The following is a 55087-nucleotide window of genomic DNA, read 5'->3' as shown; positions in this document are numbered from 1 at the left end:
GCGTGCTCAGCGGGCAGATCCCCGGCCGCCCGGAACGCGCCGACCGGTTGCCGCTGGACGAGTTGCTGCCGCAAGTCGACGCCCTGACCCTGCACTGCCCGCTGAACGAGCACACCCGACACATGCTCGGGGCCCGCGAACTGGCCTTGCTCAAGCCAAACGCACTGGTGGTCAACACCGCCCGCGGCGGCCTGATCGACGAGCAAGCGCTGGCCGACGCCCTGCGCAGTGGCCACCTGGGTGGCGCCGCCACCGACGTGCTGAGTGTGGAGCCGCCGGTCAACGGCAACCCGCTGCTCGAAGCCGGCATCCCGCGCCTGATCATCACCCCGCACAGCGCCTGGGGCGCGGTAGAGTCGCGCCAGCGTATCGTCGGCCAGCTCAGCGAGAACGCCCAGGCCTTCTTCGCCGGGCAGCCACGCCGCGTGGTTAGCTGAGCCCGACGCCCGCCTCTGCTAAACTGCGCCACTTTTTTCCAGGAGGCGTCGTCCATGGACCCGCGCAGTGAAGTGTTGCTCCGCCAGGCAGAGCTGTTCCAGGGCCCGCTGCTGCTCGCCGGCGCCCCCGCCGACGGCCTGCTTGGCCAGTTGCCCCAGGCCCAAGCCTGGAGCTGGCATGCGGGCGACCAGGCCATGCTCGAAACCCGCTTCGCCGGCCGCAGCCACTATGCAGTGGAGCCCCCTGAAGTGACTTTCGACAGCGCCGTGCTGTTCCTGCCCAAGTCCCGCGAACTGGCCGCCTACCTGCTCAACGCCCTGGCCTCGCGCCTGGCGGGCCGCGAGCTGTACCTGGTCGGCGAGAAACGTGGTGGCATCGAGGGTGCGGCCAAGCAGCTGCAGGCCTTTGGCAAGCCGCGCAAGCTCGACAGCGCCCGCCATTGCCAGCTGTGGCAGGTGACCATCGAGCACGCGCCAGAGGCCAAGCCCCTGGAAAGCCTGGCCGAACGCTTTGAGCTCAGCCTGGAAGACGGCCCTCTGCAAGTGGTCAGCCTGCCCGGTGTGTTCAGCCATGGCCGCCTCGATCGCGGTACCGCCCTGCTGCTCAAGCACCTCGATGGCCTGCCGAGCGGGCATGTGCTGGACTTCGGCTGCGGTGCCGGGGTGCTGGGCGCCACGGTCAAACGCCGTTATCCACAGAACCGGGTGACCCTGCTGGACGTGGATGCCTTCGCCGTGGCCGCCAGCCGCCTGACCTTGGCTGCCAATGGTCTGGAGGGCGAAGTGATCAGCGGCGACGGCATCGACGCGGCGCCGACCGAGCTGAGCCTGATCCTGAGCAACCCGCCGTTCCACACCGGGGTGCACACCAACTACCAGGCATCGGAAAACTTGTTGAAAAAATCAGCCGTTCATCTGCGAAAAGGTGGCGAAATGCGCCTGGTTGCCAACAGCTTCCTGCGCTACCAGCCACTGATCGAAGGGGCGCTGGGCAACTGCCAGGTACGCGACGAGGCGGACGGTTTCCGCATCTACCAGGCAACACACGGATAAAAACAGCGCTTGCCGAAAGCGTTTTGCCTAGGCAGAATCCGCACCGTCCTAGGGGAGTAGTCTCCCGCGAGCGCCCTGCTCGCCCGGTACGCGTCAACATACTTGGTCCACAGACCATGGCGCGTGCGACCCACCATGCCAGCCTGCATGGCGAGATCCGCATAGACGGATCCAGGGTTTGACAAGACCTATGACACGCACACCTTACCCGGGGCGGGGAGGCTGTACGTGTCATAGCCGTGTCGACCCGCCCCCGTAGGAATCCTTGATGCTGGAATCTTTGCTGGTCCCCACCGCCATCGTTGCCCTCGCCGAAATCGGCGACAAGACGCAATTGCTCGCGCTCATACTCGCTGCCCGCTTCCGCAAGCCCTGGCCGATCATCGCCGGCATCATCGCCGCCACCTTGGCCAACCATGCCGCGGCTGGTGCCGTGGGCGCGTGGGTCGGCAGCTTCTTCAGCGACTCGGCACTGCACTGGATCCTGGCCGCGAGCTTCACTGCCACTGCCCTATGGACCCTGGTTCCGGACAAGATGGAGGACGACGAGAACCCGGCGCGCCGCTTCGGGCCGTTCCTGACCACGCTGATCGCGTTCTTCCTGGCTGAAATCGGTGACAAGACCCAGGTCGCCACGGTAATGCTGGCAGCACAGTATCCGTACCTGATCATGGTCATTATCGGTACTACCCTGGGCATGCTGATTGCCAACGTGCCAGTGGTACTGGCGGGTAACTTCGCGGCGGACAAACTGCCGCTGACGCTGATCCGTCGCCTGGCGGCCACGGCGTTCTTCGTGCTGGCGATCGTGGCCGTGTACTCGGCGATGAAAGCCAGTGGCTGGGTGGGTTGACTGCTGATGGGGGCCGCTCTGCGGCCCCTTACGGTCTTACTTCTTGGCCGCCTGATACAGCGGCATCACCTTCGGAATGGCCGCCTGCAACGAAGCAATGCGGCTCTGGGACGCCGGGTGAGTGCTCATGAACTCAGGCGGCGCGCCCTCGGAAACCTGGCTCATCTTGTTCCACAGAGTGATTGCGGCATTCGGGTCGTAACCGGCACGCGCCGAGAGCTCCAGGCCGATCAGGTCGGCTTCGTTCTCGTTGGCCCGGCTGTTGGGCAGGGTCATGGCATAGTTCACCACGGTATCGGCCATGGCCATGCTGCCCTGGCCGAGGCCAAAGAGGGCACCGGCGCCCTGGCGCGCCATTTCCACGCCATACGCCTTGGACATCGCCTCGCGGCTGTGCTCACGCAAAGCGTGGGCGATCTCGTGGCCCACCACCGCAGCAATTTCCGCATCGGTGAGCTTGAGCTGATCGATCAGGCCGGTGTAGACGATGATCTTGCCGCCCGGGCCGCAGTTGGCGTTGAGCTCGTCGCTCTTGATCACGTTCACTTCCCAGTTCCATTGCGCGGCATCCGGTCGGAACTTGGGGGTCTGGGCGATCAGGCGGTTGGCAATTACCTGCACACGCTTGGCATCTGCGCTGGACTTGTCGAGCACGCCTTTGTTCGATGCCTCACCCAGGGTCTGCTGGTACGACTGGGCGTACATCTGGTTGACTTCATCGGTCGAAAGCATGCTGAACATGTACTGCTGGCGCTCGACGCCGACAGCACCGCCGCTGGTGGTATTAACCGCCTGGCAGCCGGCCAGCAGGATGCCAGCACTCAACAGGCTGACGACAAAAGACTTACGCATGAAAACACTCCCTTTCTACATGCGCCGTATCCTAGGACGACTCGCCGGTGGGCCGCCATAGCCGCACGGAAGAATTTATTTTCCTGCGCCGGCCTCTTCGCGGGTGAACCCGCTCCTACAGGGATAATGCGATCGTTGTAGGAGCGGCTTCAGCCGCGAAGAGGCCGGCACAGCCATACATCAGGCCGGGGTCAAGCACTCCGGCGCATCCAGCTTCGGATCATTGACGAAATGCGCCAGGGCCCGCTCGCGCAACGTCGCCGGCGGGCTGGCCAGCAATTCATGCAGGCGGGCCAGCGGCGTGTCCGGGTCAAGCCAGGCCGCCTGCCCCGCCTCGTTCAGTATCAACGGCCGACGCTGGTTCATCGCCGCCTGGGTCACCACCGCACAACTCAGCCAAACCTGGTCCTGCACCGGGTAGGCCTCCCACACGGCGGCGAAGTACAGCGATGCGCCCTCCCCCGGGGTCAGCCAGTACGGGCGCTTGCGCACGCTACCGCGCCATTCGTAAAAGCCGTTGGCCGGCATCAGGCAGCGGCGCAGGCGAAACGCGTCGCGAAACATCGGCTGCTCGGCCAGGGTTTCGGCGCGGGCATGGGCGGGGGTGCGGGACAGGTCGGTGAGCCAGGCCGGGGTCAGCCCCCAGCGCGCCTTGGCCAGTTGCAACTGGCCGTCAAGCTGGCGCTGGATCAGCACCGAAGCCCCGGGCGAGATGTTCCATTGGGCTGGCTGGCCAACGGGAAAGCCCGGCAGACTGGCAAGAGCCTGGGGCCAGCGAAACAGGGCGTAACGTCCACACATGGGCGAATTCAGAACCTAGCAGATCAAGGTACCGGGGAAACTCTCCGGTTCGTCGCCAACCAGTGGCTGGGCATCATTGTACGCATCGATCAGCTGCCGTGCGTACTCGGCCTGTTCATCAGCCACGGCAAGCCCAAGCAAGCCCTGCATCGGCAGTTCACCGGCAGCACCGATCAGGTCACGACCAACCAGGTGCGCATCGATCCCCTCGCTGGCGAGCATGCCCGCCAGCATTTCAGCCTCGAGCAGGTTTTCCGGTTCGTAGATGCGCTGCATCAGTCATTCTCACCGAATACATCCAGCATCCACTCCTCGCCATGAACTTGCAGCACGAAGCGGATAGGCTTGCAACATACCTGACAGTCCTCGATGTACTCCTGATCGCCACCGGACAGGTCCACCGTGGTTTCGACTTCTTCGCCACAATAAGGGCAATCGTAGATCGCAGTTTGCAGCATCGCGGCCTCCGGGGTGACTTATGCGTATAATTGCCGGTCTGTTTACAGGGCCTGTGTGTGTCCGAGCCGTTTTTCGGAGCCCGCCCTTACCTTATTACCCTAGCCGTTTCCAACAAGAGAGCATGATGGGCGAATTCGATGCCATCCGACCGTACGACGACGCTGAGGTCCCTGCCGTTCTGGCACGCCTGCTCAGCGACCCGGCATTCCTCGATATCCTCACCCACTTCCGCTTCCCGCGTGCGGCCGGTGCTCTCGGCTGGTTGCTCAAACCGCTGATCGCCCGCCGCCTGCGCAAGGAATTCGCCGGTGTCACCTGTGTCTCGACCTTGCAGGACAAAGTCGAGTACTACGTCGACCAGACCATCGACCGCGCCACCGACGGCGTCACCTATTCGGGCGTGGAGCAGCTCAAGGCCGGCACCGCCTACCTGTTTCTGGCCAACCACCGTGACATCGTCATGGACCCGGCCTTCGTCAACTACGCGGTTTACCACGCCGGCCTGCCCACGCCGCGCATCGCCATTGGCGACAACCTGCTGCAAAAGCCGTTTGTCAGCGACATGATGCGCCTGAACAAGAGCTTCATCGTGCACCGCTCGATCAGTGGGCGCCGCGAGAAGCTGGCGGCCTACCAGTTGCTCTCAGCCTACATCAACCACTCGATCCGCAACGACGCCACATCGATCTGGATCGCCCAGGCCGAAGGCCGGGCCAAGGACGGTGACGACCGCACCGATTCGGCGATCCTCAAGATGTTCCACATGAGCCGCAAGGACGAGCCGTTCGGCGCGGTGATCCAGAGCCTGAACCTGACACCGGTTTCGATCAGCTACGAATATGACCCGTGCGACCAGGCCAAGGCACGCGAGCTGTACATCCGCGCCACCACCGGCACCTACAAGAAGGCGCCGGGCGAGGACGACAACAGCATCGCCAAGGGCATTACCGGCTACAAAGGCCGGGTGCACATCAACTTCGCCCCGCCGGTGACCGAGTATCACGAGGATACCAAGCAGCTGGCAGCGGAAATCGACCGGCAGATCCTCGGTGGCTACCGACTGTTCCCGGTGCACTACCTGGCCTATGCGATGTGGGATGGCAGGGATGAGGCGCTACAGGTGCCGAGCGCCGAGAAGGTGTTCCCGGCCGATGAGCTGGCCCGGGCCAAGGAGGAATGGCAACGCCGCCTGGATGCCTGCCCTGAGGAGCAGCGGCCGTACCTTGTGCTGCAGTATGCGACGCCGGTGCGCAACCAGTACCAGGTCAGGCAGCAGGCACCGGTTGCCTGATCGATCCTAGGGCTGCTTTGCAGCCCATCGCGACACAAGGCCGCTCAGGGGATCGCACATACCTGTAGGAGCGGCCTTGTGTCGCGATGGGCCGCAAAGCGGCCCTGAAATCTCAAATCCAGGTACTGAACCAGGACAGCAGCAACGCCATCGCCAGGCACGAAAAACCGAGAATGTAGAAATACCGCGGCACCCGCAGGTCGAACGCGTCCACCACCCCCTCGTCCACCGCCATGTATTCGCGGGTTTCGGCCTCGCGCCGCCGCGCACTGTGCAGCAGCAACCCGCCCGGGCAGGTCAGCAGCAGCGCCAGCAAATTGATCAGCTTGGTCGGGTGGGCGGCCAGGAACCCCCAGAGCACTTGCAAGGACATCACGCAACCTCGGTATGAGCGACGGCAAAGGCCGGCATTCTACCCAAGTCATGCCCGGACGCCCGGCTCAGGCGACAAAGTGTCATCAAATTTCATCTGGAATGGCATGAAATTTTGCCGGCCTCTTCGCGGGCACAGACAACAAAAAACCCGCTGCCTGGAACACAGGCAGCGGGTTTTGTTTTATAGCTGAAGGCTTACTGCCCCAGCACCTGACCGATGGTCGGGTCCTTGAACATGCGGGTCAGGGCATCGCTCAGCACATCGCCCACCAGCTGGGTGTTGGTTTCCTGGTTCGGCGCCATGCCGAAACGCTGGTCCAGCGAAGCGCCGTAACGGCCACTGTAGCGGCGGCCGCCATTGGACACGTCGGCACGGAAGGTGGCGCCGATGGTAGCCTCGGTCACGTACAGGTTGTCTTTCGGCGACTGGTACTTCAGCTCGGCCAGGGTCACGGTCAACTGCGGCGCGTTGTAGGCGTTCGGCGTCGGGGTGAAGCCGAGCAGGCGTACGGCGGCTTCGGCCTGGGCCTGCAGCTTGGGCACGATGTCGTTGCCACTCACGCTGATGGTGCTGGTCTCGGGGTACATGCCACCGCGAGTCCCCAGAGACTGCGAGGCCCGGCCGTCAACCACACGGACCACTACCGGCTGGCCATGGCCGACCGGGGCGAGCTGGGCCTTGAGCGTGGGTTGCGGATTGAGTTGTTGCGGGCTGTGGGCACAACCGACCAGGCTGAGGCTGGCCACGGCGATCAAACCGAACAACAGACGTTGCAACATGCGCGTTACTCCAGAAAAAGCGGCGAAGGCCCACAGTATACCTAGCCACGCATCGACCAGTCATCGGTCCGGCCCGCTTGTCACAATCGTTTCATCGCCGCGCCCTTATCCTTGCGCCAAGCCCTAACGCATAGGACTCGCTGCCATGGCCTCGCTCTGGACCCTGCTGTTCCAACGCCCGCGCCACAACACCTATGCCCGCCTCGATGCCGACGGCAAATGCCTGGCCTTCAAGCAATGCAGCCAGGCGCCCAGCGGCAGCGGCTGGGTGCAGATCGGCGAAATCCGGCTCGCCTGGCTGGGCCGCGAGCTGCCGGCCAGTGCCCGGGTTTGCGCCCGCGCAAGCCGCCGCTGGCACCAGCGCATCCTCGCGGCCTGACAAACGCTGCAATAAAAACCACGAATGGCGACATTTCTGCCCGCGACATCGCTATAATCTCCCCCCGATTATAAGGACGTCTCCTGATCGGGCCCCGCACTCGCCGATTGACCCCGGCAACTTCAATGCTTCGCCCACAGAGAGCCTTCCACTCAGGTCTTGCATCGGCTGTCGTGCCTGCTTTTCCGGCCCTTCACACTGCATGAACCTGCGGGTTGCCATCGCGCAGTCCCCTTTTGAGGTTCACGTCTCCAAAAGAGCGTGAAAAAACGGTTTTCACAACTTCACAAGAGTGTGGCGAGCAAATGAACAGTCTGGCATGTGCAAAAGCGGCAGATGTGTCCCGAACAGCCCTGAACAGGCGGCAAATGCGCTCATCCCGTATGAGTGTCTGAGCCGTTCCATAACGCACGCACGACACCTTGACCATAAGTCGAATTGCCGCACCCGTGGCAAACCGCGTTCAATACGCGAACCCGAAGACTGATTGGCGGTGTCCGCGGAAGTTGCAAGAACTGCGAAAAGTCGGACATGGCGACCCTGGCGAACCCAGGTCCTATGCTGTCAATTAGGTAGCTGTAGATTGTGGAGACGCGTTAAATGGCGCAGAACGAATCGGTTGATGTGGTACTGGTAGGCGCAGGCATCATGAGTGCCACCCTGGCCGTACTGCTCAAGGAGCTCGACCCGACCCTGAAGCTTGAGGTCGTGGAGGCGATGGACTCCGGAGCCGCGGAAAGCTCCAACCCCTGGAACAACGCAGGCACCGGCCACGCCGGCCTGTGCGAGCTTAACTACACGCCCCAGGCCGCCGATGGCAGCATCGACATCAAGAAGGCCGTGCACATCAACACCCAGTTCGAGGTTTCGCGCCAGTTCTGGGCCTACCTGAGCAAGAAGGGCAACTTCGGCTCGGCACGTGCCTTCATCAACCCTGTCCCGCACCTGAGCTACGTCGAGGGTGACAAGGGTGTTTCCTTCCTCAAGAAGCGCTATGAGCTGCTCAAGCAGCACCATGCCTTTGCGGACATGGAATACACCGAAGACAAGGCCGTGATGAAGGACTGGATGCCGCTGATGATGCCAGGCCGCCCAGCCGACCAGCACATCGCCGCCACCCGCGTGCTCAAGGGCACCGACGTCAACTTCGGCGCCCTGACCAACAAGCTGCTGAAGCTGCTGGGCGACTCGCAGGACGCCCAGGTCAAGTACAGCAAGAAAGTTGTTGGCCTGCGCCGTAACGGCAAGGGCTGGACCGTGAGCATCAAGGACGTCAACAGCGGCGGTAGCCGTGAAGTGGACGCCCGCTTCGTCTTCCTCGGCGCCGGTGGCGCGGCCCTGCCGCTGCTGCAGCTGTCGGGCATTCCGGAAAGCAAAGGCTTCGGCGGCTTCCCGGTCAGCGGCCAGTGGCTGCGTTGCGACAACCCGGAAATCGTCAAGCAGCACCAGGCCAAGGTCTACAGCCAGGCCGCGGTCGGCGCCCCGCCGATGTCGGTACCGCACCTGGATACCCGCGTGGTCGATGGCAAGAAATCGCTGCTGTTCGGCCCATATGCCGGCTTCACCACCAAGTTCCTGAAACACGGTTCGCTGATGGACCTGCCGCTGTCGGTACGCATGGGCAACATCGGCCCGATGCTGGCCGTGGCCCGTGACAACATGGACCTGACCAAGTACCTGGTCAGCGAAGTGATGCAGTCGATGGAGCAGCGCCTGGAAGCCCTGCGTCGCTTCTACCCGCAGGCCAAGGCCGAAGACTGGCGCCTGGAAGTAGCCGGTCAGCGCGTGCAGATCATCAAGAAAGACCCGAAAAAAGGCGGCGTGCTGCAGTTCGGTACCGAGCTGGTCTCGGCCCAGGACGGCAGCCTGGCTGCACTGCTCGGCGCATCGCCGGGTGCTTCGGTGACCGTTTCGATCATGCTGGAACTGATCGAGCGCTGCTTCCCCGAGCAGGCCAAAGGTGCCTGGGCTGCCAAGCTCAAGGAAATCTTCCCGGCTCGCGAGAAGACCCTGGCGACCGATGCTGCCCTGTACCACAAGATCAGTGCCGACAACGACGTGGCGCTGGACCTGGTGGAAAGCAGCCCGGCGGCCAAGCATTACGCCTGATTCGGCCGGTAACGAAAAAAACGCCCCTCGGGGCGTTTTTTTGTGCCTGGATCTTTGTAAGCCTGTTCCGGCCCTTTCGCGGGTAAACCCGCTCCCACAAGGACCGCACCACAGCTAAGGGCTGTGCTGTACCTGTGGGAGCGGGTTTACCCGCGAAAGGGCCGGAGCAGGTTCACAAATCAGCCACGGGCCTTGGCGATGATCTCGATGTAATCCGGCGCATTGCGCTGGTCGGCAATCTGCTCGACAAAGGTCTGGCCGTGCTCGTCTTTGCCATCCAGGTCCAGCCCAGCCTCGACGAAGAAGCCGACAAAACGCTCGAAATCGTCGATGCGCAGGCCGCGGTAGGCCTTGACCAGCTTGTGCAGCGACGGCGAGGTCACGCCATCGGCCGGCTCGAACTGGAGGAACGACTTGATGTAGTCGTCGCTGATCTCGTCACCGATTACCTGTTTCTTGTCTTTACGCATTGCCGACTCCAACTGGACCATCACGAAATTTCGAAGGCCGGCAGTGTACCCCCCGCAGGCCGGGCGCCTCAACGCGTACGTACGGTACCGGTGTGCAGGTCGGCCCAGACGTGGCCGTTGCCGTAGGTGAGGAACTGCACATACAGCGTCTCGTTGCGCAGCAGGTCCATGATCACGCGGTAGTCGCTGAGCGGATAATTCAGGCTCAGGGTGCGGGTTTTCTCATCGTATACGGGTTTCTTCAGGCTCTTGGCCGCTTCACCGTCAAAGGTCAGCAGTACCTGGGCGATGGTTGCGCCCTTGCTCAGCGGCTTGCCCTTGAGGCGCACCTGCAACGACGAGGTGATCGGGATCGGCTGCTGGTCGGATTGGCGTTGGGTACCCACTACCACCGAGTAGTCGGTCACTTGCAACAATTGCTGGCCGGTCGGCGCTTCCTGGCGCAGGGACTGGTCGTCAGGTGGCAGGAACTGGCTGTGCAGCGGTGCGGCGGCGAGTGGCAGGCTGACCGCCAGCAGGAGGGGAAGAAACGCACGCATGTGAGGCTCCTTGAATGAAGGAGCACTCTAGCACGGCCTGCACAGGCTCTTGTAGGAGCGGCCTTGTGTCGCGATGGGCCGCAAAGCGGCCCCGGCCATGTTGGTGGCGAAGCTTCAATCGAGGGGCTGCTGCGCAGCCCGATCGCGACACAAGGCCGCTCCTACAGTTGAGTGCGCCGGCCCGACATCAATCGAACTGCGCGCGCATCCAGGCCTGGTACTCGTCCACGCCCTCTTCTCCTTCGCGCGGCGCCCAGTGCGCATGTTCGCCTTCACCCACCGGCCGATACGGTCCGGCCTTGCACTCGAACAGGATGCTGTCCGGCTCCAGCACCACAAGCCCATGGTAAATGCCGGGCGCCAGGTCCACACCCAGGCAGTCGCCGCCCGCCTGCAGCACTCGCTTGTCGATCACCGCCCCCTGCTCGTTGAAGAGCAGCAGGCCCAGGCAACCCTTGAGCACGACCAGCGTTTCGGCTTTGTCATCGCTCAGGTGCCGATGCGGCGGGATATAGGTGCTCGGTTGCAGCCCGACTGCCATGCGGTGGCAAGGCTCTTCCATCTCATGGAAATTGTGATGTTGCCGCCCACGCGGGTTGGCTGCAGCCTTTGCGGCCAGCCCGGCGAACAGCGATTGGTCGATGAACGCAGGCTGGCGCATGATCACAGCCCCTTTACGGCGAAAATGCCGTTGGCGTTGCGCCAGTAGCCTTTGTAGTCCATGCCGTAACCGAAGATATAGCGGTCGACGCAGGGCAAGCCTACGTAGTTGGCCTTGAGTTCCGGGCTGGCCTTGCGGTCATGGTCCTTGTCGATCAGTACCGCGGTGTGCACCGAGCGCGCACCGGCGTGCTTGCAGAACTCGATGATGGCGCTGAGGGTGTGGCCTTCGTCGAGGATGTCATCGACGATCAGTACGTCACGGTCGATGAACGATACTTCGGGCTTGGCCTTCCAGAACAGCTCCCCGCCGCTGGTCTGGTTGCGGTAGCGGGTAGCGTGCAGGTAGCTGGCTTCCAGTGGGAACTGCAGGTGGGTCAGCAGCTTGCCGGAGAAGATCAGGCCGCCGTTCATCACGCAGAAAACCACCGGGTTCTTGTCGTGCAGGTCCTTGCAGATCTGCTCGCCGACTTTGGCGATGGCCGCTTCGACTTCGGCTTCGGTGTACAGGCAGTCAGCTTCACGCATGACTTGACGGATATGCTCGAGATCGGCGGACATGGCGCTCTCCGGGGGTGCATTTTGGAAAAGCGGGCAAAGGTACGCATCCGCTCGTCACAGATCAAGCATTTATGGACTAACGTCCAGAATGACCAGACGACAGCACAGGCTGAATAGATTAATCTAGCGCGGTTTTTTTGCCCGCCTTTCGGAGCCCCCTATGCCCACTCGTGAGATCCGCCATCCGCTGATCCGCCACAAGCTCGGCCTGATGCGCCGTGCCGATATCAGCACCAAGAATTTTCGCGAACTTGCCCAGGAAGTCGGCGCGCTCCTGACCTACGAAGCCACCCAGGACCTGCCGCTCGAAACCTACGAGATCGACGGCTGGTGCGGCAAGGTGCAAGTTGAAAAAATCGCCGGCAAGAAGATTACCGTGGTACCGATCCTGCGTGCCGGCATCGGCATGCTCGACGGCGTGCTCAGCCTGATCCCGGGCGCCAAGGTCAGCGCCGTCGGCGTTGCCCGCAACGAGGAAACCCTCGAAGCCCACACCTACCTGGAAAAGCTCGCGCCGGACATCAACCAGCGCCTGGCCCTGATCATCGACCCGATGCTGGCCACCGGCGGTTCGATGGTCGCCACCATCGACCTGCTGAAAAAGGCCGGCTGCAAAGAGATCCGCGCCATGGTCCTGGTCGCTGCGCCAGAAGGCATCGAAGTGGTGGAAAAAGCCCACCCGGACGTGCAGATCTACACCGCCTCGATCGACCAGCGCCTGAACGAACACGGCTACATCGTGCCGGGCCTGGGCGATGCCGGTGACAAGATCTTCGGCACCAAGCAAAAGGACGCCTGACCATGCAGGACGGCTTCAACGACCCGCTCTGGCGCCAGGTCGTTTCGGGCGCGCAAATGCTCTTCGTGGCATTTGGCGCGCTGGTGCTGATGCCACTGATCACCGGCCTCGATCCGAACGTAGCGCTGTTCACTGCCGGCATCGGCACCCTGCTGTTCCAGCTGGTCACCGGCCGCCAGGTACCCGTGTTCCTGGCCTCGAGCTTTGCTTTCATCACCCCGATCATCCTCGCCAAGGGCCAGTTCGGCCTGGCCGAGACCATGGGCGGCGTGATGGCCGCAGGTTTCGTGTACACCTTCATGGGCCTGATGGTAAAAATCAAAGGCACCGGCTTCATCGACCGCATGCTGCCGCCGGTGGTGATCGGCCCGGTGATCATCTCCATCGGCCTGGCCATGGCGCCGATCGCCGCCAACATGGCGATGGGCAAGGCCGGTGACGGCAGCGTGCTGCTGCCGTACAAGACCGCCATGATGATCTCGATGCCGGCCCTGCTGACAACGCTGATCGTTGCCGTGTTCGGCAAGGGCATCTTCCGTCTGGTGCCGATCATTGCCGGCGTGTTCGTAGGCTTTGCCCTGTCGTTCGCCTTTGGCGTGGTCGACACTGCCAAGATCGCCGCCGCGCCGTGGCTGGAGCTGCCCAACTTCACCGCGCCAGCATTCAACTGGCAGGCCATCCTGTTCATCGTCCCGGTTGCCCTGGCACCGGCGATCGAGCACATCGGCGGGGTGATCGCGGTCGGCAGCGTGACCGGCCGCGACTACCTGAAGAAGCCCGGCCTGCACCGCACCCTGCTGGGCGACGGCCTGGCCACCACCGCAGCCGGCCTGTTCGGCGGCCCGCCCAACACCACCTATGCCGAAGTCACCGGCGCGGTGATGCTGACCAAGAACTACAACCCGAAGATCATGACCTGGGCGGCGATTTTCGCTATCACCCTCGCCTTCATCGGCAAGTTCGGCGCATTGCTGCAAAGCATTCCGGTACCGGTGATGGGTGGCATCCTGTGCCTGCTGTTCGGCTCGATCGCGGCGGTGGGCATGAACACCATGATCCGCCACAAGATCGACCTGGCTGAAGCGCGCAACCTGGTGATCGTGTCGGTGACACTGGTGTTCGGTATCGGCGGCGTACTGATCGGCAGTGGTGATGGCCCGGATGACTGGGGCCTGAAGGGCATCGCCCTGTGCGCCATCGTGGCTATCGCCCTGAACCTGATCTTGCCGGGCAATGATGGCTGGAAGCACAAGAAGCTGGATGATCAGTTGCCTTGATTCGGCTTTAGCCTGACCCGGCCACTTCGCGGGTAAACCCGCTCCCACAGGTACCCCGCTGCCCTCAGGCCTTGTGCAAAACCTGTGGGAGCGGGTTTACCCGCGAAGAGGGCAACCTTGGACTCAGGCTTTTTCGCACATCCCCGCCAGCGCCTTCACCCACTCCGGGTGATCATTCAGGCAAGGCACCAGCACCAGCTCCTGCCCGCCGGCCTCGACAAACTGCTCACTCCCGCGCATGCCGATCTCTTCCAGGGTCTCGATGCAATCGGCCACGAACGCCGGGCACATTACCAGCAGCTTCTTCACCCCAGCCTTGGCCAGCTCGTCCAGCCGCGCCTCGGTATAGGGTTCGATCCACTTGGCCCGCCCCAGTCGTGACTGGAACGACACCGACCACTTGCCATCGGGTATGCCCATTTTCTGCGCAAAGGCCCTGGCCGTTGCCAGGCACTGCCCGCGGTAGCAGACCGCGCGCATGTCGGCACTGGCATCCTTGCAGCAATCGGCCGCCTGGAAGTCATGCTTGCCGGTAGGGTCCAGTTTCTTCAAGTGGCGCTCCGGCAAGCCATGGAAGCTCAGCAACAGGTGATCGTAATCCTGCTCCAGGTAAGGCCGGGCGCTGGCGACCAATGCCTCGATGTAGTCCGGGTGCTCGTAGAATGGCTGCAGCACGCGAAGTTGCAACGGCAACTGGCGTTCACTGACCGTCTGCCTGGCCAGTTCCACCACAGTGGTCACCGTGCTGTCAGCGAACTGTGGATACAGCGGCGCCAGGGTCACCTTGCGCACACCCTGGGCCACCAGGCGCTCCAGCACCTCGGGCAAGGCCGGCTGACCATAGCGCATGGCAATCTCCACCGGGCCATGGGGCCAGTGCTCGACCATTGCCGCCTGCAGGCGACGGGTCAGCACTACCAGCGGCGAGCCCTCTTCCCACCAGATCGAGCCATAGGCATGCGCCGACTGCTCCGGGCGCTTGATCAGGATCAGCGACACCAGCAGGCGCCGTACCGGCCAGGGCAGGTCGATCACATACGGGTCCATGAGGAACTGGTTGAGGTAGCGGCGCACATCGGCCACCGAGGTGGAGGCCGGGGAACCCAGGTTGACCAGCAGCAGGGCGTGATCGGTCATGCAGCGTCCTATGTCAGAGGCGGCTGGACAGGTTGTCCAGAGCCGATTGCAAATCGTTGAAGCGGAAGGTGAAGCCTGCCGCCAGCAAGCGTGCCGGGCGGGCGCGCTGGCCGCCGAGTAGCAGGGTCGACAGCTCACCCAGCCCCGCCTTGAGCAGCAGTGCCGGCACTGGCAGCAGCGCCGGCCGGTGCAAGGTGCGGCCAAGGCGCCTGGCAAACTCGCGGTTGCGCACCGGCTCCGGGGCGCAGGCATTATAAGGACCGCTGGCATCCTTGTGCTGCAAGAGAAAATCAATCAGGGCGACCTGGTCGTCTATATGGACCCAAGGCATCCACTGCCGCCCGTCGCCCAAAGGCCCGCCCAGCCCCAGTTTGAAGGGCAGGCGCAGGCGCGACAAAAAGCCGCCGTCACTGGCCAGCACCAACCCGGTACGCACCAGCACCACGCGAATGCCCTGAGCCTGCGAACGCATCGCTGTCTCTTCCCAGGCAATGCACAGTTGGCTGGCGAAATCTTCGCGCACCGGCGGTGAAGCCTCGGTCAGCTCGCGTTCGCCACCGTCTCCGTACCAGCCCACCGCCGAGCCGGAGATCAGCACTTCCGGGCGCTGTTCGCGGCTGCCCAGCCAGGCCAGCAACTGCTCGGTGAGGGTGACGCGGCTGGTCCACAGCAGGTTGCGCCGGGTCGCCGTCCAGGGCCGGTCGGCAATCGGGGCGCCGGCCAGGTTGATCACCGCGTCCAGCTGATCGTCCGCCTCCAGTTGCTCCAGGCGGGCGATGCCACGCACGCCGGTCCCACAAATTTTCGGCACCTGCTCGGGTCGCCGGCTCCATACCGTCAGGCGATGACCCTGGCCGAGCCAGTACTGACACAGGTGCCTGCCTATCAACCCGGTGCCGCCTGTCAGCAATATATGCATGGCTGTGTCCTCGCAGAATGCGGCGGTGGTCTATTTTTAACATCAAGGCACTTTTTTGACCCGACGCTCTCGGATAAACATAGGCCAACCTGCCTGCCAACACGGAATAACCTTATACAACATTTGAGCATTGTACAGGTTTGCCTGACAGCGTAGTCTGCTTACAGCAAGGTTTGAAGAGGCCATCATGACAGTACCTATCGCCATCATCGGGGCCGGTATCGCCGGTCTGTCAGCCGCCCAGGCCTTGCAGAAGGCCGGGCAATCCGTGCATTTGTTCGACAAGGGCCACGGCAGTGGCGGGCGCATGGCCAGCAAGCGCAGCGAAGCTGGCGCGCTGGACCTCGGCGCCCAATACTTCACGGCCCGTGACCGCCGCTTCGTCGAGCAGGTACAGCAATGGGTTGCCGCCGGTTGGGCCGCGCAATGGAAGCCACAGCTGTACAACTACCGCGATGGTGAACTCAGCCCCTCCCCCGACGAGCAGACGCGCTGGGTGGGCGTGCCGCGCATGAGTGCAATCACCCGCGGCCTGCTCAAGGACGTGACGGTCAACTTCGGCTGCCGCATCGCCGAAGTGTTCCGCGGTAAGCAGTACTGGCACCTGCAGGACACCGAAGGCTGCAGCCACGGCCCCTACAGCCGCGTGGTGATCGCCGTGCCGGCGCCACAGGCCACGCCGCTGCTGGCCGCTACTCCGAAGCTCGCTGCCGTGGCCGCCGGTGTGCAGATGGAGCCCACCTGGGCCGTCGCCCTGGCCTTCCAGACCCCGCTGGACACCCCGATGCAAGGCTGCTTCGTGCAGGACAACCCGCTCGACTGGCTGGCGCGCAACCGCAGCAAGCCCGGGCGTGACGAGCAGCTCGACACCTGGGTACTGCACGCCACCTCGGACTGGAGCCGGCAACACATCGACCTGCCCAAGGAAGAAGTGATCGAACAGCTGTGGGGCGAATTCGCCGAACTGGTCGGCTGCGTGGTGCCAGCACCTACTTTTGCCTTGGCCCACCGCTGGCTTTATGCCCGCCCGAGCAGCAACCATGAATGGGGCGCACTGGCCGATGCTGACCAGGGCCTATACGCCTGCGGCGACTGGTGCCTGTCCGGCCGCGTCGAGGGCGCCTGGCTCAGTGGCCAGGAAGCGGCGCGTCGGCTGCTCGAACATCTCGAGTGATGTAGGGTTATACAAAAAAAACTGTTTGCATAACTTCCGGGCTGTGCTGGAATGAACCTGTACAACTATTTTGTCTCGTACAGGTTTTTGGAGGCAGCCCATGCACGACTCATCCACCCACAGCAAGCCGCGTATCGCCATCAGCGCCTGCCTGACCGGGCACAGCGTGCGCTATAACGGCGGCCACAAGGCCTCCGACCTGTGCCGTATGCAACTCGAGGAACATTTCGACTGGTTGCCGGTGTGCCCGGAGGTGGCCATCGGCCTGGGCGTGCCGCGCGACCCGATCCGCCTGGTCGGCGACCCCGAGCAGCCGGAAGTGGTAGGCACCCGCAACCGCGGCATGGACCTGACCGGGCCGCTGCGCAGCTATGGCGAGCAAATGGCGGCGGAACTCGATGATATCTGCGGCTACATCTTCATGCAGAAATCGCCTTCCTGTGGCTTGGAGCGGGTCAAGGTATACCAGGACAATGGCCACCCTGCCTTCCACGGTGGACGGGGAGTGTATGCGCAGGCGTTCTGCGCACGGCGGCCGGACCTGCCGGTGGAAGAAGAAGGCCGCCTGCACGACCCCGTACTGCGCGAGAACTTCATCAGCCGCGTGTACGCCTACGCCGACTGGCAGCGCCTGCTGGCCGAAGGCCTGAGCCGTGGCGCTTTGGTGCGATTCCACTCACGCTACAAGTACCTGTTGATGGCCAACAACCCGCAGGCCTACCGCAGCCTCGGGCGCCTGCTTGGCAGCATGAGCAAGGACGATGACCCGCAAAGCATCGGCCCGCGCTACTTCAGCCAGCTGATGCAGGCTCTGCGCCGCTGTGCCAGCCGCGGCAATCATTGCAACGTGCTGCAGCATCTGAGCGGCTACTTCAAGGACATCCTCACACGGCAGGACAAAGCCGAGCTGCAGGCCATCATCGGCCAATACCAGCTAGGCGTGGTGCCGCTGGTAGTGCCGCTGACCCTGCTCAAGCACCATTTGCGCAAGCATCCCGATCCGTATCTGCAGCAGCAGGCCTACCTTCAGCCGCACCCCGAGAGCCTGGGCCTGCGCAATGCCGTCTGAGATCCTGTTGCCCATCGGCGAACTGGCTCGCCGCACGGGCGTCAATCCCGTCACCCTGCGAGCCTGGGAGCGCCGCTACGGCCTGCTCAAGCCCCAGCGTACTGCCAAGGGCCATCGCCTGTATCCGCTGGAGCAGGTCGAACGAGTAGAAGCGATCCTCGCCTGGCTGCAGCGCGGCGCCTCCGTCGGCCAGGTACGCGAGCTGCTCGACAAACCGGCCAGCACGCCGCCGAAAGGCGACTGGCAAGCCCGGCAGTTCCAACTGATCGAGGCCATCGCCACGCTGTCGCAGCGCGCCCTCGACCAGCAGCTCAACCAGGCGATGGCCTTGTACCCGGCCGTCACCCTGTGCGAGCAATTGCTGTTGCCGCTGCTCGACCTCCTCGACCTGCGCTGGCGCAACTATTTCAACGCACGGCTGGAACAGGTGTTTTTCCACAGCTGGTTGCGCAGCAAGCTGGGCGCCAGGGTCTACCACGACAACCAGTTGCTGCATGGGCCTGCCATCTTGCTGGCCGAAGACAGCGAACACACTTTCAGCCCCGGTTTGTGGTTGTGCGCCTGGCTGTTCACCAGCAACGGCCTGCCGGTCGAAGTGCTGGAGCACACCATTGCTGGCGCGCACCTGCAACGCGCAGCCACCATGCTCAAGCCACGCGCCGTGCTCCTGCACCTGGGGCCACGCATCGATGACAAGGCGTTGCACCGTACCCTGTCCAACCTGCCCGTGCCGACCCTGGCTGGCGGGCCGACGCTGGCGCTGCATGAAACCCGGCTGCGCGCCCTGGGGCTGCCCAATCTTGCCCTCTTCGATACCCCGCAGGCGGCATTGCGTTTGCTGCAAGCCCATGACCGCCAGCCTGGAGAGATGACCGCACCATGCACCTGACCTGGCTGCGCAGCGACCTGCGCATCGATGACAACACCGCGCTAGCCGCCGCCAGCGAACGCGGCCCGACCCTCGCACTGTGGCTGGTCAGCCCCGGGCAATGGCTGGCCCACGACGACGCCGCCTGCAAGGTCGACTTCTGGCTGCGCAGCCTGCGCGACCTGCGCCAGTCGCTGGAGCGCTTGAACATCCCCCTGCTGATCCGCAAGATCGACACCTGGGACCAGGCGCCACAGGCCGTACTCGACGTCTGCCGCCAACATCAGGTGCAAAGCGTGCACTGGAACGAGGAGTACGGCATCAACGAGCAACGTCGCGACGACGCCACCCGTGCGCTGCTGGAAAAGTCGTCCATCCAGGCCCACAGCCACCTCGACCAGCTGTTGTTCCGCCCTGGCACCATCCTTACCCGCAGCGGCGACTACTTCCAGGTGTTCAGCCAGTTCAAGAAGAGCTGCCTGGAGCACCTGCACCGCAGCCTCCCTGCCCTGGCCCGCCAGATAAAACGCCAGGCACCGCTGCATGTCAGCAGCGACCCGATCCCACAGCACGTGGACGGCTTCGAAAAACCCGCGCAGGCACTGCGCGACCATTGGCCGGCCGGCGAAGCCGAAGCGCAGGCGCGGCTGACCCGTTTTCTCGATGAAACCATCGACGATTACCAACAGCTGCGTGACTTGCCTGCCAAGCCCGGTACCAGCCAGCTCTCCGCCTATCTGGCCGCCGGCGTGATCTCGCCACGCCAGTGCCTGCACGGTGCCCTGGCCAGCAACCGCGGCGAGTTCGACAGCGGCAGCAGCGGCGTGCAAACCTGGATCAACGAGCTGCTCTGGCGCGAATTCTACAAACACATCCTGACCGGTTATCCACAGGTCTCGCGTCACCGTGCCTTCCGCGCCCAGACCGAAGCCCTGCCCTGGCGCGATGCACCGGCCGACCTCGAAGCATGGGAACAGGGCCGAACCGGCTTCCCGATCATCGACGCCGCCATGCGCCAACTGCTGCACACCGGGTGGATGCACAACCGCCTGCGCATGATCGTGGCCATGTTCCTCAGCAAGAACCTGCTGATCGACTGGCGCAAGGGCGAGCGGCATTTCATGCGCCACTTGATAGACGGCGACCTGGCCGCCAACAACGGCGGTTGGCAGTGGAGCGCGTCCACTGGCACCGACGCAGTGCCCTATTTCCGCATCTTCAACCCGGTTTCACAGTCGCAGCGATTCGACCCGCAAGGGCGTTTCATTCGGCACTGGCTGCCGGAATTGCAGGGGGTGGATGAAAAAGCCATTCATTTCCCCGTGAAGTCGGCCGATCTTTTTGCTAGATATTCCTACCACAGTCCAATTGTCGATCTCGACAGCAGTCGTCAGCGCGCACTGGAGGCATTCAAGAACCTCCCGCGCCGGCAGGATCAGAGGGCAGCATCTTGAACAACGCACGCAGTATCTGGGTGACGGGAGCAGGCAATGGACTTGGCCTGGCTTTAGTGGAGGGGCTGCTCGGGCAAGGACACCGGGTAGCTGCAAGCGCGAAGCATGGCGAGGCACTGGATGCCTTGGGTGCACGCTATGGCAGCCAACTGTTGCGCTTGCCGTGGCAGTTGCACGAAGAACATCAGGCGGCCCAGGCCAGCCAGCAGATCTGCCATGCCTGGTGCGCGCTGGATGGCTTGATCATCAACGCTGGTACCAGCGATTACCTGGCGGACGATGTGGCTGACAGCGAGTTGTTCGAGGCGATCGTCACGGACAACCAGTTGGCCGGCGAGCATTGCCTGGCCAGTGCGCTGCCGTTATTGGCGAAGGGTGACTCGCCGCAGGTGATGGCGGTGTTCAACCGTTATTCGGCGCTGCAGTTGCATGCACCGACGCAGGTGCCTGCGGGCTGGAACAACATGCCGCAATGGATGCGCGAGCAGCGTCAGGCGTTGAAGGCGCAGGGGGTTGAGCTGACCGTGGTGGGGCCGCAGTCGCTGAAGAACCCCGTGACACCGGCGCAGGCGCTACCGGAGGCATGGACGCCGCAGGATGCGGCAGAAGAACTGCTGCGGCGGTGGCCGCAGAGGGAGCCCGAGCTTGTGCTGGAGGCTTTGGATCTGACTAGCCTGTGGCCTTTGCCACTCAAGTAATCGATGTGGTGACCGTTCCGGCCCTATCGCCGGCAAGCCGGCTCCCACCTCGACCGCTTCGGCTTGAAGTCATGCGCATAATCTGTAGGAGCAGCCTTGTGCTGCGAAGAGGGCAGTAGGGCAGCAGATGTTCTTCTGCAGCAATGGCTTCTTCGCAGCACAAGGCTGCTCCTACAAGGTGATGAGGTAGCCTGAGTAATGGAGCAAGACAGTTGCTCCCCCAGGTACCTCATAGATCTCAAGCTATGTAAGCCCCCCTGTGGGAGCGGGTTCACCCGCGAAGAGGCCGGCAGAGGAGAGCTCAGAGCGCCATGCGGTAATGCAGGCTATAGCTCTCCACCCCATCGTTGGGCTGCTTGATGCCCGCGTTGGAATAGTGAATCGCCCGCACGCCGATCTCATGCCCACCGGCAAAGCGCAATCCAAAGCCGATGCGGTCCTCGAACTGGAATGCCGAGCCCAGCTCGTTGTCTTCCAGCTCGGTGCTGGAGAATGCCGCCACGCCAATCCCAGCCTCTATATAAGGCTTCACCGACTCCCCGGCAAACTCGTAGACGAACACCGGCGCGAACGACAGGCTATGGTTGCTCGCGGTCTCGTCACCATCCCAATAGGTGTAGGCCCCATCCCAGTACCCCGTCAGGCGCCCGACGCTGGTCTGCCACCAGCTCGCTTCCCAATTCGATTGCAGCCCCAACCGGTAGACCATGGTCGAGTCACCGGTCTGCCCCACCGAAAACGAAACGTCGGCAGCCTGCGCCGACAGTGAGTGCCCCAGGGTGAAGACGGCAGCCGCCGCCAAGCCGAGCAGCTTCTTCATGAGCAACATCCTTCTTTGCTGTTATTGGTATCCGCCTCATTTCAGGCAAGGCGGTAGAAACCGGCAGCGGTACGATAGTTCAGCTTCTTTCACGTTTTTTTCACAATGAAAAGCTTTGCACACTGTCCGACTTATGCCACAGCAAAGGCAGGATCTTTCTGAGAGATTGCGGATCGGCACTGGTCCAGAAGCGGGTATCCCTGGCCGGCCCATCGGCCAACAGGTCATCCGCGCCCAGCAGCCGCTGCAGTTGGCGCGCCACTGCGGCACCGGTGTCGATGATGGCAACGTCGGCTGGCACCATGCCGGCCAGCAACGGGCGCAGGAAGGGGTAATGGGTGCAACCGAGAATCAACGTGTCACAGCCAGCGGCCAGCAACGGCTGCACATAACCTTGCAGCAACTGGCGCAGCACCGGGCTGGCCAGGTCACCGGTCTCGATCAGATCGACCAGGCCCGGGCAAGGTTGGGTGATGACCTGTACGTCATTGGCAAAACGATCGAGCAAGGCAGCGAACTTGGCACTCTGCAGGGTACCGGTAGTGGCCAGCACACCGACCACGCCAGAGCGCGTAGCGGCGGCAGCGGGCTTCACCGCCGGCTCCATGCCCACCAGCGGCCAGTTCGGGTACAACTCGCGCAGGTCGGCCACCGCCGCCACCGTGGCGGTATTGCAGGCCAGTACCATGGCCTTGGCGCCCTGTTCATGGAAGAACGCAGCAATGCGCCGGAGACGCTCACGGATATAGTCCGGCGACTTCTCGCCGTAGGGTATGTGGCCGCAATCGCCCACGTACAGTAGCGTCTCGTTGGGCAGCAGGCGCTGGATCTCGGCGAGTACCGACAAGCCGCCAACCCCGGAGTCCATCACGCCGACCGGCGCCGATCGCTCAGCCATCGCGCTTACCACAGACCGCACAAGCCGGGTCGCGCTTGACCCGCAATTCGCGGATACGAGTGCCGAGAGCATCGATCAACAGCAGGCGGCCGACCAGCGGCTCGCCGAACCCGGCCAGCAGCTTCATCGCCTCCAGCGCCTGCAGGCTGCCTACCAGGCCCACCAATGGGCCGATCACGCCGGCTTCGCTGCAGGTCAGTTCGGCTTCGCTGCCATGGCCATACAGGCAGTGGTAGCAAGGGCTGTAGTCACGCCGTGGGTCGAATACCGACAACTGTCCTTCCAGGCGGATCGCCGCACCGCTGACCAGCGGCTTGCCAGCCGCGACGCAGGCAGCGTTGACCGCCTCGCGGGTACCGAAATTGTCAGAGCAGTCCAGCACCAGGTCGACCGCTGCCACAGCGGCCGCCAGCGAGTCCTCGTCCAGAGCCTGGCGATGGGCAACCAGGCTGATTTCCGGGTTGATTGCCTGCAGGCGCTGCAGGGCCGAATCGACCTTGCTCATGCCCACGCTCGCACTGTCGTGGATCACCTGGCGTTGCAGGTTGGTCAGGTCGACGGTGTCAAAGTCCGCCAGGTGCAGCTCACCGACCCCGGCGGCGGCCAGGTACAAGGCGACGGGCGAGCCAAGGCCGCCGAGCCCGACGATCAGCGCCTTGCTCTGCTTGAGCCGCAACTGGCCGTCGATGTCGATCTGGGCCAGCAAAACCTGCCGGCTGTAACGCAGCAGTTCCTGATCACTCAGCATGGCAGGCGCCCCAGGGTAATGCGTTCATGGCCGCCCAGGTCCGTGCGGCTGGCGACCTCGATGAAGCCTTGTTCAGCCAGCAAGGCGCGCACCGCCGCTGCCTGATCGTAGCCGTGTTCCAGCAGTAACCAGCCACCCGGTACCAGGTGCGCGGGCGCCTGGGCAGCTATCACGCGCAGGTCGTCCAGGCCATCGGCACCGGCCACCAGCGCACTGCTGGGCTCGAAGCGTACATCACCGGCGACCAAATGCGGGTCTGCGGCAGCGATGTAGGGCGGGTTGCTGACAATCAGGTCGAAACGCTCGCCGGCCAGACTGTCGAACCAGTGGCTGAGCCGTACCTGGGCGTTTGCCAGGCCCAGCCGCTGGCGGTTGCGCTCAGCCAGGGCTGCAGCCTCCTCCACGCGGTCCACTGCGGTCACCTGCCAGGCCGGGCGATCGCTGGCCAGGGCCAAGGCAATCGCGCCGGTGCCGGTGCCCAGGTCAAGGACCTTGGCCGGCGTGGCGGGTTGCAGTTCAAGGGCAGCTTCGACCAGCAGCTCGGTATCCGGCCGCGGGATCAGGGTATGCGGTGCCACTTCCAGATCGATCTTCCAGAAGCCCTGCAGCCCGAGAATGTAGGCGACCGGTTCGCCGCCACGGCGGCGCTGCAGGTAGCCAGCATAGGTCTCGGCATCTTCGCTGCTGACGATTCGCTCGGGCCAGGTGTGCAGGTAGCTGCGCGATTTGCCGATGGCCGCGGCCAACAGCAACTCGGCATCCAGCCGCTCGGTAGGCGACTCTGGCAACTGCGCGTTGCGCAGCAGGCTGGCGATGATGGTCATCAGTCCCCCAGAGCGGCCAGTTGATCGGCCTGGTATTCGGCCAGCAGCGGTTCGATCACCGCCTCCACCCCGCCGGCGAGGATATCGTCCAGCGAGTACAGGGTCAGGTTGATACGGTGATCGGTCACCCGCCCCTGTGGATAATTGTACGTACGGATGCGCTCGGAACGGTCACCCGAGCCGACCAGCAGCTTGCGCTCGGTGGCGATGGCATTCTGCGCGGCGCTGGTCTGCATGTCGTTGAGCTTGGCCGACAGCCAGGACATGGCACGGGCACGGTTCTTGTGCTGCGAGCGCTCTTCCTGGCACTCGACCACGATACCGGTGGGCAAGTGGGTGATACGGATCGCCGAGTCGGTCTTGTTGACGTGCTGGCCGCCGGCACCGGATGCGCGGTAGGTGTCCACGCGCAGGTCGGCCGGGTTGATCTCGATGGCCGCCTGCTCGTCCGGCTCGGGCAGTACTGCCACGGTGCACGCGGAGGTGTGGATACGGCCCTGGGATTCGGTTTCGGGCACGCGCTGTACGCGGTGCGCGCCGGACTCGAACTTGAGCTTGCCGTACACGCTCTCACCCTCGACGCGGGCGATGATTTCCTTGTAGCCGCCGTGCTCGCCTTCGTTCTCCGAGAGGATTTCCAGGCGCCAGCCACGCTTTTCGGCGTAGCGCGAATACATGCGGAACAGGTCGCCGGAGAAGATCGCCGCCTCGTCGCCACCGGTGCCGGCGCGGATTTCGAGGAACACGTTGCGGCCGTCGTTGGGGTCCTTGGGCAACAGCATGCGTTGCAGCTGCGACTCCAGCGTCAGCAGTTGTTCCTTGGCTTCACGCACTTCTTCCACGGCCATTTCGCGCAGGTCCGGGTCACTGTCCTTGAGCAGCGCCTGGGCACCTTCGAGGTCGTCCTGGACTTTGCGCCACTCTTTATAAGCAGCGTAGACCGGCTCGACTTCGGCGTATTCACGGGAATAGGCGCGAAAGCGCGTCTGGTCGGAAATGACCTCGGCATCACCAAGCAGAGCGGTGAGTTCTTCGAAGCGGTCCTGGAGGATTTCCAGTTTGTTCAGCAGCGACGCTTTCATTGCGGGGATTTGTCCGTCGAGCCCTCGTTGAGGGCAAAGAGTTCCTGGGCCATGGCCAGCGCATCGAGGCGGCCCTCGGCCGAGAGCCTTTTCAATTGCACGCTGGGCGCGTGCAGGAGTTTGTTGGTCAGCCCCCGGGCCAGTTGGGCCAGTACGTCTTCGGGGTTGCCGCCGTTGGCCAGCAGCCGCTGGGCCTTTTGCAGTTCTTCGTCGCGCAGGCGCTCGCATTGCTGGCGATAGGCCTTGAGCACATCCACCGCGGCCAGCTCGCGCAGGCGCAGCATGAAGTCCTCTGCCCCCACCGACACCAGCTCTTCGGCGGCCTGGGCCGCGCCCTGGCGACTTTTGAGGTTTTCTGCCACAACGTCGTGCAGGTCATCGACAGTGTACAGGTAGACGTCATCCAGTTCGCCGACTTCGGTTTCGATATCGCGCGGTACGGCAATGTCGACCATGAAAATCGGCTTGTGCCGGCGCTGCTTCAGCGCGCTCTCGACCGCACCCTTGCCAAGGATCGGTAACTGGCTGGCAGTGGAACTGATGACGATATCGCTGTTGGCCAGTTCCTGTGGGATGTCGGCCAGCAGAACCGCGTGCGCACCGAACTGTTCGGCCAGGATGCTGGCCCGCTCGAGGGTACGGTTGGCCACGACGATACGGCGCACGCCCTGCTCATGCAGGTGGCGGGCGACCAGGGTGATGGTTTCGCCGGCACCGATCAGCAGTGCCTGGCTGCGGCCCAGGTCGCTGAAGATCTGCTTGGCCAGGCTGACCGCGGCAAACGCCACCGACACCGGGTTTTCGCCGATGGCGGTGTCGGTGCGCACCTGCTTGGCAGCGCTGAAAGTGGCCTGGAACAGGCGCCCAAGCAACGGGCCGACGGTGCCAGCCTCACGCGCCACGGCGTAGGCGGACTTCATCTGGCCGAGGATCTGCGGTTCGCCGAGCACCAGCGAGTCCAGGCCGGAGGCCACCCGCATCATGTGCTTCACCGCCTCGTGCTCTTCGTGCACGTAGGCGCTGGCGCGCAGCTCGTCCAGGCTGAGGCGGTGGTAGTCGGCGAGCCATTGCAGCACCACATCGGCGGACAGGTGGTCCTGCTCGATATAGAGCTCGCTACGGTTGCAGGTCGACAGAATCGCCGCTTCGCGGCTGGATGTCAGCCGGCAGAGCTGCTGCAGGGCGTCTACCAGCTGCTCTGGGGTAAACGCCACGCGCTCGCGTACGTCTACCGAGGCAGTCTTATGGTTGATACCAAGTGCAAGAAAGGCCATGCAAGGTCGCTGGTTGTGACGGGAAGCCGATAATTGTCCTCTTTCGCAGGTTTCAGGACAACCACCGTTCGCTATTGCGCTGATAGCGCTGCGGCTATCGCCGGCTCCAGGCCAGCATCAGCGGCAACTTCAGCTCATAACCCCCGCTTTTGATCTTGATCTTCGCAGGGCCGGAGTTAGGGAGCCCCGGAGCGCAGGGGCCGGATGATGGGAGCGCTGTACGGGCGAAAAGGTGAGTATGCTTCGCCATCGTAAATGGACTGGGCTTTTTGGATGTGGGTATTCGCATCGAGTAGACATTCATTCGCGATGGTGGCGCCAAGTCACCTTTCCGCCCTTACGGCGGGTCCCTTTTTGTCGTGGCAAAAAGGAACCAAAAACCGTCGGCTCCCATCATCCGGCCCCTACGCTTCGCTCCGGGGTACCCTCGCTATGGGCCTGCTCCCGAGAGTACGCGCTGCAGGCCCCATCCATGGGGCCTCAGCGCTTGACGGGCATCCATGCCCGTCACCTCCCTCCGCAGTCCCTTCGCTCGGCCTCCTGAAGTCGCACTATGCGGCGCCTGAACTACCGCGTGCTTAGAAGCAAGAACCAGAACCATCGGCTCGACATCTCCTTAGTTAATTAAACCGACCAGGTCGAGAGGACTCTTGACATATCTCTACAAGACTTATCCACAGTCTTGTAGTCCTTTTCCCAAATACATGCCCAGCTGTTGCTCCACCCTCTTTCCGCGCCTAGCCTTGACGCCGCTACATCGATATTCCTCACCCACATGATGACCAAGGAGCGGTAGATATGGCTTTGGACGCGTATTTGAAAATCGACGATATCCCAGGCGAAGCCTTGGACGAGAAGTACGGCAAGTGGATTGAAGTCACCGGTTATGATTTCGGTGTAAGCCAAAGCACCTCTGCCACTGCAAGCTCGGCAGGGGGTGCCACTTCGGGGCGCACCGAAGTGAGCCATTTCACTTTTACCAAGTTTCTCGACAGCGCCAGCTGTAAACTCATGGAGGCCAGTTGCGCGGGGCAGCATCTCAAGGAAGTCAAACTCGCGCTGTGCCGCGCGGGCGGTGACAAGCTGAAGTACTACGAGATCATCCTAGAAGAAGTGATCATTGCCGATTACGCCCAGAGCGCCGCCGACGGCGTGCCTATCGAGGTGGTTCGCCTCGATTACGGCAGAATCAAGACCACCTATACCCTGCAGAAGCGCATCGACGGCTCGGGCGGCGGCAACATTGCCGGTGGTTGGGACCGGATCGGCAACAAGAAGTACGCGTGAGGTATCGCCATGTACGAAGCCCGCGCTTTCATCAACCCCAGGATGCAGAACTATCACACCCTCAAGGCCGGCCTTGCGCTTGGCGGGCATGCCGCAAGCAAGTTCGACATCCTGAATGCACACATTTACAACAGCGTGGTCAGAAGCGGCGAACTGGTGATCGTCGGCGACTGGTCTACACCTTCGTGTACCAGTCAGGAGGCTTATCTGATGTCTCAGGCCTCCATCACGCATATGGGGCTGATGCGCAGTGGCCAGGGGGCTGATGAGTTTTTTCTGGATAATTTCGAGTTGCTGAAGAGCTTGCTTGCCCATGCTTCACTGGGCGCAGGCGTGGTCAGCGATGGCTGGAGCAGGCATCTGAAGGCCATTCAGGACACGTTGCTGGAGATCGAGAAATTGCACAGAGAACATCTGGGTTCAGGGACGCTCAAGAACCGTGACCAGTTTTATGCCAAGCGTGCAGCACTGTTCTCGAAGCTTGACGAACAGTTGGGCAAACTGGCGGCGTTCGGCTCGGGTTTGCGCAACAAGGGATCGATTAAAAGGACACTGGCCATATCCACGAAACGCTATTTGCACACCGGTGAGGTTGCAGGGTATGCGGATAAGGTTGCCGGGGTAGGCAAGGCTGCCAGTTTGATAAAAAAAGGTACTTACATTGGCATAGCGCTTGATGTCGCAGCAACGGGCCTGGCGATTCGCCAAGCCTGTATGCTCGGCAGAGAAGATGAGTGCACGCGTGCAAAATTTCTCAATGGTGCGTCATTAGCCGGTGGTCTGACCGGCAGCGGCATAGGTGGATACATAGGAGGGACCATTGTTGCGCCCTTTGTATGTGCGGCTCTGGGAGTAGGGACGGCCGGTCTGGGGTCAATTACCTGCGCAGTCATTGGTGCTGCCGCAGGGGGGAAGCTAGGCGGTGACTTCGGAGGAGAAAAAGGCGAGGTGCTTGGTGACTTCCTATATCGAGAGTTCTCGCAATGATCAATATGGAACCGGGTCTGATCGCACTTATTCTCATCACCTCAATCGCAATCGCGATTACTGTCCAAATTTACGTTGCACATAAATACACCGAGCACTTTGAGTCTTTCTTACCCACCTCTCGTATCGTATCTGACAACATAAAAAACTATAAGCATGCTGGACTAATAGGAAAACTGGTAAGAACTGGTCAAATTGCAACACTACTGGCCACACCCAAAATCTTCACTTACAGGGGCGCAGCAGATATCGAGGAAGTACAAAAATTTCCGCGCCGTGAAAGGCTTGTCTTGGTCAACCTCTGGGCTATTCACATCATATTATTCCTTGCACTCGTGCTGTCTCACTATCTATGACCCAATGGAGATACAACTTCGTATTCTGTTCAAGGACAAAGTTCTCCCGCAGCAATCGATCATTGGAAACTCAAGGCCGGCACTCGACGCGTGGCAAGGACTTGCAAACGACTGAGATTGTGGGGTGTGCAGTTAAGATCATAGGTGTGGTCAGGGCTGCCAACCTGATCAAAAAAGACACCTATATAGGTATTGCGCTGGAAGTCGCCGCGACGGGTCTTGAAATCCATAAAGCCTGCACCGCTGGCCGCGACAATGAGTGTAGAAAAGCTAAATACGTCCATGGATCTTCCTTGACAGGCAGTGTCGCCGTGGGAGGGATAGCAACAAGCTACGGCGGTGCTATTGCCACTAATATTTGTCTCGCTCTTGGCGTGCCCACAGTCGGTACAGGCGTACTTGTCTGCGCTGTTATTGGTGGGGCTGCGGGAGCCACAGGAGGAAGCATGCTTGGCGGTGCTGTAGGGGAAGCGCTCGGCGAAGTATTGTATGAAAAGGTAGGCAGCGAATGAGCACTGAAGCGGGTATTGTTGCATTTATAATTTTGGCCGCCATGACCGTCACGCTTTGCGTATCGTTCTACATATCAATCTATCATCTTGACAGGATCGAATCACTACTACCGAATAGCGCATTCGTGAGCGGGAATAAAAAAACCTTTTCACAAGCAGGCCTAATTGGAAAGGTAATGCGCACACTCTCAATATCAATACTACTAACAGTGCCAAAAATATATGCGCGAAAAAGCTTGGTTGACCTTGATGAGGTCACGAACTTCCCTATACGCATGAAGCGCACCCTGATCGTCTTAGGGGCTATGCACCCAACACTTATCGGAGCACTTATTTTATTTCGCATTTGGTTGCGCCCCCTTGGGCCTATTCCGTGACATCGGACGCCAAGAGGCTGGCTGTTGAGACATCAGCCCTAAGCTTTTTGCTTTCAGGTGTAGGCATTCACATCGAGTAGACATTCATTCGCGATAGTGGCGCCACGTCACCTTGACGCCCTTACGGCGGAACCCTTTTTGTCGTGGCAAAATGGAACCAAAAACCGTCGGCTCCCATCATCCGGCCCCTACGCTTCGCTCCGGGGCACCCTCGCTATGGGCCTGCTCCCGAGAGTACGCGCTGCAGGCCCCATCCATGGGGCCTCAGCGCTTGACGGGCATCCATGCCCGTCACCTCCCTCCGCAGTCCCTTCGCTCGGCCTCCTGAAGTCGCAATCTGCGGCGCCTGAACTATCGCGCGCTCAGAAGCAAGAGCAAGAGCAAAAATTCTGTGTTCTGGGCGCCGTGGCAGGCTCTGCGGCGAACCGCGCGGGCACAGCGCGGTCTGCATAAGCGAAGCGCAGCTTCATACCTTCGCAGGTGGGTTTGCCCCCGCGCTTGTGTCATCATGCTCCGACCGCCGGTGAGTCCTTTTTAAAGCCTTCTATGAACAAACCATACGCATTGCTGCTTGCCTTCGCCCTGCTCCAGGGCTGCCAGAGCCTGGCCCCGCAAAAGGCCGAGCCTCCCGTCGCCGAGGCCGACAAGAGCGAGGCGGAAAAACCCGTGGTGTATGGCTCGTTCAAGCAGGACACGCTCTACAGCCTGCTGGTGGCCGAACTGGCCGGCCAGCGCAACCGCTTCGACATCGCCCTGGCCAACTACACCGACCAGGCCGCGAAAACCCAAGACCCGGGGGTTTCCGAGCGCGCCTACCGCATTGCCGAATACCTCGGCGCCGACGAACCGGCACTGGACAACGCCCTGGTATGGGCCCGCAACGACCCGCAGAACCTCGACGCCCAGCGCGCCGCCGCCATCCAGCTGGCCCGCGCCGGCCGCTATGACGACTCCATGACTTACATGGAAAAGGTCCTGCAGGGCCAGGGCGACACCCATTTCGATTTCCTCGCCCTGTCCGCCGCCGAAACCGACCAGAGCACCCGCGACGGCTTGCTGCAAAGCTTCGAACGCCTGCTGGTGAAGTACCCGGACAACAGCCAGCTGGTGTTCGGCAAGGCCCTGCTGCTGAACCAGGACGGCAAGGCCGAAGAAGCCTTGGAGTTGCTCGAATCGCACCCGCCGCAAAACGGCGAAGTCGCCCCGGTCCTGCTGCGCGCGCGCCTGCTGCAAGCCCTGGACCGCGGCCCGGAGGCCCTGCCACTGCTGCGCGGGGCGATTCGCGACAACCCGGACGACAAGCGCCTGCGCCTGACCTACGCGCGCACCCTGGTCGAACAGGACCGCATCGCCGATGCCAAGGGCGAGTTCCTCAGCCTGGTCCAGCAATACCCCGAGGACGACGAGCTGCGCTATTCGCTGGCGCTGGTGTGCCTGGAAAACAAGGACTGGGATGAAGCCGAGGGCTACCTGCAGGAGCTGATCGAACGCGACAGCAACGTCGACGCCGCGCACCTGAACCTGGGCCGCATCCGCGAAGAGCGCCACGACCCTGCAGGCGCCCTGCGTGAATACGCCCTGGTCGGCCCGGGCCCCGACTACCTGCCGGCGCAGCTGCGCCAGGCCGACATCCTGATTGCCAACGGCCGTGGTACCGAAGCCTCGCGCCTGCTCGCCGATGCCCGCGAATCCCAGCCGGACTACGCCATACAGTTGTTCCTGATCGAATCGGAAAGCTACAGCAACAACAACAAGGACGCCCAGGCCAGCCAGGTGCTGCAGCAAGCCATCCAGCGCTACCCGGACGACCTCAACCTGCTGTACACCCGTGCCATGCTGGCGGAAAAGCGTGACGACCTGCCGCAGATGGAAAAAGACCTGCGCGCCATCATCGCCCGCGAGCCGGAAAACGCCATGGCCCTGAACGCCCTCGGCTACACCCTGGCCGACCGCACCACCCGCTACAGCGAAGCCAAGGCGCTGATCGACAAGGCCCATCAGCTGACCCCGGATGACCCGGCGGTGCTCGACAGCCTGGGTTGGGTCAATTACCGCCTGGGCAACCTCGACGAGGCTGAAACCTACCTGCGCAAGGCTTTTGCCAGCTTCCCAGACCACGAAGTGGCCGCCCACCTGGGCGAAGTGCTATGGGCCAACGGCAAACGCCGCGAAGCCCGCCAGGTCTGGGCCAAGGGCTTCGAAGCCCAGGCCGACAGCCCCATCCTGCGCAAGACCATTCTGCGCCTGACCGGATCCGAGACTCTCTAACGCCATGTTCCTGCGCCATTGCATTACCTTCACCCTGATCGCCCTGCTGGCCGGCTGTGCCGGCTTCGGTAGCCGCGAGGCCCTGCAGGGCCACGGCGACCCGCAGCAGTGGCGCGCCCATAAAGAGCAACTGAGCAGCCTCGATGGCTGGCAGATCAACGGCAAGGTCGGCATCCGTGCCCCGCGCGACTCCGGCAGCGGCACGCTGTTCTGGCTGCAACGCCAGGACTACTACGACATTCGCCTGGCCGGCCCGCTGGGCCGTGGCGCCGCTCGCCTGACCGGCCGCCCCGGCGGCGTGGTACTGGAAGTGGCCAACCAGGGCCGCTACGAGGCCCTCAGCCCCGAAGCCCTGCTGGAAGAACAACTGGGCTGGCAGTTGCCGGTCTCACACCTGGTCTGGTGGGTCCGCGGCCTGCCAGCCCCCGACAGCAAGAGCAAGCTGACCCTGGACGGCGACAGCCGCCTGGCCAGCCTCGACCAGGACGGCTGGCAGGTGCAATACCTGAGCTACACGGAACAGAACGGCTACTGGCTGCCCGAGCGTATGAAGCTGCACGGCAAGGACCTCGACGTGACACTGGTGGTCAAGGACTGGCAACCCCGCCAGCTGGGGCACTGATACATGCAGACCCTCACCCTGCCCGCTCCGGCCAAGCTCAACCTGTGGCTGCACATCATCGGCCGCCGTGCGGACGGCTATCACGAGCTGGAAACCGTGTTCCAGTTTCTCGATCACGGCGACGAACTGAGCTTCGCCGTGCGTGACGACGGCGTGATCCGCCTGCACACCGAGATCGAAGCAGTGCCGCATGACAGCAACCTGATCGTGCGTGCCGCGCGCAAGCTGCAGGAACAATCCGGCACGACGATGGGCGCCGACATCTGGCTGACCAAGGTGCTGCCCATGGGCGGCGGCATCGGCGGTGGCAGCTCGGATGCCGCCACTACCCTGTTGGCCCTCGCCCACCTGTGGCAACTGGACTGGGACGAAGACCGCCTGGCCGCACTAGGCCTGAGCCTGGGCGCCGACGTACCGGTATTCGTGCGCGGCCACGCGGCATTCGCCCAGGGCGTGGGTGAACAATTGACCCCGGTCGACCCGGAAGAGCCGTGGTATGTCGTGCTTGTGCCGCAAGTGTCTGTCAGCACAGTAGAAATTTTTTCACATCCACAGTTGACACGTGATTCGCTCCCCCTTAAGATGCGCCCCGTTCCCGAGGGAAACAGTCGAAATGACTGCCAACCGGTGGTAGAGCAGAGTTACCCGGAAGTTCGCAATGCGTTGAATTCACTGGGTAAATTCACTGAGGCTCGACTGACCGGTACTGGAAGTTGTGTGTTTGGGGCCTTCCCAAGCAAAGCCGAAGCTGATAAAGTTCTGGCCCTTCTTTCAGCGACCCAAACAGGGTTTGTGGCGAAAGGAAGCAACGTTTCGATGTTGCATCGCAAGCTGCAAAGTCTGGTCAAGAAGTCGAGCGCATAAGCGTTCGCAGCAACAGATACAGGGGCGTCGCCAAGCGGTAAGGCAGCAGGTTTTGATCCTGCCATGCGTTGGTTCGAATCCAGCCGCCCCTGCCATTTTCCTTATACTCATCCAGGTTACCCTCAGCCTTCAGGTACTGCGCGTGTCCAAGATGATGGTCTTTACGGGGAACGCCAACCCCGATCTGGCTCGGCGTGTCGTACGTCAGCTGCATATCCCTCTCGGTGACGTTTCTGTCGGTAAGTTCTCCGACGGCGAGATCAGCACTGAGATCAATGAGAATGTCCGCGGTAAAGACGTCTTCATTATTCAGCCGACCTGTGCCCCGACCAACGATAACCTGATGGAACTGGTAGTGATGGCCGACGCCTTCCGCCGCTCCTCAGCATCCCGAATCACCGCCGTGATTCCTTACTTCGGATACGCCCGCCAGGACCGCCGTCCGCGTTCGGCACGTGTAGCCATCAGCGCCAAAGTCGTCGCTGACATGCTCACTGTCGTAGGTATCGACCGTGTACTCACCGTCGACCTGCACGCTGACCAGATCCAGGGTTTCTTCGATATCCCGGTCGACAACATCTACGGCTCGCCCGTACTGGTCGACGATATCGAGGACCAGCGTTTCGAGAACCTGATGATCGTCTCCCCGGACATCGGTGGTGTCGTGCGCGCACGTGCCGTCGCCAAGTCCCTGGGCGTCGACCTGGGTATCATCGACAAGCGCCGCGAGAAGGCTAACCACTCCGAGGTGATGCACATCATCGGCGACGTCGAAGGGCGCACCTGCATCCTGGTAGACGACATGGTCGACACCGCCGGCACCCTGTGCCACGCGGCCAAAGCCCTGAAAGAACACGGCGCTGCCAAGGTTTACGCCTACTGCACGCACCCTGTCCTGTCGGGCCGCGCGATCGAGAACATCGAGAAGTCGGTACTGGACGAGCTGGTGGTGACCAACACCGTTCCGCTGTCCGCCGCTGCTCAAGCCTGTGACCGTATCCGCCAGCTGGATATCGCACCGGTTGTCGCTGAAGCGGTCCGCCGCATCAGCAACGAAGAATCGATCAGCGCGATGTTCCGCTAAGCGGAACACACGCTGACGAAAAGCGCCCCGCCCCAACACTGGTTGTTGGGGCGGGGCTTTTTTGCCATCCCCGTTGGCGCTGGTCGCAAACGCCCTCGGGGGGCTATTTTGGAGAAACAAAATGACCGAATTCACTCTGAACGCCCAAGCGCGTACTGACCTGGGGAAAGGTGCGAGCCGCCGCCTGCGTCACTCCGCGAACATCCCAGCCGTTGTCTACGGTGGTAACCAGGACGCCCAGTCCCTGACCATCCTGGCCAAGGAAATCACCAAGCTGTTCGAAAACGAGGCTGCCTTCAGCCACGTTCTGGAACTGAACGTCGACGGCGCCAAGCAAAACGTCGTGGTCAAGGCTCTGCAGCGCCACCCGGCCAAAGGCTTCATCATGCACGCCGACTTCGTTCGCGTCGTTGCTGGCCAGAAACTGACCGCCAAGGTACCGGTTCACTTCATCAACGAAGAAGCCCCGGTCAAGAAAGGCGGCGAGATCTCCCACGTAGAAGCCGAGATCGAAGTTTCCTGCGAAGCCAAAGACCTGCCTGAGTTCATCGAAGTCGACCTGGCCAACGCTGAAATCGGCACCATCATCCACCTGTCGGACCTGAAAGCTCCGAAAGGCGTAGAGTTCGTAGCTCTGGCCCACGGTGATGACAAAGCTGTTGCCAACGTTCACGCTCCACGCGTTGCTCCAGAAGCAGAAGGCGCTGCCGAGTAATCCACTCGCACGCCGGCGTTGATCGGGTTACAGTGCCGCGCGCCCTGTAACCCACCAACTCCAAGGAAGAGCCCCTGACGTGACCGCCATCCAGTTGATCGTCGGCCTGGGTAACCCCGGCCCCGAATACGAACAGACCCGGCATAACGCAGGGGCTCTTTTCGTTGAACGCATTGCCAGCGCCCAGCGCGTCTCGTTGACCGCTGACCGCAAATATTTCGGCCTGACGGCTAAGTTCAGCCATCAGGGCAACGACGTTCGTCTGCTCATCCCCACCACCTACATGAACCGTAGCGGCCAGTCCGTGGCGGCCTTGGCCAATTTCTTCCGCATCAAGCCGGAAGCGATCCTGGTGGCGCATGACGAACTCGACCTGCCCCCGGGCGTCGCCAAGCTCAAGCGCGGCGGTGGCCATGGTGGGCACAACGGCCTGCGCGACATCATCGCGCAGCTCGGCAACCAGAACGACTTCCACCGCCTGCGGCTTGGCATCGGCCACCCGGGCGACGCCAAACTGGTCTCCAACTTCGTCCTGGGCCGCGCGCCGCGCGCCGAGCAGGAGAAGCTCGACGCCAGCATCGATTTTGCCCTCGGCGTGCTGCCGGACGTGCTTGCCGGCGACTTCGCCAAGGCGATGCGCGAGCTGCACAGCCAGAAGGCCTGATTTCCTTTAGAGAGGGGAATACCCATGGGTTTCAATTGCGGCATCGTCGGCCTGCCCAACGTCGGCAAGTCCACCCTGTTCAACGCCCTGACCAAGTCTGGCATCGCGGCGGAGAACTTCCCCTTCTGCACCATCGAGCCTAACAGCGGCATCGTGCCGATGCCCGATGCGCGCTTGAATGCCTTGGCTGAGATCGTCAAGCCAAACCGCATCCTGCCGACCACCATGGAGTTCGTCGACATCGCCGGCCTGGTGGCTGGTGCCTCGAAGGGCGAAGGCCTGGGCAACAAGTTCCTCGCCAACATCCGCGAGACCGACGCCATTGCCCACGTGGTGCGCTGCTTCGAAGACGAGAACGTGATCCACGTTTCCAACAGCGTCGACCCCAAGCGTGACATCGAGATCATCGACCTCGAGCTGATCTTCGCCGACCTCGACAGCTGCGAGAAGCAGCTGCAGAAGGTTGCCCGCAACGCCAAGGGCGGCGACAAGGAAGCCCTGGCGCAGAAGGCCATCCTCGAACAGCTGATCCCGCACTTCACCGAAGGCAAGCCTGCGCGCAGCCTGATGAAGAACATGAGCGCCGAAGACAAGGCGGTCATCCGCGGCTTCCACCTGCTGACCAGCAAGCCGGTCATGTACATCGCCAACGTGGCTGAAGACGGCTTCGACAACAACCCGCACCTGGACGTGGTCAAGGCCATCGCCGAGGAAGAAGGCGCGGTAGTGGTGCCGGTATGCAACAAGATCGAAGCGGAAATCGCCGAACTGGAAGACGGTGAAGAGAAGGATATGTTCCTCGAGGCCCTGGGCCTGGAAGAGCCTGGCCTGAACCGTGTTATCCGCGCCGGTTATGAGCTGCTGAACCTGCAGACCTACTTCACTGCCGGCGTGCAGGAAGTACGCGCCTGGACCGTACGCGTCGGCGCCACCGCACCACAGGCCGCTGGCGTGATCCACACCGACTTCGAAAAAGGTTTCATCCGCGCTGAAGTGGTGGCCTATGACGACTTCATCCAGTTCAAGGGTGAGAGCGGTGCCAAGGAAGCCGGTAAATGGCGTTTGGAAGGCAAGGACTACATCGTCAAGGACGGTGACGTTATGCACTTCCGCTTCAACGTCTAAGCGCCAGACTGCAGTACCTACGAACCCCTTGAGGCCAACGCCTCAAGGGGTTTTGTTTTTTCTGATCATGCACACGCCCTTCAGGAGCAGCCCCAACAATATTTGCAACGCCGCTGAAATCAGGGGCTGCTTTGCAGCCCTTTCGCGGCACAAGGCCGCTCCTACAACGGAACGCGTCGCCTGAACCAATGCATTCCCCTGTGGGAGATTACCCAGCCCTTTGCGCTGTCGCGCAGAGAACAAATATCGCTCGTCTGACGCGGCCTTTGTAGGAGCAGCCTTGTGCTGCGAAGAGGCCGGTACAAGCAACAGACAGGCTTTGTCAGTACCGGCCTCTTCGCAGCACAAGGCTGCTCCTACAGAACCTCACCGAACCAATGAGTCATGTGTTGTTCTATGAGAGCGGCCTTGTGTCGCGAAAGGGCCGCAGAGCGGCCCCGGAATTCAGCATCTAAGCTGTGATTCAGCACCCTCCCCTGGACGCACGCCCCATGCCCGAAAAACCCCGCTTCGACTGGCAACGCTGGTTACCCGGCCTGGTCACCCTGCTCCACTACCAACCCGCCTGGCTGCCCAAAGACATCGCCGCCGGCCTGGTGCTCACCACCATGCTGGTGCCGGTGGGTATCGCTTATGCCGAAGCTTCCGGCGTACCTGGCATCTACGGCCTGTACGCCACCATCATTCCGCTGCTGGCCTACGCCCTGTTCGGCCCCAGCCGCATCCTGGTGCTGGGCCCGGACTCGGCGCTGGCCGCGCCGATCCTGGCAGTGGTGGTGCAGTACGCCGCCAGCGACCCGCAACGGGCAATCGCCATCGCCAGCATGATGGCCCTGGTCGCCGGGGCGTTCTGTGTGATCGCCGGTTTGCTGCGCCTGGGCTTCATCACCGAACTGCTGTCCAAGCCGATCCGCTATGGCTACATGAACGGCATCGCCCTCACGGTGCTGATCAGCCAGTTGCCCAAACTGTTCGGGCTGTCGGTCGACAGCCAGGGCCCGCTGCGGGATACCTGGAACCTGATCCAGGCATTGCTCGCCGGCCAGGGCCATTGGCCAAGCTTCGTGGTCGGTGGCGGTAGCCTGGCGCTGATCCTGCTGCTCAAGCCGTTCAAGCGTTTGCCGGGCATTCTCATTGCTGTGGTGCTGGCCACGCTGGCGGTGAGCCTGCTGGGGCTCGACCAGCAAGGCGTGAAAGTGCTCGGCGAACTGCCCCAGGGGCTACCCAGCTTCGTGTTCCCCTGGGTCAGTGATATCGACCTGGTGGAGGTGCTGCTCGGCGGCATCGCAGTAGCGCTGGTGTCGTTCGCCGATACCAGTGTGCTGTCACGTTCATACGCCGCGCGCATGAAGGCCCCGGTCAACCCCAACCAGGAAATGTTCGGCCTGGGTGTGGCCAACCTGGCCTCGGGGCTGTTCCAGGGCATCCCCATCAGCAGCAGCTCATCGCGCACCCCCGTGGCCGAAGCGGCCGGCTCGCAGACTCAGCTCACCGGTATTATCGGCGCGCTGGCGGTGACCCTGTTGCTGCTGGTGGCGCCCAACCTGATGCAACACCTGCCCAACAGCGCCCTGGCGGCAGTGGTGATTGCCGCAGCATTGGGCCTGTTCGAGTTCGCCGACCTCAAGCGCATCTTCCGCATGCAGCAATGGGAATTCTGGCTGTCATTCACTTGCTTCGTCGGCGTAGCGGTATTCGGGGCCATTCCCGGTATCTGCATTGCCGTGGCTATATCGGTGATCGAATTCCTGTGGGACGGCTGGCGGCCGCATCACGCGGTGCTGGGACGGGTGGATGGCACCCGCGGTTACCATGATGTGCAGCGTTATCCACAGGCCCGACGCATTCCGGGGCTGGTGCTGCTGCGTTGGGATGCCCCGCTGTTCTTTGCCAATGCCGAACAGTTCCAGAGCACGGTGATGGCGGCGGTGGATGCATCGCCTACCCCGGTACAACGGCTGGTGATCGCGGCAGAGCCGGTGACCAGCATCGATATCACCTCGGCGGACATGCTGGCCGAGCTGGACCGGGCGCTGGAGGCGCGGGGGGTGGAGTTGCAGTTTGCCGAGATGAAGGACCCGGTAAAGGACAAGATGCGGCAGTTCGAGTTGTTCGAGCATATGGGGGAGTCGGTGTTTCATCCCACTGTTGGGGCCGCGGTGGATGCCTACCTGGAAGAGAGTGGGGTTGACTGGAAGCCCTAGGTTTTCCTGGGCTGGCCTCTTCGCGGGTAAACCCGCTCCCACAAGAATTGCGTGATCCCATGGGCAACGCGATACCTGTGGGAGCGGGTTCACCCGCGAAGAAGCCCACGCCGCATCCGAAGCCGGTCGATCCAGATCAGCATGGCACTGGCATACACCGACACCGCCAGAAACAGCGCCATGCGTACGGCAAAGGCGCGGTACACATCCTGCCCGCCCGCGCTGTCCTGCACCGACTGCCCCAGCAAGATCAGCATGGTCGTCAGGCAGCTCACCCAGTACGCCGGGCTTTGCCTGGTATCCACCGCACGGTAGAGCCTGCGCCCCTGCCAGAGAACGAACAGCAGCACCCACAGGAAAAACATCCACAGGTGCACGAACAGGCTCAACGCGCCCCACATCAATATCGCCAGCAACCCGGCCAGCAAGGTCGAGCCGATCAGCTCGCGGCTGGCATGCCGTGCGCGGGCCTCACCGGCCTGCTGCCCAAGGCTCACTGCCTTCATGATCAGCGGCATGTACTGGTCCGGGGCGATCAGCGCCAGCAGGAAGGCCGGCATGACGATCAACGTAGCACGCAAGGCAACCCAGCTCACCTGGTCACTGTCGAGCAGAGGCGGTGCCGGTTGCGCCGGCGCATCGGCCGGCTCGGGAAACAACACATGCGCCACTGCCGTGCCCAGCACCGCCAGCAGCATGCCTTTGGCCAGCGCTTCGACCACCGATAGCGCCAGGCTGAAGTCGGTGGTGCCGGCGGCAGCGATCATGGTCAGGCCGATAACCAGCAAATTGGCCAACAGGCCGTTGCCGCCTTTCAGTGCATAACGCAAGGTAAGGAAAACCCCCACACTCACCAGCAACACCCCACTTACCGGGGCATGGCGCAGCAGCGGAATCAGCAGCAGCCCGCTGCCGCAGGCAAGCAGCACCAGCACCGCCAAGGCCGGTGCCGCACGCAGGGGCAAGGGCTGGCTGCGCATGGCCAGCAACAACACCGCGAACACCGGCGCCAGGATCGGTACCGGCAAGCCGATGCCGAAACTCACCGCCAGGCAAAGCGCCACGCCCCAGGCCAGGCGCAGGGCACGCAGGCGGCGTAGTTCAATAGGCATACGACAGCCAGCTCATCAGCCACATGAACAGCCGGCCCAGCAGGTTCAATGGGTTGCCCTCGCTTGGCAGGGCCATGACTTCGGCCTGGCCACCGACCCGCAATACGGTCTTGTCCTGCAACTGGTCACGCTCGAGTTCGACGATAACCGGGAAGCGCTGTGCGGAGCGCAGCCACTCGCGGCTGTTCTGTACGGTCGGCAACGTACCTGGCGGGGCACTCTGGCCCACGCTCACACCGTAGCCGATGCTGCGAATGCGCCCCTTCAACACCGTGCCGGGCAGCGCATCGAGCACTACCAGCACCGGGGTTTCAGGGCGCAGCCGACCTAGGTTGTTCTCGGTCATGTCGGCACTTATCCACACGTCATGGATAGCGATCAGGGTCATCATCGGGCTGCCGGCGCCAACATAGTGGCCAACGTCGGTGCGCAGGTCGGTGATCAACCCGTCTGCATCGGCGCGTACCATGGTGCGCGCCAGGTCCAGCCGGGCTTTTTCCACATTGGCCGCCGCGCTGCGCAGTTGGGCGTTGTCGTCCTGCGCCCCGCCCTGCTGCTCACGGGCCCGCTCAACTTCGGCACGGGCTGCCGCCACCTGGCTGATGGCTTGGTCGCGGGTGGCCTGGGCGCCCTCCAGGCGGCGCACCGACACCGTGCCCGGGTCTTCATCGATCAGGCGCTTGAGCCGCTCGGCGTCCTGCCGGGCCTTGCGCTCATTGGCCTGGGCCGCCACCAACGCCGCCTGGGCCGAGTCGATGCCAGCGGTGTGGGCGCCGATCTGCCGGCGTACCGTGTCCAGGTCGGCTTCGGCGCGAGCCAGGGCAATGCGATATTGCTCCTGGTCCAGTTCGAACAACACATCGCCCTTGCGCACTTCCTGGTTGTTGCCCACCGCCACACGCTTCACCTGCCCAGCCACCTCGGCACTCACCGGCACCACGTAGGCCTGCAGGCGGGCTTGCTGGGTATAGGGCGTGAAGCGATCGGCCAGCAGGTACCAAAGCAGGCTCACGACAATCAGCAGCAGCACCCAGCGCATGCCGCGATCGGGGGCTGGCGGGGATGGCGTCGGCGTGGTGTCGCTCATTTCGTTTCACCTTGTGCATGTGCGCTGGGGCCTGGTTCGTCAAGCAGTTCACCCCAGTCGGTGCGTTGCTGCATCTGCTGGCGGGTGGCCGGGTCGATCGGTGCGCGGCTGGCGTCCCAGCCGCCGCCCAGGGCCTTGTACAACGTCACCAGGCTGCTGACCGCATTGCCGCGACTGACCAGATAGCCGTCCTGTTGCTGCAGCAGCAATTGCTGGGCGTCGAGCACGCGCTGGAAGTCGGCAAAGCCTTCGCGGTACTGCGAGCTGGCCAGGTTCAGGGAGCGCTGCGCGGCCTGCGAGGCCTGGTCGCGGATACTTGCGCTCTGCAGCGAGCGCACCAGCCCGCTGGCGGCATCGTCGGCCTCACGGGCGGCTTCGCGCACATCCTGGTGATACAGCTCGATCAGTTGCTGCAAGCGGGCATCTTCCACGCGCACAGCGTTCTTGCGTCGACCGTAGTCGAACGGGTTCCAGATCAGGCTGGGCCCGGCGGCGATGTCGAAGGTATCGGGCAAATGATTGGCCGTGACGAAACTCCAGCCGATGCTGCCCAATAGGCTCAGCTGTGGATAAAGGTCGGCCTCGGCCACCCCGACCAGCGCCGACTGCGCCGCCACCGCCTGCTCGGCGGCGCGGATGTCCGGTCGACGCTGCAGCAGGCTGGCGGGCACGCCCTGCAGCACGGCACGGTCCGGTAACGGCAACTGGCCGTGGCCGGCATCCAGCTGTGGCAGCGGCCCGGGCGGCCGACCCAGCAGCGAGCACAGCACGTTGCGCAGGGCATTGAGCTGGTTCTGAAATTCGGGGATGGTGGCCTGGGTAGCCAGATACTGGGTGCGCGCCTGTTGCCAGTCGAGTTCGTCGTTTTCGCCATGACGGAACAGCCGCTCGGTTATCTCCAGGCTGCGCTCCTGGCGGCGGGCGTTTTCTTCGGCGATATCCAGCCGCGCCTCGGCGGTGCGCAGGGCAAAGTAGGTGTCGGCCACCTGCGCACGCAACAGCAGCATGGCATCGGCGTAATTGGCCTGGGAGGCGAAGTAGACGGCGTCGGCGCTTTCGATGGCGCGGCTGAAGCGCCCCCAGAAGTCGATTTCCCAGCCGATGTCGAAGCCCGCGCTGGATTGCCAGAACACCGAGTCGCGAGCGGTGGCGGTGCCGGACTGATCCTGTTTCAGGTAAAGGCTCTGCGCGCGCAGTTGCTGCAGCTGTGGATAACGCCCGGTCTGCACGATGGCCAACTGGGCGCGGGCTTCGGCAACGCGCAAACCAGCCACGCGCAGGTTGCTGTTATTGGCATCGGCCTCGGCGATCAAGGCATCCAGGGCAGGGTCGGCGAACACGGCCCACCACTGGCGCAGGTCGGGCGCCGCGGCCTGCTGCCCGGCCTGCTCCAGCAGCGGGGTGTTCCAAGTGCCCAGCCACGGGTCCTGCGGCGGCTGGAAATCCGGGCCGACCTGGGTACAGCCCACCAACGCGGCAGCCAGGCTCAGTGCACAACCACAGAAGCGTCCGGGCATGGCAGGCCTTGGCCTATGCCGACGGTTCGACGGGATTTTCCGGCACCTGCAGCGCCACCCACTGCCAGAACAGTACATAAGTGACGCCCAGGATCACCGGCCCGATGAACAGGCCGATGATGCCTTTGACCACCATGCCGCCCAATGCCCCGATCAGCACCACCGGCATAGGCACGTCCACCCCGCGCCCCAGCAGCAGCGGCTTGAGCACGTTGTCGGCAAGCCCGGCGACGAAGGTGTAGATGGCGAAAATGATGGTCGCCACGGTAAAGCCTTCGACGTTGAAGATGTAGATGATCACCGGCACCGTTATCAACGTGGCCGGTGCCTGGGCAATCCCCAGCATGAGGATGACGATGGCCAGCATCCCGGCCCCCGGTACCCCTTTGATGACGAAGCCGACACCGATCAGCAGCATCTGGATGAAGGCAATGCCGATCACGCCCTGGGCCACCGCGCGAATGGTGGCGGTGCACAGCTTGGCCAATGGCTTGCCGCGCTCCTCCCCCGACACCCGCATGGCGATGCGCTGCGCCGCGATTTCGCCGCGATCACCGAACGCCATGATGATGCCCGAGACGATGATCGCCGCGATGAACAGCAGGAACGCGCCGCCTGCGCTGGCTGCTGCCCCCAGCACCGTGCGCCCGGCACCCTTGAGCTGGGGCATCCACTGGTTCAGCACACCGGCCATGTTTTCCGAGGCGGCCAGCCACAAGGCATGCACCTTCGGCCCGATCAGCGGCCAGGCCGCCACCGAGTCGGGAGGGGCCGGCACGGTCCAGGCCCCGCTTTTCAGCAGCGTCACCAGGCTGTCCACCGATTCGCCGATGGACATCACCACCAGGTAGATCGGCACCAGCAGCACGACCAGTACCAGCAGAACGACCAGCGTCGCCGAAAGCCCGTCCTTGAGCCCTGTGCGGCGCTGGATGCGGCAATACAACGGGTACAAGGTCACCGCCAGGATCACCGACCACAGCATCAGCTCCAGGAACGGCTGGAACGTCTGGAAGGCGAATATCACCAGCGCAGCCACCAGGCCGGCCTTGATGAGCACATCGAGCAAGCCCCGCGACAGGCGGCTGTCCATCTTGATACCCGGTTGCATGCTTCACCTCCGAACTCCAGGTGCGCCATGTGGCGCGATTCAGTGGCCCGCTTCAGGGGCTGCCGGTGTGGGGCTGTCGTCACGCAACTGCCGCGCCAGGGCCATCATTACCAACGGCACTACCGCCATCGACAAGGTGATGGCCAGCACCAGCAGGTCATGCACCTGCTGCCCCAGCACCTGATGATCCAACGCCAGCTTGAACACCACGAAGGCAAACTCGCCGCCAGACGCCAGCACCACGCCCAGGCACAGCGCCTGGGCCTGGGTGAGCCCACCTGCGGTGCGGCCCAGGCCATAAAGCAGCGGCAATTTGATCATCACCAGCAGCAGGGTCAGCCCCAGCACCATTAACGGCATGCCGAACAGCAGGCGCAGGTCGGCGCTCATCCCCACGCCAACGAAGAACAGCCCCAGCAGCAACCCCTTGATGGGCTCGATCTGGGTTTCAAGTTCGTGACGGAAAGGCGACTCGGCCATCAGGACGCCCGCCAGAAACGCCCCCAACGCCATGGACACGCCTACATGCTCCATCACCCAGGCGGTGCCCAGCACCACCAACAGGGCGGTAGCGGTCGACAGCTCCGGCAGGCCCGAACCGACTGTCCATTTGAAGACAGGGGTCAACAGGTAGCGGCCAAAGATGATCAGCACACCTATGCCAACCACCACCGCCAACACCGGCCAGGCGCCTTCGTCGGCGGTACTGACATCACCACCAAGCAGCGGCACAACGGCAATCAGCGGGATCGCGGCAATGTCCTGGAACAGCAGGATCGCCACGGCCAGGCGGCCGTGCGGCTTGCCCAGGTCCTTGCGCTCGGCCAGTACCTGCAGGCCAAACGCGGTGGACGACAGCGCAAGGCCCAGGCCCAGCACGATGGCAGCTGGCTTCGACTGGCCGAACAGCCAGTACGCCAGCAGGCCAAGCACTACAGCACTCAGGCCCACTTGTAGCGAGCCGACGCCAAACAGCGCCCGGCGCATGCCCCACAAACGCCGCGGCGAAAGCTCCAGGCCGATGACGAACAGCAACATCACCACACCCATCTCCGACAGGCGTGCCACGTTATCCGGGTTGTTCAGCAGGCCAAATACAGATGGCCCTATCAGGATGCCCGCCAGCAGATAGCCGGGCACCGCCCCCATTTTCAAACGCTGCGCCAGCGGTACCAGAAGCACCACGGCCAGCAGGAACACCACCGTCGCCTGCAACAGGCTGCCATCATGTGGCATAGGCTCGCACCCTCGCTGCTCCCCACGGGGAGAGATCAGAAACGCTCTTCGACGACTTTGAACGGGTAGTTGACGGCCTTGTATTTGCCGATCTTGCCGCGCTTGGGCAATTTCACCAGCCCGTCGCGGGTGATGTCCTTGTAGGGAATGCGCGTCAACAGATGGCTGATGATGTTCAGCCGGGCACGGCGCTTGTCGTTGGAATGGGCCATGAACCACGGTGCCCATGACGAGTCGGAGGCGGCGAACATTTCGTCGCGGGCCCGGGTGTATTCATCCCAGCGTGTGTAGGACTTGAGGTCCATCGGCGACAGCTTCCACAGCTTGCGGCCATCGTTGATGCGGTCCTGCAGGCGGCGGGTCTGCTCTTCGGCGCTGACCTCCAGCCAGTACTTGATGAGGATGATCCCCGACTCGACCATCATCTTTTCGAACAGCGGCACCACGGTGAGAAACTTGCTGCTCTGCTCTTCACTGCAGAAGCCCATCACTCGCTCGACACCGGCGCGGTTGTACCAGCTGCGGTCGAAGATCACTACCTCGCCCGCGGCAGGCAGGTGGCCCAGGTAGCGTTGCACATACATCTGGCTCTTTTCCCGCTCGGTTGGCGCCGGCAGCGCCACCACGCGGAATACTCGCGGGCTGACGCGCTCGGTAATGGCCTTGATGGTACCGCCCTTGCCGGCGCCATCGCGGCCCTCGAAGACAATGCACACCTTCAGGCCCTTGGCCACCACCCATTCCTGCAGCTTCACCAGCTCCACGTGCAGCTGCTTGAGCTCCTTCTCGTACGCCTTGCCGCCCAGTTTCTCCGGCTGGTCCTTGGGGTCTCTCTTCCTGGACGACTTCGACATGGCACTCTCCTGAGGGCGAATGAAGAGTCAGTATGGTCGATCCATGGCAGTTTGCCGCTTCGCTTGTGGATTTTGCAGGCTTGCTTCTATCTCATTGATTCTGCGAGTGCTGGTGAGTGTTCCGGGGTGGGTGTAGGAGCGGGTTTACCCGCGAATGCGTCATTGAAGCTACCGACGCATTCGCGGGTGAACCCGCTCCCACAGGGTACGGGGTGCCTTCGAGGCCGGATTACTTGGCCATCTTGTTGTAGCTGGTCATCAGGTTGCGGTAGTCCGGAATATGGTTGGAGAACAGGGTCCCCAGCCCTTCGATGTCGTTGCGCCAGTCACGGTGCAGCTCGCAGGCCACGCCGAACCAGGTCATCAGTTGCGCCCCGGCGGCCTCCATGCGCCGCCAGGCCGAGTCACGGGTCAGTTCGTTGAAGGTGCCGGAGGCATCGGTGACGACGAATACCTCGAAGCCCTCCTCCAGCGCCGATAGTGCCGGGAAGGCCACGCACACTTCGGTCACCACGCCGGCGATCAGCAGCTGCTTCTTGCCGGTAGCCTTGACGGCCTTGACGAAGTCCTCGTTGTCCCAGGCATTGATGTTGCCAGGCCGAGCGATGTACGGGGCGTCGGGGAACTGCTCTTTCAGTTCGGGCACCAGCGGGCCGTTGGGGCCGGTCTCGAAACTGGTGGTGAGAATGGTCGGCAGCTTGAAGTACTTGGACAGGTCCGCCAGGGCCAGGACGTTGTTCTTGAAGCGGTCGGGGTCGATGTCCCTTACCAGCGAGAGCAGGCCGGTCTGGTGGTCGACCAGCAGCACGGCGGCGTTGTTCTTGTCCAGACGCTTGTATTGGAAGGCCATGACGGGTTTCCTTGCGTTAGCGGGTTGGGAATATCAGCGTAGGCAAGGATGAAAGGTGGATGGGACCGTCAGTCGGTTCGCCTGCCAAGGCCGGCGATGGGGCCGCATGGCGGCCCCTGCAATGCTCAGCCGAGCACCTTGCCAGCTACCTCATCGACCGCCACCTTGGTGATGGCGACGATCTTTTCGGCATCCTCCTGGTTCAGCACCAACGGCGGTGCGAAACCGAGAATGTCACCATGCGGCATGGCCCGGGCGATCATCCCGCGCTCAAGGCACGCTGCCGACACCTGTGGCCCGACTTTCAACGCCGGGTCGAACGCCGTACGCGCCTCGCGATCGGCCATGAACTCGATTGCGCAAAGCATGCCGTCACCCCGTACTTCACCTACCAGCGGGTGGCCTTCGAAGGTTTCGCGCATGCGCCGGTTCAGGTATGCCCCCACCACTTCGGCATTCTCGGTCAGGTTCTCGCGCTCGAGAATATCCAGGTTAGCCAGCGCCGCCGCCGCGCAGATCGGGTGCCCGGAGTAGGTCCAGCCGTGGCCCATCGGGCCGGCCTTCTGCGAGCCTTCTTCGATCACGTTCCACACCTTCTCACCAACGATCACTGCCGACAGAGGCGCATAGGCGCTGGTCAGGCCCTTGGCCGTGGTGATCAGGTCCGGGCGGATGTCGTAGCGCTGGCTGCCCATCTTCGAGCCCAGGCGGCCGAAGGCGCACACCACTTCGTCGGCGATCAGCAGCACGTCGTAGCGATCGAGCACGGCCTGGATCGCCTTCCAGTAGCCTTTGGGCGGCACGATGATGCCACCGGTGCCCATCAGCGGCTCGCCAATGAACGCGGCGACGGTATCGGGGCCTTCGGCCAGGATCAATTGCTCCAGCTCGTCGGCGCAATAGCGCACGAAGGCCTGCTCGTCCATGTCGGCCGGTGCCTTGCGGTACCAGTGCGGGCAGACCGTATGCTTGACGCCCTCCACCGGCAGGTCGAAATGCTGGTGGAAGCTGGGCAGGCCGGTAAGGCTGCCGGTCATGATGCCCGAGCCGTGATAGCCGCGGTCACGAGAGATGATCTTCTTCTTGAGTGGACGACCGAGGATGTTGTTGTAGTAGCGCACCAGCTTGACCTGGGTCTCGTTGGCATCGGAGCCCGACAGGCCGTAATAGACCTTTTTCATCCCGGCCGGCGCCCAGTCGATGATGCGGCTGGAAAGCTCGATGATCGCTTCGGTCGAGTGGCCAACGTAGGTGTGGTAATACGCCAGCTCCTTGGCCTGGCGATGGATGGCGTCAGCGACCTCGGTACGCCCGTAACCGATGTTCACGCAGTACAGGCCGGCGAAGGCGTCGATCAGTTCGCGGCCTTCATGGTCACGCAGGCGGATGCCCTCGGCACCGGTGATGATCCGGCCCTTGAGCGCGCCGCTGGCGTGATCATGGGCGTGGGTCGAAGGGTGCATGAAGTGGGCGCGGTCCTGTTCGAACAGCTGGCTGAAATCTTGGCTCATGGCAAACACTCCTTAGAACTGACCGTGGTGGTGCAAGCAAACGTATTTGGTTTCGACGAAGGGTTCGAAGCCCTCGCTGCCGCCTTCGCGGCCCAGGCCCGAGGCCTTCATGCCGCCGAACGGGATGGGGTGGCCGGTGAACTTGACGCCGTTGATCGCCACCATCGCGTGGTCGAGCCGGCGCACCAGCGGGTGCACGACATCGAGACGGTTGCCGACGATGTAGGCAGCCAGGCCGTACTCGGTGTCATTGGCCATGGTGATGGCCTGCTCCAGCGTGTCGAACGGCATGACCCCGGCAATCGGCGCGAAGTTTTCTTCCTGGTAGATGCGCATCGCCGGCGTGACATCGGCGAGCACCGTCGGCTGGAAGAACCAGCCACCCAGCGCGTGGCCCTCACCTCCGACCAGGCGCCGGGCGCCACGCTGCAGGGCGTCCTCGACCCGGGCCTGGGTGGCATCGAAGGCGGCCTGGTGCATCAACGGGCCGACCTCTGCCGCCGTCTCCTCGCCATCGACCATCGCCGGGCCAACCTTCAACGCCCGCACCGCTTCGGCGAAACGCATCAGGAATGCTTCGTACAACGGCCGCTGCACCATGATCCGGTTGGCCGCGCAGCAGTCCTGGCCAGACGTCTGGAACTTGGCGGCCACGGCCACCCGCACGGCCAGCTCCAGGTCGGCATCGGCGCAGACGATGAACGGCGCGTTGCCGCCCAGCTCCAGCGCCACTTTCTTCACATCCTGAGCCGCGGCTTGCAGCACCAGCTTGCCGACACGGGTCGAGCCGGTGAAGCTGACCGCCCGCACGCGGCTGTCGCGCACCAGGGTTTCCATGGCCATCTGCGGCTCGCCGATTACCACGTTGAACACCCCCGGCGGGAAGCCGGCGTCCTCTGCCAGCTGGGCCAGGGCCAGCGCCGAAAACGGTGTTTCGTGGGCCGGCTTGACCACCACCGTGCAGCCGGCCGCCAACGCCGCAGCCGCCTTGCGGGTGATCATGGCACTGGGGAAGTTCCACGGGGTGAGCAGCGCGCAGACCCCGACGGGCTCCTTCAGCGTACTCAGCTGGGCACCCGGAATATGGCTGGGGATAGTCTGCCCGTTGAGGCGCCGGGCCTCCTCGGCAAACCAGGGGATGAAGCTTGCCGCATAGGCGATTTCACCGCGTGCTTCGGCCAGCGGCTTACCCTGTTCCTCGCTGAGAATGCGCGCCAGAGCCTCCTGGTGCTCGAGCATCAATTCAGCCCAGCGCCGCAACAGCGCAGCGCGGCTGTCCAGACTCTGCTGGCGCCAGGCCGGGAAAGCCCGCTGGGCGGCATCCACCGCGGCGACGATCTGCTCGTGGTCGAGCAGCGGCACATGGCCGATGACCTGGCGGTTGGCCGGGTCATGCACGGCGATGCTGTTGCCGCTGTGGCTGTGCAGCCATTGGCCATCGACGTGGCACAGGCTGTTGAATGGGTAGTGGTGTGACATGACTGTTCTCCATACCTCGTTGTCGTGGCGCCAGGTTCAGGCCAGTACGTCGGCGATCACCGCCAGGGTGTCGCCGCACTGCACCAGGCCGGGAAAGTGCCGGGCTGCGAGCAAGCCATCGCGTCGGGCGCGGTACTCGACCGGGGCGCTGCCGGTGCGGCGGATGTCATGGATACGGGCGATCACTTCGCCCTGGCTGACCGTTTCGCCCAGGTCGCGGCACATCTCCAGCAATCCGTCGTGCTCGCTGGCGATGAAGCAATCGCCATCGGGCATGTCCAGCAGGGTTGTCTCGCCCTGCTCCACTTCGCCGGCGAGGATGCCGGCGTGAATCAGCACATTGCGCACGCCGCGCTCCGCCAGGGCCACGCTTTTCGCCGTGGAGGTACCACCACCGCCCAGTTCGGTGGTGATGAACACCTTGCCCTGCTCTTCTGCCGCGGTGTCGTACATCGCCTGCGCATCCAGCTCGAGCATGCGCATGCTGTAGGGCGCGGCGAAAGCCTGCATGCCGGCTTCACAACGGGCCTGCTGGGCCTTGTCGGGCAGCACATGGCATGCAGCGAACGGCAGGAAATCGAGGGTGCGACCACCGGAGTGGATGTCCAGGACGATATCGGCCAACGGCAGCAAAGTGCGCCGGAAATAGTCGGCGATCTTTTCCGTCACGCTGCCATCAGGCCGGCCAGGGAAGCTGCGGTTGAGGTTGCCCCGGTCGATCGGCGAAGTACGGGTGCCCGCCTGGAACGCCGGTGTGTTCATGAACGGCACGATGATCACCCGCCCGTTTACCTGCTCGGGCTGCAGCTGCTGAGCCAGCTTGCTCAGCGCCACCGGGCCTTCGTATTCATCACCGTGATTGCCACCAGTGAGCAAGGCAGTAGGGCCATTGCCATTCCTGACCACCGTCAGCGGAATCATCACCGCCCCCCAGGCCGAGTCGTCACGCGAGTACGGCAGCTTGAGGAAGCCGTGCTGCACACCGTCCTGCTCGAAATCCAAGGTACAGGTGATCGGGTTGGCCACCGTGGCGGCGGCCTGTGCGATTGCATTCATGGGTCAGTCCTTCACGAACAGCTGGCGCGGCACGTTGCACAGGGTCTCGACCCCGGTCTCGGTGATGAGGATGCTTTCGGTGATCTCCAGGCCCCAGTCGTCCATCCACAGCCCCGGCATGAAGTGGAAGGTCATGCCCGGTTGCAGCACGCTGGTGTCGCTCGGGCGCAGGCTCATGGTGCGCTCGCCCCAATCTGGCGGGTAACTGATACCGATCGGGTAACCACAGCGGCTGTCCTTGTGTATGCCGAACTTCTCCAGCACACGGAAGAACGCCCTGGCGATGTCACCGGTGGTATTGCCTGGCCGCGCGGCATCGAGGCCGGCCGCGATACCTTCGACCACCGCCTTTTCGCCATCGAGAAAGTGTTGCGGCGGCTTGCCCAGGTACACGGTACGCGACAGCGGGCAGTGGTAGCGCTTGTAGCAGCCGGCAATCTCGAAGAACGTGCCGGCGCCGCGGGTGAACGGTGAATCGTCCCAGGTCAGGTGCGGCGCACTGGCATCAGCGCCAGTCGGCAACAACGGCACGATGGCCGGGTAGTCGCCGCCATGGCCATCGACACCGAGAATGCCGCTGCGGTAGATCTCAGCCACCAGCTCGTTCTTGCGCATGCCGGGCTCGATGCGTTCGAGGATACACCCGTGCATCTGTTCGACGATGCGCGCGGCGATACGCATGTATTCGATTTCCTGCGGCGACTTGACCGCCCGCTGCCAGTTGACCAGCCCGGCGGCATCGCTGAAGCGCGCCTGCGGCAAGTGCTTGCACAGCGCCTGGTAGGCCGCCGCGCTGAAGTAGTAGTTGTCCATCTCCACGCCGATGCTCAGGCCGCCCCAGCCCTTGGCCAGAATCACCTCCTGGCACAGGTAGTCCATCGGGTGGCGCTCGCGTGACTGCACATAGATGTCCGGGTAGCCGACGATGTTGTCGTGCAGCATGAACACCGTGCGCCTTGCGCCATTGGCGTCCTGGCCGCGGCCAAACCAGATCGGCTCGCCATCGAGCGCCAGCAGCACGCACTGGTGCACGTAGAACGACCAGCCGTCATAGCCGGTGAGCCAGGCCATGTTCGATGGATCGGTAACCAGCAAAAGCTCCAGGCCCTGTTGCTGCATGGCAGCGCGGGTCTTGGCCAGGCGCTGGGCGTACTCCTGCCGGCTGAACGGCAGGTTGACCACTGTCTGTGACATACGGATGCCCTTCTTGTGAGTGGGTTGCGAAAACTGTCAGCTGTGAAACGCCAGGCCTTTGTGGGCGGCGATTGCGCGTTCGAAGGCAAGGTTGGCGATGGCGGTGTCCTGGGCCCCGGTGCCTGTCAGGTCGCACAGGGTGACCTCTTCGGCCTGCGCACGGCCCGGGTGCAGGCCGGCGATGATCTGGCCCAGCTCGGAATGAACGGCCTGTTCGCTGACCGCGCCAGTGCGCAAGGCGTGGTGCAGTTCGCCCAGCACGCGGGTCTGGCTCAGGCGGTCGGCCACATAACGGTCGAGCCGGGCCAGGGCCGTGGGCGCGATCTCGTTCTTGTGCTCGGCATCCGAGCCCATGGCAGTGATGTGCAGCCCCGGTTGCAGGTGATGCGGCTGGATAAGCGGCTCGCGGCTGGGGGTGCAGGTGATGGCGATATCGACCGCCTGCATGGCCTGGTCGACACTGTCGCAGGCCTGTACCTGCAGTTGCCCATCACGTCCCAGGTCATCACATAACGCTGCGGTTCTCTGCGCATCGCGCCCCCACACCTTGACCTGCTCGATCGGCCGCACCAGACGCAGTGCCTGCAGCTGCAGGCGTGCCTGTTCGCCACTGCCGATCAAGGCCACGCTGCGGCTGTCCTGCCGCGACAGCCAGCGGGCAGCCACCGCACCGGCTGCAGCGGTGCGCACGGCGGTGAGGTAGCCATTGTCTAGGAGCAAGGCATCGAGCAGGCCAGTGCGGGCCGACAGCAGCATCATCATGCCGTTGAGGCTGGGCAGGCCAAGCTTGGGGTTGTCGAAAAAGCCTGGGCTGACCTTGATCGCGAAACGCTCCAGACCAGGCAGGTAGGCGGTTTTCACGTCCACCTCGCCGTTGTGCTCGGGCACATCCAGGCGCAGGATCGGCGGCATCGCCACATTGGCCGTGGCAAGCAGGGCAAAGGCCTGCTCGATGGCATCGATCGCGTCGCGGTCGAGGGTAATGCAGCTACGCAGGTCGGCTTCGCTGAGCAAGGTGATGGCCGGCATTCGAATACCTCCAGTGAAGGAACGTGAATTTCAGGCGTCGCCGCCGTTGATGACGCGCTGATGCTGTGCGCTGTCGACGTTGCGCCCGCTGACCACCACCACCACCGGGCCGCGGGCCGTCACCAGGCCGTCGAGCAGCGCGGCGATGCCGACTGCGCCGGCACCTTCGAGTACCAACCGTTCGTGCTGGTAGGCGTGGCGCATGCCATTGGCGATCGACGCTTCCGGCAGCAGGTGGAGTTGGTCGAGCAGACGCTGGGTCATGTTCAGGGTGTGCTGGTTGCCCAGGCCGATGCCGCCGCCGAGCGAGTCAGCGAGTGTCGGCAGCTCCTCAACCTCGACCGGCCTGCCGGCCTGCAGGCTGGCGTACATCGCCGCGCCGCGCTGCATGCTGATGCCATGGGTGGTGATCGCCGGCTTGATGCTTTTCATGGCCAACGCCACACCTGCGAACAGGCCACCACCGGAGAGCGGTATCAGCACCTGCTCCACCTCGGGCAACTGCTCGATGATTTCCAGGCCCAACGTGCCCTGGCCGGCGATGACCTGAGGGTGATCGAAAGGTGGAATAAGCGTTGCACCCTGTTGCTCGGCATGTTGTTGCGCGGCCTGTTGGGCATCGTCCTGGGAGTGGCCGACGATGCACACTTCGGCGCCCAGGTCGCGGATGGCCTGGACCTTGTTGGCTGGCACCAGTTGCGAAAGAAACACGGTTGCCTTCACGCCCAGTTGCGCAGCAGCGTGGGCCACCGCCCGGCCGTGATTGCCGGTGGAGGCCGTAACCACGCCGCAAGCGCGTTGTTCCGCGCTGAGTGCGGCGATGGCATTGCTGGCGCCGCGCAGCTTGAAGCTGCCGGTGGTCTGCAGGGCTTCGAGCTTCAGGTAGACCGGTGTGCCCAGGTGCCGTGACAGGCTGGGGGAAAGTTCCAGCGGCGTGCTGCGCACCAGGCCGTGGATACGCTGGCGGGCGAGGTAGAGATCGTGAAGCGAGAGCGCTGACATGACCGGGACCCAACAAGTGAGCTGATGTTGGGCGGAGTGTATGAGGCGGAAATTGTCGTGATGAATGTACTAGGGCAATTTGCCGGGGAATTTGTTTTTGCCTGTACCGGCCTCTTCGCGGGCGCGCCCGCTCCCACAGGAATCGCGCATTTCCTGAACCCCGCACGGAACCTGTAGGAGCGGGTTTACCCGCGAAGAGGCCGGTACAGGCCGCTCAAAGCTCGTGGATCTGCGGATACTGCCCAAACAACTCCCGCATATCGCCAAAGGCCTGGCGCAGCTTTGCCTCGGAACACTCGGCGCCTACGCACAAGCGCACGGCCC

General features: G+C 63.1%; 58 protein-coding genes, 1 tRNA gene and 1 riboswitch (2 of these 60 cut by a window edge). Of the genes, 26 read left to right on the top strand and 33 right to left on the bottom strand.

Translation table 11 applies throughout. The features are described 5' to 3' along the window. The 3 genes from WM94_RS20545 to WM94_RS20535 form a co-directional block, all read left to right on the top strand. On the top strand, positions 1-437 hold the final stretch of the coding sequence (locus WM94_RS20545; protein WP_061552003.1) for a 2-hydroxyacid dehydrogenase. It extends 529 nt beyond the left edge of the window; only the last 437 of its 966 coding nucleotides appear in the window; the start codon falls outside the window, past its left edge; it ends in the stop codon at positions 435-437. Positions 438-491: 54 nt separating this feature from the next. Further along, a complete protein-coding gene (locus WM94_RS20540; RefSeq protein WP_061552002.1) occupies positions 492-1490 on the top strand; it encodes a class I SAM-dependent methyltransferase in 999 nt (332 codons plus the stop codon). A gap of 39 nt (positions 1491-1529) precedes the next feature. Continuing rightward, positions 1530-1669: riboswitch (yybP-ykoY riboswitch) on the top strand. Between the two features lie 89 nt (positions 1670-1758). Then, positions 1759-2343 carry a TMEM165/GDT1 family protein gene (locus WM94_RS20535; protein ID WP_039613802.1) on the top strand — a complete coding sequence of 195 codons (585 nt, stop codon included), beginning with the start codon at positions 1759-1761 and terminating at the stop codon, positions 2341-2343. Positions 2344-2379: 36 nt separating this feature from the next. Here WM94_RS20535 and WM94_RS20530 read toward each other — a convergent pair whose 3' ends face one another. The 4 genes from WM94_RS20530 to WM94_RS20515 all read right to left on the bottom strand — a co-directional run bounded on the left by WM94_RS20530 (position 2380) and on the right by WM94_RS20515 (position 4454). Continuing rightward, on the bottom strand, positions 2380-3195 hold the full coding sequence (locus WM94_RS20530; protein ID WP_061552001.1) for a M48 family metallopeptidase: 816 nt from the start codon (positions 3193-3195) through the stop codon (positions 2380-2382). Between the two features lie 180 nt (positions 3196-3375). Next, positions 3376-3996: an SOS response-associated peptidase gene (locus tag WM94_RS20525; RefSeq protein ID WP_061552000.1), complete on the bottom strand. Its 621-nt coding sequence runs from the start codon at positions 3994-3996 to the stop codon at positions 3376-3378. A gap of 15 nt (positions 3997-4011) precedes the next feature. Beyond that, positions 4012-4272, bottom strand: a complete 261-nt coding sequence (locus WM94_RS20520; RefSeq protein WP_003260668.1) for a putative signal transducing protein — start codon at positions 4270-4272, stop codon at positions 4012-4014. After that, positions 4272-4454, bottom strand: coding sequence for a CPXCG motif-containing cysteine-rich protein (locus WM94_RS20515; protein WP_003260667.1), 183 nt, complete (start codon positions 4452-4454; stop codon positions 4272-4274). Before WM94_RS20515 ends, WM94_RS20520 begins: the two co-directional genes overlap by 1 nt. Before the next feature lie 122 nt (positions 4455-4576). Between WM94_RS20515 and WM94_RS20510 the strand changes: the two genes are divergently transcribed. After that, entirely contained in the window at positions 4577-5746 is a 1170-nt protein-coding gene (locus WM94_RS20510) for a 1-acyl-sn-glycerol-3-phosphate acyltransferase (protein WP_161795741.1), read from the top strand. 112 nt (positions 5747-5858) lie between these two features. Here WM94_RS20510 and WM94_RS20505 read toward each other — a convergent pair whose 3' ends face one another. After that, entirely contained in the window at positions 5859-6119 is a 261-nt protein-coding gene (locus tag WM94_RS20505) for a hypothetical protein (protein ID WP_013970930.1), read from the bottom strand. 197 nt (positions 6120-6316) lie between these two features. Further along, positions 6317-6901 carry a YajG family lipoprotein gene (locus WM94_RS20500; protein ID WP_013970929.1) on the bottom strand — a complete coding sequence of 195 codons (585 nt, stop codon included), beginning with the start codon at positions 6899-6901 and terminating at the stop codon, positions 6317-6319. 145 nt (positions 6902-7046) lie between these two features. Between WM94_RS20500 and WM94_RS20495 the strand changes: the two genes are divergently transcribed. Both WM94_RS20495 and mqo read left to right on the top strand, forming a co-directional pair. Then, the gene (locus tag WM94_RS20495) at positions 7047-7280 is read left to right on the top strand and encodes a hypothetical protein (RefSeq protein WP_013970928.1); all 234 of its coding nucleotides are present in this window, start codon (positions 7047-7049) and stop codon (positions 7278-7280) included. 600 nt (positions 7281-7880) lie between these two features. After that, complete coding sequence (gene mqo, locus WM94_RS20490) at positions 7881-9389, top strand: malate dehydrogenase (quinone) (RefSeq protein ID WP_013970927.1); 1509 nt, start codon at positions 7881-7883, stop codon at positions 9387-9389. A gap of 179 nt (positions 9390-9568) precedes the next feature. Here the strand turns inward: mqo and WM94_RS20485 are convergent, their stop codons facing one another. From WM94_RS20485 to WM94_RS20470, 4 genes are all read right to left on the bottom strand, one after another. Further along, the gene (locus tag WM94_RS20485) at positions 9569-9859 is read right to left on the bottom strand and encodes a PA4642 family protein (RefSeq protein ID WP_061551999.1); all 291 of its coding nucleotides are present in this window, start codon (positions 9857-9859) and stop codon (positions 9569-9571) included. A 68-nt stretch (positions 9860-9927) separates the two neighbouring features. Continuing rightward, positions 9928-10398, bottom strand: a complete 471-nt coding sequence (locus WM94_RS20480; RefSeq protein ID WP_013970925.1) for a hypothetical protein — start codon at positions 10396-10398, stop codon at positions 9928-9930. Positions 10399-10585: 187 nt separating this feature from the next. Continuing rightward, positions 10586-11059, bottom strand: a complete 474-nt coding sequence (locus WM94_RS20475) for a WbuC family cupin fold metalloprotein (protein ID WP_039613799.1) — start codon at positions 11057-11059, stop codon at positions 10586-10588. 2 nt (positions 11060-11061) lie between these two features. Continuing rightward, positions 11062-11619 (bottom strand): hypoxanthine-guanine phosphoribosyltransferase, encoded by a 558-nt coding sequence (locus WM94_RS20470; RefSeq protein ID WP_003256346.1) that lies wholly within the window; start codon positions 11617-11619, stop codon positions 11062-11064. A 160-nt stretch (positions 11620-11779) separates the two neighbouring features. Between WM94_RS20470 and upp the strand changes: the two genes are divergently transcribed. Then, positions 11780-12418: a uracil phosphoribosyltransferase gene (gene upp / locus WM94_RS20465; RefSeq protein ID WP_011532223.1), complete on the top strand. Its 639-nt coding sequence runs from the start codon at positions 11780-11782 to the stop codon at positions 12416-12418. Positions 12419-12420: 2 nt separating this feature from the next. Next, positions 12421-13695, top strand: coding sequence for a uracil-xanthine permease family protein (locus tag WM94_RS20460; protein WP_013970921.1), 1275 nt, complete (start codon positions 12421-12423; stop codon positions 13693-13695). Positions 13696-13818: 123 nt separating this feature from the next. On the opposite strand, the gene hemH is transcribed toward WM94_RS20460, so the two are convergent. Together hemH and WM94_RS20450 are read right to left on the bottom strand one after the other, a co-directional pair. Continuing rightward, entirely contained in the window at positions 13819-14832 is a 1014-nt protein-coding gene (gene hemH, locus WM94_RS20455; protein ID WP_038408702.1) for a ferrochelatase, read from the bottom strand. Between the two features lie 13 nt (positions 14833-14845). After that, complete coding sequence (locus tag WM94_RS20450) at positions 14846-15751, bottom strand: TIGR01777 family oxidoreductase (RefSeq protein WP_061551998.1); 906 nt, start codon at positions 15749-15751, stop codon at positions 14846-14848. A 187-nt stretch (positions 15752-15938) separates the two neighbouring features. Here WM94_RS20450 and WM94_RS20445 point away from each other — a divergent pair, with 187 nt between their 5' ends. From WM94_RS20445 to WM94_RS20425, 5 genes are all read left to right on the top strand, one after another. Continuing rightward, positions 15939-16925 (top strand): NAD(P)/FAD-dependent oxidoreductase, encoded by a 987-nt coding sequence (locus WM94_RS20445; protein WP_013970918.1) that lies wholly within the window; start codon positions 15939-15941, stop codon positions 16923-16925. A gap of 100 nt (positions 16926-17025) precedes the next feature. Further along, positions 17026-17994, top strand: a complete 969-nt coding sequence (locus WM94_RS20440) for a DUF523 and DUF1722 domain-containing protein (RefSeq protein ID WP_061551997.1) — start codon at positions 17026-17028, stop codon at positions 17992-17994. After that, complete coding sequence (locus WM94_RS20435) at positions 17984-18883, top strand: MerR family transcriptional regulator (protein WP_015268948.1); 900 nt, start codon at positions 17984-17986, stop codon at positions 18881-18883. The genes WM94_RS20440 and WM94_RS20435 overlap by 11 nt, the downstream gene beginning before the upstream one ends. Continuing rightward, positions 18874-20316: a deoxyribodipyrimidine photo-lyase gene (phrB, locus tag WM94_RS20430; protein ID WP_061551996.1), complete on the top strand. Its 1443-nt coding sequence runs from the start codon at positions 18874-18876 to the stop codon at positions 20314-20316. The genes WM94_RS20435 and phrB overlap by 10 nt, the downstream gene beginning before the upstream one ends. Beyond that, positions 20313-21014 (top strand): SDR family NAD(P)-dependent oxidoreductase, encoded by a 702-nt coding sequence (locus WM94_RS20425; RefSeq protein WP_061551995.1) that lies wholly within the window; start codon positions 20313-20315, stop codon positions 21012-21014. Before phrB ends, WM94_RS20425 begins: the two co-directional genes overlap by 4 nt. Before the next feature lie 301 nt (positions 21015-21315). On the opposite strand, the gene WM94_RS20420 is transcribed toward WM94_RS20425, so the two are convergent. The 6 genes from WM94_RS20420 to hemA form a co-directional block, all read right to left on the bottom strand. Beyond that, the gene (locus WM94_RS20420; RefSeq protein ID WP_039613794.1) at positions 21316-21834 is read right to left on the bottom strand and encodes an acyloxyacyl hydrolase; all 519 of its coding nucleotides are present in this window, start codon (positions 21832-21834) and stop codon (positions 21316-21318) included. 100 nt (positions 21835-21934) lie between these two features. Then, on the bottom strand, positions 21935-22732 hold the full coding sequence (gene murI, locus WM94_RS20415; protein ID WP_061551994.1) for a glutamate racemase: 798 nt from the start codon (positions 22730-22732) through the stop codon (positions 21935-21937). After that, the gene (locus WM94_RS20410; RefSeq protein ID WP_013970911.1) at positions 22725-23480 is read right to left on the bottom strand and encodes a molybdopterin-synthase adenylyltransferase MoeB; all 756 of its coding nucleotides are present in this window, start codon (positions 23478-23480) and stop codon (positions 22725-22727) included. Before WM94_RS20410 ends, murI begins: the two co-directional genes overlap by 8 nt. Then, positions 23474-24304 carry a peptide chain release factor N(5)-glutamine methyltransferase gene (gene prmC / locus WM94_RS20405; protein ID WP_013970910.1) on the bottom strand — a complete coding sequence of 277 codons (831 nt, stop codon included), beginning with the start codon at positions 24302-24304 and terminating at the stop codon, positions 23474-23476. The genes WM94_RS20410 and prmC overlap by 7 nt, the downstream gene beginning before the upstream one ends. After that, positions 24304-25386 (bottom strand): peptide chain release factor 1, encoded by a 1083-nt coding sequence (gene prfA, locus WM94_RS20400; RefSeq protein WP_013970909.1) that lies wholly within the window; start codon positions 25384-25386, stop codon positions 24304-24306. The genes prmC and prfA overlap by 1 nt, the downstream gene beginning before the upstream one ends. Next, positions 25383-26660: a glutamyl-tRNA reductase gene (hemA, locus tag WM94_RS20395; RefSeq protein WP_015268942.1), complete on the bottom strand. Its 1278-nt coding sequence runs from the start codon at positions 26658-26660 to the stop codon at positions 25383-25385. Before hemA ends, prfA begins: the two co-directional genes overlap by 4 nt. A gap of 798 nt (positions 26661-27458) precedes the next feature. Between hemA and WM94_RS20390 the strand changes: the two genes are divergently transcribed. The 3 genes from WM94_RS20390 to WM94_RS20380 are packed head-to-tail and all read left to right on the top strand — an operon-like array spanning position 27459 to position 29290. Then, on the top strand, positions 27459-27947 hold the full coding sequence (locus tag WM94_RS20390) for a type VI secretion system tube protein Hcp (protein ID WP_061551993.1): 489 nt from the start codon (positions 27459-27461) through the stop codon (positions 27945-27947). A gap of 9 nt (positions 27948-27956) precedes the next feature. Further along, positions 27957-28934, top strand: coding sequence for a hypothetical protein (locus tag WM94_RS20385; RefSeq protein WP_061551992.1), 978 nt, complete (start codon positions 27957-27959; stop codon positions 28932-28934). Then, positions 28931-29290, top strand: coding sequence for a hypothetical protein (locus WM94_RS20380; protein WP_061551991.1), 360 nt, complete (start codon positions 28931-28933; stop codon positions 29288-29290). Before WM94_RS20385 ends, WM94_RS20380 begins: the two co-directional genes overlap by 4 nt. A 59-nt stretch (positions 29291-29349) precedes the next feature. On the opposite strand, the gene WM94_RS20375 is transcribed toward WM94_RS20380, so the two are convergent. Beyond that, on the bottom strand, positions 29350-29574 hold the full coding sequence (locus WM94_RS20375; protein ID WP_015268938.1) for a hypothetical protein: 225 nt from the start codon (positions 29572-29574) through the stop codon (positions 29350-29352). Positions 29575-29798: 224 nt separating this feature from the next. Between WM94_RS20375 and WM94_RS29415 the strand changes: the two genes are divergently transcribed. The 10 genes from WM94_RS29415 (at position 29799) to WM94_RS20330 (ending at position 39725) form a co-directional block, all read left to right on the top strand. After that, positions 29799-30179 (top strand): hypothetical protein, encoded by a 381-nt coding sequence (locus WM94_RS29415; RefSeq protein ID WP_177342419.1) that lies wholly within the window; start codon positions 29799-29801, stop codon positions 30177-30179. Positions 30180-30725: 546 nt separating this feature from the next. Further along, on the top strand, positions 30726-32447 hold the full coding sequence (locus WM94_RS20370; protein WP_015268937.1) for a tetratricopeptide repeat protein: 1722 nt from the start codon (positions 30726-30728) through the stop codon (positions 32445-32447). Between the two features lie 4 nt (positions 32448-32451). Then, entirely contained in the window at positions 32452-33069 is a 618-nt protein-coding gene (gene lolB, locus WM94_RS20365) for a lipoprotein insertase outer membrane protein LolB (protein ID WP_013970898.1), read from the top strand. Between the two features lie 3 nt (positions 33070-33072). After that, the gene (ispE, locus tag WM94_RS20360) at positions 33073-33933 is read left to right on the top strand and encodes a 4-(cytidine 5'-diphospho)-2-C-methyl-D-erythritol kinase (RefSeq protein ID WP_061551990.1); all 861 of its coding nucleotides are present in this window, start codon (positions 33073-33075) and stop codon (positions 33931-33933) included. A gap of 20 nt (positions 33934-33953) precedes the next feature. Further along, a tRNA-Gln gene (locus tag WM94_RS20355) sits at positions 33954-34028 on the top strand. A 47-nt stretch (positions 34029-34075) separates the two neighbouring features. After that, the gene (locus tag WM94_RS20350; protein ID WP_003247410.1) at positions 34076-35017 is read left to right on the top strand and encodes a ribose-phosphate pyrophosphokinase; all 942 of its coding nucleotides are present in this window, start codon (positions 34076-34078) and stop codon (positions 35015-35017) included. Positions 35018-35138: 121 nt separating this feature from the next. Continuing rightward, on the top strand, positions 35139-35732 hold the full coding sequence (locus WM94_RS20345) for a 50S ribosomal protein L25/general stress protein Ctc (protein ID WP_013970896.1): 594 nt from the start codon (positions 35139-35141) through the stop codon (positions 35730-35732). Between the two features lie 79 nt (positions 35733-35811). Next, a complete protein-coding gene (gene pth, locus WM94_RS20340) occupies positions 35812-36396 on the top strand; it encodes an aminoacyl-tRNA hydrolase (protein WP_008099045.1) in 585 nt (194 codons plus the stop codon). A 24-nt stretch (positions 36397-36420) separates the two neighbouring features. Further along, positions 36421-37521 (top strand): redox-regulated ATPase YchF, encoded by a 1101-nt coding sequence (gene ychF / locus WM94_RS20335; protein WP_013970895.1) that lies wholly within the window; start codon positions 36421-36423, stop codon positions 37519-37521. Between the two features lie 491 nt (positions 37522-38012). Then, positions 38013-39725 (top strand): SulP family inorganic anion transporter, encoded by a 1713-nt coding sequence (locus WM94_RS20330; protein ID WP_061551989.1) that lies wholly within the window; start codon positions 38013-38015, stop codon positions 39723-39725. An 89-nt stretch (positions 39726-39814) separates the two neighbouring features. On the opposite strand, the gene WM94_RS20325 is transcribed toward WM94_RS20330, so the two are convergent. The 14 genes from WM94_RS20325 to WM94_RS20260 all read right to left on the bottom strand — a co-directional run. Then, positions 39815-40837 (bottom strand): DUF2955 domain-containing protein, encoded by a 1023-nt coding sequence (locus WM94_RS20325; RefSeq protein WP_061551988.1) that lies wholly within the window; start codon positions 40835-40837, stop codon positions 39815-39817. Beyond that, positions 40827-41924 carry an HlyD family secretion protein gene (locus WM94_RS20320; RefSeq protein ID WP_024086253.1) on the bottom strand — a complete coding sequence of 366 codons (1098 nt, stop codon included), beginning with the start codon at positions 41922-41924 and terminating at the stop codon, positions 40827-40829. Before WM94_RS20320 ends, WM94_RS20325 begins: the two co-directional genes overlap by 11 nt. Beyond that, positions 41921-43441, bottom strand: a complete 1521-nt coding sequence (locus tag WM94_RS20315; protein ID WP_061551987.1) for an efflux transporter outer membrane subunit — start codon at positions 43439-43441, stop codon at positions 41921-41923. The genes WM94_RS20320 and WM94_RS20315 overlap by 4 nt, the downstream gene beginning before the upstream one ends. Before the next feature lie 13 nt (positions 43442-43454). Then, the gene (locus WM94_RS20310) at positions 43455-44552 is read right to left on the bottom strand and encodes an AI-2E family transporter (RefSeq protein WP_013970855.1); all 1098 of its coding nucleotides are present in this window, start codon (positions 44550-44552) and stop codon (positions 43455-43457) included. Positions 44553-44591: 39 nt separating this feature from the next. Beyond that, positions 44592-45788: a monovalent cation:proton antiporter-2 (CPA2) family protein gene (locus WM94_RS20305; RefSeq protein ID WP_013970854.1), complete on the bottom strand. Its 1197-nt coding sequence runs from the start codon at positions 45786-45788 to the stop codon at positions 44592-44594. 35 nt (positions 45789-45823) lie between these two features. Continuing rightward, positions 45824-46642 carry a polyphosphate kinase 2 gene (gene ppk2, locus WM94_RS20300; RefSeq protein WP_003256373.1) on the bottom strand — a complete coding sequence of 273 codons (819 nt, stop codon included), beginning with the start codon at positions 46640-46642 and terminating at the stop codon, positions 45824-45826. 229 nt (positions 46643-46871) lie between these two features. After that, a complete protein-coding gene (gene ycaC / locus WM94_RS20295; protein ID WP_061551986.1) occupies positions 46872-47492 on the bottom strand; it encodes an isochorismate family cysteine hydrolase YcaC in 621 nt (206 codons plus the stop codon). Positions 47493-47617: 125 nt separating this feature from the next. Beyond that, positions 47618-49003 carry an aspartate aminotransferase family protein gene (locus tag WM94_RS20290; protein ID WP_015268929.1) on the bottom strand — a complete coding sequence of 462 codons (1386 nt, stop codon included), beginning with the start codon at positions 49001-49003 and terminating at the stop codon, positions 47618-47620. A gap of 12 nt (positions 49004-49015) precedes the next feature. Then, positions 49016-50482, bottom strand: a complete 1467-nt coding sequence (locus tag WM94_RS20285) for an NAD-dependent succinate-semialdehyde dehydrogenase (RefSeq protein ID WP_015268928.1) — start codon at positions 50480-50482, stop codon at positions 49016-49018. Between the two features lie 36 nt (positions 50483-50518). Beyond that, on the bottom strand, positions 50519-51538 hold the full coding sequence (gene doeB / locus WM94_RS20280; protein ID WP_052261083.1) for a N(2)-acetyl-L-2,4-diaminobutanoate deacetylase DoeB: 1020 nt from the start codon (positions 51536-51538) through the stop codon (positions 50519-50521). Between the two features lie 3 nt (positions 51539-51541). Continuing rightward, on the bottom strand, positions 51542-52732 hold the full coding sequence (gene doeA / locus WM94_RS20275; RefSeq protein ID WP_039614407.1) for an ectoine hydrolase DoeA: 1191 nt from the start codon (positions 52730-52732) through the stop codon (positions 51542-51544). 36 nt (positions 52733-52768) lie between these two features. Beyond that, positions 52769-53761, bottom strand: coding sequence for a cyclodeaminase (locus WM94_RS20270; RefSeq protein ID WP_061551985.1), 993 nt, complete (start codon positions 53759-53761; stop codon positions 52769-52771). Positions 53762-53791: 30 nt separating this feature from the next. Then, positions 53792-54763: a hydroxyectoine utilization dehydratase EutB gene (eutB, locus tag WM94_RS20265; RefSeq protein WP_061551984.1), complete on the bottom strand. Its 972-nt coding sequence runs from the start codon at positions 54761-54763 to the stop codon at positions 53792-53794. A gap of 214 nt (positions 54764-54977) precedes the next feature. Then, positions 54978-55087, bottom strand: partial view of a PLP-dependent aminotransferase family protein gene (locus WM94_RS20260; protein WP_061552025.1) — the 3' portion only. The gene runs 1285 nt beyond the window's last position; only the last 110 of its 1395 coding nucleotides appear in the window; its start codon lies beyond the right edge, outside the window; the stop codon is at positions 54978-54980.

This window comes from Pseudomonas sp. ABFPK, from assembly GCF_001586765.1.
Lineage (GTDB): Bacteria > Pseudomonadota > Gammaproteobacteria > Pseudomonadales > Pseudomonadaceae > Aquipseudomonas > Aquipseudomonas asiatica.
This window is presented reverse-complemented; position numbering and strand designations above follow the sequence as displayed.

Coding starts and splice junctions, on each gene's coding strand:
- prmC (WP_013970910.1), bottom strand. CDS start 24,304: ATGACCATCATCGCCAGCCTGCTGCGCAACGCGCAGTTGCCAGAGTCG.
- WM94_RS20520 (WP_003260668.1), bottom strand. CDS start 4,272: ATGCAGCGCATCTACGAACCGGAAAACCTGCTCGAGGCTGAAATGCTG.
- ispE (WP_061551990.1), top strand. CDS start 33,073: ATGCAGACCCTCACCCTGCCCGCTCCGGCCAAGCTCAACCTGTGGCTG.
- WM94_RS20485 (WP_061551999.1), bottom strand. CDS start 9,859: ATGCGTAAAGACAAGAAACAGGTAATCGGTGACGAGATCAGCGACGAC.
- WM94_RS20510 (WP_161795741.1), top strand. CDS start 4,577: ATGATGGGCGAATTCGATGCCATCCGACCGTACGACGACGCTGAGGTC.
- WM94_RS20440 (WP_061551997.1), top strand. CDS start 17,026: ATGCACGACTCATCCACCCACAGCAAGCCGCGTATCGCCATCAGCGCC.
- WM94_RS20535 (WP_039613802.1), top strand. CDS start 1,759: ATGCTGGAATCTTTGCTGGTCCCCACCGCCATCGTTGCCCTCGCCGAA.
- ychF (WP_013970895.1), top strand. CDS start 36,421: ATGGGTTTCAATTGCGGCATCGTCGGCCTGCCCAACGTCGGCAAGTCC.
- WM94_RS20305 (WP_013970854.1), bottom strand. CDS start 45,788: ATGCCACATGATGGCAGCCTGTTGCAGGCGACGGTGGTGTTCCTGCTG.
- WM94_RS20370 (WP_015268937.1), top strand. CDS start 30,726: ATGAACAAACCATACGCATTGCTGCTTGCCTTCGCCCTGCTCCAGGGC.
- WM94_RS20505 (WP_013970930.1), bottom strand. CDS start 6,119: ATGTCCTTGCAAGTGCTCTGGGGGTTCCTGGCCGCCCACCCGACCAAG.
- hemA (WP_015268942.1), bottom strand. CDS start 26,660: ATGGCCTTTCTTGCACTTGGTATCAACCATAAGACTGCCTCGGTAGAC.
- WM94_RS20345 (WP_013970896.1), top strand. CDS start 35,139: ATGACCGAATTCACTCTGAACGCCCAAGCGCGTACTGACCTGGGGAAA.
- WM94_RS20285 (WP_015268928.1), bottom strand. CDS start 50,482: ATGTCACACCACTACCCATTCAACAGCCTGTGCCACGTCGATGGCCAA.
- WM94_RS20420 (WP_039613794.1), bottom strand. CDS start 21,834: ATGAAGAAGCTGCTCGGCTTGGCGGCGGCTGCCGTCTTCACCCTGGGG.
- WM94_RS20495 (WP_013970928.1), top strand. CDS start 7,047: ATGGCCTCGCTCTGGACCCTGCTGTTCCAACGCCCGCGCCACAACACC.
- WM94_RS20375 (WP_015268938.1), bottom strand. CDS start 29,574: ATGGACGTATTTAGCTTTTCTACACTCATTGTCGCGGCCAGCGGTGCA.
- WM94_RS20315 (WP_061551987.1), bottom strand. CDS start 43,441: ATGCCCGGACGCTTCTGTGGTTGTGCACTGAGCCTGGCTGCCGCGTTG.
- WM94_RS20540 (WP_061552002.1), top strand. CDS start 492: ATGGACCCGCGCAGTGAAGTGTTGCTCCGCCAGGCAGAGCTGTTCCAG.
- upp (WP_011532223.1), top strand. CDS start 11,780: ATGCCCACTCGTGAGATCCGCCATCCGCTGATCCGCCACAAGCTCGGC.
- WM94_RS20470 (WP_003256346.1), bottom strand. CDS start 11,619: ATGTCCGCCGATCTCGAGCATATCCGTCAAGTCATGCGTGAAGCTGAC.
- WM94_RS20450 (WP_061551998.1), bottom strand. CDS start 15,751: ATGCATATATTGCTGACAGGCGGCACCGGGTTGATAGGCAGGCACCTG.
- WM94_RS20325 (WP_061551988.1), bottom strand. CDS start 40,837: ATGCCTATTGAACTACGCCGCCTGCGTGCCCTGCGCCTGGCCTGGGGC.
- WM94_RS20410 (WP_013970911.1), bottom strand. CDS start 23,480: ATGCTGAGTGATCAGGAACTGCTGCGTTACAGCCGGCAGGTTTTGCTG.
- WM94_RS20435 (WP_015268948.1), top strand. CDS start 17,984: ATGCCGTCTGAGATCCTGTTGCCCATCGGCGAACTGGCTCGCCGCACG.
- prfA (WP_013970909.1), bottom strand. CDS start 25,386: ATGAAAGCGTCGCTGCTGAACAAACTGGAAATCCTCCAGGACCGCTTC.
- ycaC (WP_061551986.1), bottom strand. CDS start 47,492: ATGGCCTTCCAATACAAGCGTCTGGACAAGAACAACGCCGCCGTGCTG.
- WM94_RS20290 (WP_015268929.1), bottom strand. CDS start 49,003: ATGAGCCAAGATTTCAGCCAGCTGTTCGAACAGGACCGCGCCCACTTC.
- WM94_RS20380 (WP_061551991.1), top strand. CDS start 28,931: ATGATCAATATGGAACCGGGTCTGATCGCACTTATTCTCATCACCTCA.
- WM94_RS20480 (WP_013970925.1), bottom strand. CDS start 10,398: ATGCGTGCGTTTCTTCCCCTCCTGCTGGCGGTCAGCCTGCCACTCGCC.
- WM94_RS20445 (WP_013970918.1), top strand. CDS start 15,939: ATGACAGTACCTATCGCCATCATCGGGGCCGGTATCGCCGGTCTGTCA.
- WM94_RS20525 (WP_061552000.1), bottom strand. CDS start 3,996: ATGTGTGGACGTTACGCCCTGTTTCGCTGGCCCCAGGCTCTTGCCAGT.
- phrB (WP_061551996.1), top strand. CDS start 18,874: ATGCACCTGACCTGGCTGCGCAGCGACCTGCGCATCGATGACAACACC.
- mqo (WP_013970927.1), top strand. CDS start 7,881: ATGGCGCAGAACGAATCGGTTGATGTGGTACTGGTAGGCGCAGGCATC.
- murI (WP_061551994.1), bottom strand. CDS start 22,732: ATGGCTGAGCGATCGGCGCCGGTCGGCGTGATGGACTCCGGGGTTGGC.
- WM94_RS20530 (WP_061552001.1), bottom strand. CDS start 3,195: ATGCGTAAGTCTTTTGTCGTCAGCCTGTTGAGTGCTGGCATCCTGCTG.
- WM94_RS20460 (WP_013970921.1), top strand. CDS start 12,421: ATGCAGGACGGCTTCAACGACCCGCTCTGGCGCCAGGTCGTTTCGGGC.
- eutB (WP_061551984.1), bottom strand. CDS start 54,763: ATGTCAGCGCTCTCGCTTCACGATCTCTACCTCGCCCGCCAGCGTATC.
- WM94_RS20385 (WP_061551992.1), top strand. CDS start 27,957: ATGTACGAAGCCCGCGCTTTCATCAACCCCAGGATGCAGAACTATCAC.
- WM94_RS20515 (WP_003260667.1), bottom strand. CDS start 4,454: ATGCTGCAAACTGCGATCTACGATTGCCCTTATTGTGGCGAAGAAGTC.
- doeA (WP_039614407.1), bottom strand. CDS start 52,732: ATGTCACAGACAGTGGTCAACCTGCCGTTCAGCCGGCAGGAGTACGCC.
- WM94_RS29415 (WP_177342419.1), top strand. CDS start 29,799: ATGAGCACTGAAGCGGGTATTGTTGCATTTATAATTTTGGCCGCCATG.
- WM94_RS20320 (WP_024086253.1), bottom strand. CDS start 41,924: ATGAGCGACACCACGCCGACGCCATCCCCGCCAGCCCCCGATCGCGGC.
- WM94_RS20390 (WP_061551993.1), top strand. CDS start 27,459: ATGGCTTTGGACGCGTATTTGAAAATCGACGATATCCCAGGCGAAGCC.
- WM94_RS20475 (WP_039613799.1), bottom strand. CDS start 11,059: ATGCGCCAGCCTGCGTTCATCGACCAATCGCTGTTCGCCGGGCTGGCC.
- WM94_RS20500 (WP_013970929.1), bottom strand. CDS start 6,901: ATGTTGCAACGTCTGTTGTTCGGTTTGATCGCCGTGGCCAGCCTCAGC.
- hemH (WP_038408702.1), bottom strand. CDS start 14,832: ATGACCGATCACGCCCTGCTGCTGGTCAACCTGGGTTCCCCGGCCTCC.
- WM94_RS20330 (WP_061551989.1), top strand. CDS start 38,013: ATGCCCGAAAAACCCCGCTTCGACTGGCAACGCTGGTTACCCGGCCTG.
- WM94_RS20270 (WP_061551985.1), bottom strand. CDS start 53,761: ATGCCGGCCATCACCTTGCTCAGCGAAGCCGACCTGCGTAGCTGCATT.
- lolB (WP_013970898.1), top strand. CDS start 32,452: ATGTTCCTGCGCCATTGCATTACCTTCACCCTGATCGCCCTGCTGGCC.
- ppk2 (WP_003256373.1), bottom strand. CDS start 46,642: ATGTCGAAGTCGTCCAGGAAGAGAGACCCCAAGGACCAGCCGGAGAAA.
- WM94_RS20310 (WP_013970855.1), bottom strand. CDS start 44,552: ATGCAACCGGGTATCAAGATGGACAGCCGCCTGTCGCGGGGCTTGCTC.
- doeB (WP_052261083.1), bottom strand. CDS start 51,538: ATGAATGCAATCGCACAGGCCGCCGCCACGGTGGCCAACCCGATCACC.